Genomic DNA, 55,432 nt, shown 5'->3' with positions numbered 1-55,432 from the left:
TCTCGCTCTATCACGTGAACTGTATAACCGCTTTCGCCCCTCGCGTTCAGGGTTGAGTAATTTTTCGCTCTCGTAAAACCGCAAGGTTCGGGTTGTAATCCCAAACTCATTTGTCAGTTCTGTAATGCTATAGTAGCCCTGTCCATTCATCATTCAATAGTTCTGACACCTTACGTTAAAGTCAACTAAAATATTTTCTCCTCGACTAAATTCTCTCCCCAACACTATATTGATTTATCAAGAATTTATATCGAATAAACAAAATAACTATCTGTTATTTATAGATATTAAGCTAACTAAAAACTTAAACCACCGAACTTACAATCAACTATGACATCTGCTGTTTTGCAGATATACATTTAATTATGCAGCAATGATCTGCATTTTCGCAGAGTAAAAAAACTTACCCTACGACAATTTGCCTTATAAAACCTTACCAGACCTCACTTCCTGGACGTCATGTTTAACAAAATTTGTTATTTTTGAAATAATATTACAACTACTATTCAAGACCTTACACGCATAATGAGCATTTCAAATAAGCCAATATAACCAAAGGTATTTTCGTAGTATCTCTAGAAACTTGCACAAAAAAAGGTCAGAACATATTGGACTGACCTTTTAAATCGGACCATCTATTAGACAAACCTATAAATTCAATTTTCAAAATTTACTGACTCGACAATAAAAGCACGTCTAAAGAAACTGCTCCCAGTTTCTAATGATTTTTGGGGGATCTGGGTCTGCAGGAAGACCAAGATCTCTACGAAGGGATTGTGGCAAGCTTTCAATACGTCCCATCGCTGGACGACGTCTGAATACGATACTAAATAATTTCATGATACTGGCCATGACTAACTCCATTTGGAATAAAGGCACGACTGCTAGGAGATCTATTGGTCACTCATATTCTATATCGCTAACCACAATTACACTTTTCCCCAGCCCAAAGAAGAGCAACGGATGCTTATCCTCTCCCCATTCATTGAAAAAGAAAGCCATACCTCACAGGCAAGGACGCACTACAATCAAGAGAAGAAAAATGTCAAAGAAGTTATCAAAAAGGTGAATTACTATTTCCAAACAGTCCGTGCCAAAAGGTTGGGCACTTTACTCATTCAGCAGCGAGAACAACCGATATAAGTAAACTTGGAAACACGAGTGACATAAGCTGTGCGCGTACGAATCCCGTATGCACTCGTGCGTGTATATGCAGAGGCAAAAATACGGGTCATAAAACGCTCCTTCTAAAGCTTAAAGTAAATCACAGAAAACTTCTAGCCCCGCAGTTAAAAGTTGCCAAGCCCCCTTTTACTCAAAATTACAACTTAATATTGAGCGGTGCATTTTTACAACACTGAGATAAATATGCACCAGCCGTCAATACGTTTAATAAAAAAGAACCGTCCTGGCCGTCGACAACAGACAAAATTTTAAATTGACACAATGAGTGTTGACCTCCGCATTCTTATTCACACTTATAGGCAGAAGATAATTTTCGGATCAGGCAAACTAAAAAACATCCCAGACAAAACATCATGTCTTATGACAAAATTCGACATTACTGGGGCACTTAAGGATATCAATTATGCACAATTACAAAGCATTTTACATCGATGGCAACTGGGTTATCCCCTCAGATGAAAGAGATGTCATTAAGGTCATAAATCCAGCAACAGAAGAAACCGTTGGTGAAGTATTACAGGGCACGCACGAAGATGTAGATAGCGCGGTTGCAGCAGCAAAACGGGCATTTGATGGCTATTCACAATCAACAAAATCTGAGCGTCTAGAATTACTGACCCGGATTATTGAAATCTATGAGCGCCGGATGCCTGACATGGCCCAAGCCATCACAGATGAAATGGGAGCGACAAAGAAGCTTGCCATAGATGATCAAGCCCCTTGTGGCCTGGGACATCTTCGAACAGCATACGAGGCTCTTAAAAACTACAATTTTGAAAATAAGCTTTCCGACAACACCACCGTATTCAAAGAACCTATCGGGGTTTGCGCTTTTATCACACCATGGAACTGGCCAATTAACCAGATTGCAGCCAAGGTCGCCCCTGCTCTGGCAACTGGTTGTACTTGCGTTTTAAAACCATCAGAATTAGCGCCTTTTTCTGCTCACGTTTTTGCCGAAATCCTACACGAAGCAGGTGTTCCAAAAGGAGTATTCAACCTCGTAGACGGTAACGGCATCATCGTCGGCGCACACCTATCATCACACCCCGACGTAGATATGGTTTCCTTCACAGGCTCAACTCGTGCTGGAATTGAGGTTGCCAAAGCGGCAGCGCCAACAGTGAAACGTGTTACTCAAGAACTCGGCGGCAAGTCAGCGAATATCATTCTAGACGACGCTGATTTTGAAACAGCCGTTTTTAAAGGCACATTACACTGTATGGGTAACGTCGGGCAGTCCTGCAACTCCCCTACGCGTATGCTGGTTCCCCACTACCGTATGGAAGAAGCAGCTGAGGTTGCAGCAAAAGCTGTTTCAAAGCTGCGGGTTGGCGACCCAACCAATGCTGACAAAAACATGGGCCCCATCGCTTACGACTTACAGTACGAAAAAGTCAAAGGCCTTATCCAGAAGGCTATAGATGAAGGAACCACACTGGTTTGTGGAGGAACCGATAAACCAGAAGGGTGCGAAAAAGGATATTTTGTAAAGCCGACCGTTTTCAGTCACGTCACAAATGACATGACGATCGCTAAAGAAGAAGTCTTTGGTCCTGTTCTTAGCATCATAGGCTACGACAATGAAGCAGAGGCGATCCAGATTGCCAATGACACCCCTTATGGACTTGCAGCCTACGTCTCATCCAGTGATCTGCCACGTGCGCGTCGTGTCGCTTCAAAGCTACGAGCAGGACAGGTTATCATTAACAATTCCGCTGGGGACTACAATGTCCCCTTTGGCGGTTATAAACAATCTGGTAATGGCCGGGAAAAGGGTGAATACGGTTTTGAAGACTTCTTGGAGATCAAAGCAATTATTGGCTATAACGTAGCAGGATAGTTTGCGTTAATTTAATCTCGGCATAAGCCCTGTCCCATTAACTTTAATGAGACAGGGCTTTCTATACAGCTTCTTACAGGCCTTTTAGAAGCATAACCTACTTCTGAGTCCCCTTTGACAACTCCTTAGAGTTGAGCCCTGTAACACACGATGCGTCTATGAAAATTCAACTTGGTTTGTGCCCCACATTAAACATAACAACAAAAAATAATGCCTTTCTTGCTTATACTCTTTAAGCTCTCTATGTCCTCTCAATAAGAAAGAATAAAAGCAGATGCAATCTTCAACCCTGCCCGGTTTCACTCACAGTTTTATAACCGTCAATGGCGTGGAATTAAGTGTGCATACCGCAGGCGAAGGGAAACCACTGCTTTTCTTACATGGCTATCCCCAAACCCATGCGACTTGGGGAAAGGTTGCACCGATTTTCGCAAATAACTTTACGTGTGTGATCCCGGATTTGCGAGGTTACGGGCAAAGCGGGACACCTAAAACGGACGATCAACATCAACCTTATGCCAAACGGGAAATGGCCAAGGATATGGTCCAGCTTATGGCCCACCTTGGACATGACCATTTCGGTGTTATCGGTCACGATCGAGGAGCCAGAGTAACTTACCGGATGGCCCTTGATCACCCGGAAAAAGTTGAACGCCTTGCCATTATAGAAGTTGTTCCCACCGCAGATATGTGGGAACGCTTTAATGCTGAAATGGCGCTAAAAGCCTATCACTGGACTTTTCTGGCCCAACCATCGCCCTTGCCAGAAAAGATGATTTCGGCCGATCCGGTTGAATATCTTGAATGGACGCTTAAGAGTTGGACCAAGAACCACAGTCTGGATGCTTTCGCCCCAACTGCCCTTGAAAGTTACCGTGAACAATTTAGAGATCCCAAACATATCCATGCCCTATGCGAAGACTACCGCGCTGGTGCGACCATAGACCGCCTACTCGATGAGCAAGATCGCAAAGCTGGCAACAAAATTCAGGCCCCCCTCTTTTTCCTTTGGGCTAAAAACGGATTTCCCGCCAGTACAGGCAACCCTTTAGGCTTATGGCAATCTTGGGCTAACAACGTTCAAGGGAAAGCCATTGATTGTGGCCACTTTGCTCAAGAAGAAAATCCAAAAGCGGTCACTGAATGCCTAATTCCTTTTTTCAACGATTAAGAATTTTATCTTCTTTTTAAATCCAATTCATCAAACATATCAGGATCATAAGTGCCAAAGATACGATCCATGAAACTGAGCCCAAAGCCATAATTTACATCACCCTTGGTATGATGTAGTCGATGAAAAGCTGGATCATTGACGAGTTGGCGAAACCAATGTTTTTTAGAAAATTGTGGTACGAGGTCATAGTTACAATGAATACAAGTTGTAAACATCATTCCCAAAGTATGAATTACAAATGCACTTCCTATACTCAAAGGAACAAAGAACATAAAAATCGGTAATATCCCTGCCATTATCAAAGCTTCAACAGGATGTACATTATAGCCTGACCAAGGTGTAACCCTAACAGAGCTATGATGAACCGCATGATATTTAATTAAATACTTTGTATGTAGTAACCTGTGAGAAAGATAAGCGTACAGATTATAATAAATAAAAAAAACCACAAATTGAACCAATGCAATTATCCATGATTCTGGCCAAAGCCCTATCGTTATATGACGATAGAATAACGTAACCACACCAAAGAGAAAACAAGCCATAATACCTTTTTTAATTTCATTTTGAACTTGCCCCAATCTGGCAGGATACTGATCAATAATACAACCAATTCCCATTTTCGGCCAAATTTTAGTTGTTAAGACTTGACCAATTATTCCTCCTAAAAAATAAATACCCAAATGAACAAAAATTGCCATTACAAGAGCTATATACCAAGGAGATACAAGCCAATACTCTAATACAATATTAATCCACATCTATACCTAGTATCCAAAATATTTTACTTAAACATACAAGAATACAAAGCAATCCGAGCCTCTTTCTGTATTCACATTGAGTTTACGATATCAACTAAAAATTGCAACATATTGAGTAAATGTACTTTCTATATTTTTAAACAATAACGCCATTGCTGTTTGCAATATCAGGTATTCAACAAGGCCCCTATTTAGTCCTGAATAATTTAGTTATCTTTTCAAAACCTAAAAAGCTTACCTACTGATAGATAAAATTCTTGACTTCAAATCTACGAACTTTATCTTAAGAAAACAAAATACCTACCTACTGATAGATTGGAATAATTTAATGAAACAAAATACAGCTCTTATAATTGGTGGCTCTAGCGGCATGGGAAAAGAAACAGCCAAGAAGCTGCGTGATAATGGAACAAATTTAATTCTTGTCGGAAGGAACCCAGAAAAACTTGAAAGTGTAAAAGCAGAATTGGAAACGTCAGGATCAGGTTCAATAGACCTTCATTCTGTAGATCTTAAATCTAACCGAGAAGTCGTTAAATTTATTACAAATATTTCAAATGAACCTCGCCATATTTCTTACCTGGTCAATGCAGCCGGAACATTCAAACCAGTCTCTTTCTTAGAGCACTCAACTGAAGATTTCGACGGGTACCATCAGGTCAACAAAAGTTTGTTTTTCATTACTCAAGCCGTTGCCAAAAATATGAAAGCCAACGGTGGCGGTTCCATTGTTAACATTGGCTCCATGTGGGCCAAACAAGCAATCAAAGCGACACCTTCTTCTGCTTACTCTATGGCAAAAGCTGGCCTACACTCCCTCACCCAACATCTTGCTATGGAGCTTGCAGATCACAATATCCGTGTTAATGCGGTGTCACCCGCTGTTGTCGTCACACCAATATTTGGATCCTTTATAGAACCAGATCAAATTGAAAACACCTTAACGGGCGGCTTTAATGATTTCCATCCGATTGGTCGTGTTGGTCGTGTAGAGGATATCGCCGCAGTGATAAATTTCTTACTTTCCGAACAAGCAGCTTGGGTTACAGGTGCTATTTGGGATACTGACGGCGGCGTAATGGCGGGTAGAAACTAAGGCTCGATAGATATTGGCTGGGTTTTGGCTTATCCTGACTTAACAAGAAAGTAAAAGCCCGGTCGATATTTTTGTGACACACTCAACTTATCACGCCACTCAACAGGGACTGAACCATGCCTCAAAACAAGCCTCTCGCAATTATAGCTGGAGCAGGCCCCGGCCTCGGAATGGCACTCGCGTATAAACTCGCCGAAGAAAATTACGAAGTCATCGCACTATCCAGATCACAGCCCAAGGAAAAGACTGAAAATCCGAATATTCACTTCAAACAAATTGACCTTAGCAATAAAGCTTCTGTCGAAAACGCGACACGCCAGTTTGTAGATGAGTATGGCCCTCCAAAAGTTATTATTCACAACACGGCACAACTTGTGATCAAACCGTTTCTTGAAACCCAAGCAGAAGAATTCTCCGCGACTTGGGACGCTATGGTGCACTCCGCAGTAAATATTTTTCAGGCAACACTTCCCCATATGCTTACGGCAGGTGAAGGAACGGTTATTGTAACAGGCGCAACGGCCAGTTTACGCGGTGGTAAAAATTTCTCGACCTTTTCTTCTGCAAAGTTTGCCCTGCGCGGCCTCACCCAATCTCTTGCCCGCGAATTCCAACCCCAGGGCATTCACATTGCTCACGTCATCTTGGACGGCATCATCAATACGAATAAAAGCCGAAAACTTCACGGACTAGATCAAGCACGGATGATGAAAGCCGAGGATATTGCTCAAGCCTATTGGCACATTATCCAGCAACCCAAATCAGCATGGAGCCAAGAACTGGACCTTCGCCCCTATCAGGAAAGCTTTTGATGCAGACTGAGAACCTCATTATCGGTGGCGGCTTAAGTGGTCTGTATCTGGCGTACCAGCTGACCCAAAGGGGAGAAGACTTCCTTCTGGTCGAAGCCAGAGATCGGCTAGGCGGACGCATAGACAATCACCGAGGAGTAGATTTGGGACCAACCTGGTTTTGGCCCGGTCAGCACCGCATAGCAAAATTGGCAAAAGAACTCGGTATCACCGCCTTTGAACAACAAAACAAAGGCGACATCCTCTATGAAGATCCAAACGTTCAATCTGAACGCATCCCTTCTCAGCAATACCAAATGACTTCCTACCGTTTAGAAGATGGAACCTCGCGTTTAATCGAAGGTCTTGCTACAGAAATCTCGACAGATAGGATATTATTAGGTCATCATGTAACGGCTCTATCCCATACCAATAACGGGATAGAAGTGCGCCTTAAGACTTCAAACAATACCAGCCCCATTACAACAAAAAGAGTTTTTCTTGCTCTTCCTCCGAGACTGATTGCACAGCACATTACCTTTACTCCAACACTGGATGAAGAAGCCCTCGGAAAAATGACTTCCATCCCGACCTGGATGGCGGGACAAGCCAAGGCTGCTATCCAGTTTGAGACCCCATTCTGGCGCGATCACAAACTATCCGGCCAAGCCTTTAGTCGTCTGGGTCCCTTGGTGGAGATACACGACGCCTCTGCTGCCGAAGATGCGCCCTACGCTCTCTTCGGCTTTATTGGCGGTACACCAAGGCAGCGTAAAGAGATCGGCGAAATAAAACTCAAACATCTTATAAAGCAACAAATTGAACGTCTTTATGGAACCGATACCCCAGCGCCGTTAGAGATTACAATCAAGGACTGGAGCACAGATCAATTCACAGCAACCAAAGAGGATATGGAACCATTACAAAGCCATCCCAGCTATGGCTTACCAAAAGCTTTGACTAACTTGTGGAATAATCAACTGATATTAACAGGCACTGAGGTTGCAAGTTCAGAGGGCGGTTACCTCGAAGGCGCTCTGATCGCAGCAGATGATGCAATCGCCCATATCACATAGTATATCATAAAAAAGGAGAAGCACGGAACTTCTCCTTCGTAAAAAACGATCAAATCAGAACTCTGACCATGAATGACCGTTAGGCTTCACCGAGGGTGATTTTTTTCTGTTGCTCTTTTTTAAGCTGCTTCGACCCTCGACGTCTTTCAGCCATAGAAGCCACGTCACCACCGATATGATTAATACCGCGTTTTTCAGAGAGGACGATCTGCTTTTCGCGCTCTTCAAAACGTTTTCTCTGCTCTTCGCTCAGGTTCCCATAACAATGATGACAGGATATTCCTTTAAGATAGTGAGGGCTATTTTTGTCTTCTTCTGTAATGGGCATCCGGCAAGCAAAACATTGGTCATAAATGCCTTTTTCCAAGTTGTGTTTCACAGCAACCCGGCTATCAAAAACAAAGCACTCGCCTTCCCAGAGAGATTCTTCCTCAGGGACTTCTTCGAGATATTTTAATATTCCACCCTCGAGATGGTAAACCTCGCCAAAGCCCTGTTCTTTGAGATAGGCGGTTGATTTTTCACACCGGATCCCGCCGGTACAGAACATCGCAACCTTTTTGTCCTTCGCATCCCCAAGGTGCTCTTCAACATAGGCTGGGAATTCACGGAAAGTTGCAGTTTTCGGGTCGATTGCATTTTTAAACGTCCCGATCCCGACTTCGTAATCATTGCGAGTATCGACCAAAACCACGTCCGGGTCGGAAATCAACGCATTCCAGTCTTTGGGTTTTACATAAGTCCCGACGATATGGTTGGGATCAATGCCTTCGACCCCCATGGTTACGATCTCTTTTTTGAGCTTAACCTTGGTTCGGTGGAAGGGCATTTCATCGTGGGATGATTCTTTGGTGACGACACCTCTCAGGCGCTCGTCGGCACGAATATAAGCATGAAGAGCATCGATGCCTTCTTGCGATCCAGCGACGGTACCGTTAACACCTTCACGTGCCAGTAACAAGGTACCTTTGATACCATGTTCCGTCATGAATTTCTGAAGAGGTTCACGGAGACTTTCAAAGTCTTCCAATACGGCAAAATGGTACAGTGCCGAAACGATAACTTTAGACATTTTTCTTCCTTGTGCGGGCTGGAACGTAAAACCAGAGCTACAAATATGTGGCGGCTATATAACAAAGTGCCTCAACGAGATCAAGCCAAGTCTAAATAGAACCACATCGGAAATGTTCTAATTCAAAAACGTGCTAAAGGTGTCATTAGCATTAAAGACCAATTTGCGCCCTTTTGGCCGCGCACAATTCACAGATATTTTTTCAATCCGGTCAACTTTGGGATTATAACGTCTTTTCCCCGTGTCATAAAACCGCTGCATGGAAAACACTCTGCTCTGCCCCGCGAGGAACGTCGATTGCTCAGGTTCATGCCAAAACCCCTGAGCCCCGTTAATCATGATAATACAGCCCTCGATGTCCCGACTGTCTTCGCTTTTAATAGCAACGCTGGACTTACTCAAAGCTGTGAGCTTAAAGTCAAAGTCGCCGTCTCCCCCCTGGCAGCCGCTCAACAAAGATACGCTTAAGGTGAAGAAAGCATAAGGCAGCAAATTACATCGACTAAATATCATCATGATTTTTTAACTTATACCCCCAAAAGTAGAACACTATCTAAAATAAGATAAAAGCAACGTCCAGATCTTTCATCTTGCATTTTAGAGATATTATGAACGCTTACTCCCACCTTTCGACAAAGACGGATCTAGGCGAAGCAACAAGAATATGTAGATAGAAATTCGCCTGTTTAAAATTATTTTTACAGGATTATCGGTTGCTTTTAATTTTTGGAAAGAAACTGCGAGACTGCATTAAAAATTTGTTAAATTTCCACTGCTATCAAAAACTTGAACACTAATCTTAGGACGAGAACAGCTAACAGATATTGCACCGATTTGATCCACTCTACGATCAAACTGTCTATGGCCAGTACTATAAAACCTCGTTAGAGAAAACATCCGACTCTCACCAGCGGCAAAGGCCGATTTTCCTGGTTCGTGACGAAACCCTTTGGAGCCATTGATCAGAATATCACATCCCTGAATATCTTTTAATCCTTGGTTTTTAATTCCGATATTAGACTTGGTTATTGAAATCATTTTAAAGTCATAATTGTTGTGCTCTTCATCACATCCGGAGATCACCAGAAGGAGAGGTAAAAACAGATAACCAAATTTACAGATTTCCATAATTTATAATGATAATTTGGTCAATAATTGTCAAACTTATGATTACAAGAAAATCTTGTATTGTGCTCAAGCAAACAGGCAACATACTTAAACGGAACATTGTTACTTATAAGAGATAAAAATGTACATCCGCGAAATGGCTCTGTCCGATCATCCTCAATTAATAGAGCTTTTTAGCTGCACGCCTGGTGTCACTCTGCGCGAGGCAGATTCAAAAGAAGCAACGACAATTTATCTGGATCGAAATCCTGGCCTCAGCTTTGTTGCGGAATCGCAGGGTAAAATTATCGGTTGTGTCATGTCTGGTCACGACGGTCGTCGAGGTTATCTTCAACACCTCATCGTCTCCCCCACTGCACGCAATCAAGGTTTAGGAGAAAAGCTGTTTCAACGATGCCTATCTGCCCTAGCAAATATTGGCATCGATAAGACACATATATTTGTCTTTAAAGATAATAGCCTAGCAAACACGTTTTGGACGGCAAAAGGATGGTCTCTACGTAAAGACATAAATCAGTACTCTTATACCCATTCCGGTGATGAGAACGCCTAAAGAAGCTGAAGCCAAAATCAGAGACAAAGGATAGAGAAGTGGTCGCCCACTCCTCTATCAACCCCGAATATCAAATTTTGGAATAATCGATCGGTTGGTTCTTATCTAGCATACGTGCTATAGGCGGCATCGGATATTTAAGCCCTGTCGCACAGTTATAAAGAACGGCTCGATCTGTCGATTTGATACGACCATCAACCAGGGACTGTTTGTAAGCGGCATAGGTCGCAGCCCCTTCAGGACAAAGTAAAACACCCTCTACCCGCGCAGCTTCCGCCTGAGCATTGTCAATCGCCTCATCCGTCACCGCGATGGCAAATCCGCCACTTTCCCTAACAGCTCTCAAGATAAGGAAATCACCAACCGCTATTGGCACCCGAATACCTGACGCATGCGTAAAGGCATTTTCCCACAATGGCGCATGCTCAGCACCCTCTTCGTAAGCTTTTACGATAGGCGCACATCCAGTGGATTGCACAGCGATCATTTTAGGACGTTTTGATCCAATCCAACCAATTGCTTCCAGCTCTTCAAAGGCCTTCCACATACCAATAAGACCTGTCCCACCACCTGTCGGATAGAAAATAACATCAGGAACTTCCCAACCTAACTGTTCGGCTAGTTCAAGTCCCATGGTTTTCTTACCTTCGATCCGGTAAGGCTCTTTTAAAGTAGAACAATCAAACCACCCAGTAGGCTCTTTCCCTTCACCGACGATTTTACCGCAATCATTGATCAAGCCATTAACGCGGTAAACTTTACCTCCTTGGTACTCAATCTCAGAAACGTTGACTTCCGGCGTATCATCTGGGCAAAAAATCGTGGTTTCAATACCAGCATGTGTGGCATAAGCAGCCATAGCCGCCCCAGCATTACCATTTGTTGGCATCGCCAAACGCGTTATTCCAAGTTCCTTTGCCATGGCAACAGCCAGTGCCAGCCCTCGGGCTTTGAAAGACCCTGTTGGCAAACGTCCCTCATCTTTGACAATAAGCTCTCCCCCTTTTCCAGCCAGTTTTCGTAAAGGAATCAAAGGCGTCATCACTTCTCCAAGGCTCACAATGTTTTTTGTTTCCCGAACTGGAAGAAATTCTCTGTAACGCCAAAAACCACCGGGACGTTTTGCCAGTTCTTCCTTTGTCACAGCGTTAGACAAAGCCTTAAGATCATAACGCACAAGAATTGGCTTTCCGGCAGGAGACAATCCATGAAGTTGATTAGCAGGCAGGATCTCTCCCGTGTAGGAACACTCTAGGTGGGTGACAAAGTTAGGAAAATCGTTCTCTACTGCCGGGTCCAAAATAAAACGTTGTGACATTACCTTCTCCCAAAGATGATCTTCTAGCATAAGCCAGATTTGTATCTAATTTCATTTTAAAGAAATCATGCCGGGAAGGCTTAACAATTAAAAGCTTTGTCATTTTATTTAACCAACAACATAAAATTTTCTTAAGTTGAGAGCTTCAAAAACTTACCTCGACAACATTGATCATCAGACTTAACAAATTATAATTTATTGATTTTTCAACACTAAAATATAAAGGTATTTAAAATTTCACATAATACATAAGGTAAGAAATATCTCGTTTAGGCATCACTATTAGTTTAACTTAATATGATTGCATGTAAGAATAACTAAATTGACCCATAAAGCATTACAGAAAAATAGAGGTAATCTATGAATATGACCAAAGGGTTGAGCCTTCGTTCTATGGAGATATTTGTAACCGTCGTCGAAAAGGGCAGCATGTCTGAAGCCTCAAAGCACTTAAACATGACGCAATCGTCTATATCCCAGCACATTTCTAATCAAGAGCGGTTATTCTCCACCACTCTTTTTGATCGAACAGTTAGACCTCTGGCGCCCACACCCGCCGGGCATACTTATTTTCAATATGCACAGCAAGTTCTGGATCAAGTTGGCATCATGTGGAGCACTTTACAGAAAATCAACATTGTTCCGCTCAATCAAATTCGGATTGCTGTGATTGACACACTTGCCGATACGCTCGTGCCCGAACTTACCTACAAAATTGGTCAAATATTACCAAAAGGTAGTATTAAAATAACAAGTGGGCAGACAGACGATCACCGCGATGCCCTTTTAAACAGACGCACTGACATCATCATTACCATGGACCCTATGATAGATGTCGACAATATGGAACGCCATCCCCTTTACCGTGAACCTTTTTTGATGGCTTTGCCCGAAAACTCTCCTTATCAAGCCGATGATATTGAACAACTTTATGACAAGTTACCCTTTATCAGATACAGCCCCAAGTTGCCCATCAGTCGCCTCATAGAACAACACCTGAGACGCCTACGCTTAAATATCCCACATCGTTTTGAACTAGATACGACCCGGGCAATCATGCCTTTAATCGCTGCGGGCCGTGGCTGGACACTAACAACACCGACAGGATTGCTTGATAGTCGACACTCTCTGAAAAATGTAAAAATAATCCCCCTTCCTTTTACAAATTTTCATAGAGACATCTCTCTCGTAGCGCGCAACAAGGAGCTTGGTAAATTGCCGAAAGAACTCGCTCACCTTTGTAAAAAGCATCTCAAAAACGTTGCTCTCGCAGAAATAACAAAAAAAATGCCCTGGGTTATTGAGGAAATAAAATTCTTTTAAGTTTCATAAAAACAGATGTTAAGAATTTAGCGACTCACCCCAATAACACACAACATAATTGTAATAATAAAATAAATACCAATTTATATGTGAAATAACTTGTAAATACGAATTTGATGATACATATGTGCGTAAATACATTCCTTCAGATAACTTTCGAGTGACCTCGTTATGACCAAATCTCATCTACAAAAATTACTATCCGTCGCCACGATTGTGGCAACATTTCTTGGACTTTCTTATACACAAGCAAGCGCTGATAACGACAAAGACCTGTTAACTGAAATCAAAGAACGTGGAACCATATTGATTGGCCTTGAGGCCACTTATCCTCCTTTTAATTATCAGGACGAAAACGGAAAACTCGTTGGGTTCGAAGTTGATGTCGCAAAAGCACTCGCCGAACGACTTGGTGTAAATGCCGAATTTGTACCAACAAAATGGGACGGCATGCTTGCAGGCCTTGAAACAAAACGCTTTGACATCATCACAAATCAGGTAACCATTACCGAAGATCGCCAGAAAAAATATGACTTCACACAACCCTATACCGTGTCAGGTATTCAGGTTATTACCCGTAGTGACAAACAAGACGACTTCAAAACCCCAACTGATCTCGCGGGTAAATATGTCGGCGTGGGTTTGGGCAGCAACTATGAAGAATGGTTATCAGAAAACGTTCCCGATGCTGAAGTATCAACTTACGATGACAATGCCACAAAACTTCAGGACTTGCTTGTCGGTCGTCTGGACGCCTTCTTGAATGATCGCTTGGCAGCTGCCTATCTATTGAAAAATTCTGGTGGTAAAGTTGTTGCTGCGGGAGAACCTTTTGACAAACAACGCATGGGCGTGGCTTTACGCAAGGGCAACGAAACACTTCTTCAAGCACTTAACAAAGGCCTTGATGAATTACGCGCTGACGGTACTTTGGCTGCTATCTCTCAGAAATGGTTTCAACTAGACGCGACGAAGTAACACTCTTAATGATAGCACTTCGGATAATACCATGGATGTCATGATCGATTTACTACTCGGCGCAGTTCCCTTTTTACTTAAGGGAACTGCGTTTACCGTAGGACTTAGCGCCGGATCTATGGTACTCGGTCTCTCATTGGGTTTCGTTATTGCTTTTATGCATTTATCACCCTCAGTATTTCTTAAGTGGCCTGCGATGTTTTTCGTGTCATTCATCCGTGGTACGCCACTTATTGTACAGTTATTCCTTATTTATTATGGCCTTCCAGAATTTGGTATTCGGCTTAACCCGATCCCTGCAGCTCTTTTAGGCCTTAGCCTGAATGTAGGCGGCTACACTGGTGAGATTCTGCGTGGCGCAATTGCATCAGTTGATAAAAGTCACTGGGAATCAGCTTATTCAATAGGCATGACGCCTGCCCAAGCTATGCGGCGCTCTATCCTACCTCAGGCAATTCGCATTGCTCTGCCCGCAATTGGCAATACTTTCCTCAGCCTGTTGAAAGACACTGCAATAGCAGCAACAATTCAAGTACCAGAATTATTTCGACAGGCACAACTTATCTCTGCAAGAACTTACGAAGTCTTCGCCATGTACTTAAGCGCGGCGGCTATCTACTGGATACTTTCTACGGTGATATCCAGATTTCAGAGTAAAATGGAAAAGCGATCCAATCGCCACCTTCGGGCTAATTAATATGACAAACACAAACACCATGATCGAAGTAACCGGGCTCAAAAAATCCTTTGAGGACAATCACGTCCTCTCAGATATCAATCTCAAGGTAAAAAAAGGCGAAGTTCTTGCCATTATTGGTCCGAGCGGATCAGGGAAAACCACCTTACTGAGATGCTTGAATTTTCTAGAAACACCAAATGCTGGTAAGGTACGTATTTCTGATATCTCTATCGATACGGCTGTTGATGTCAGAAAACAAAAACGTGCAATACGCGACTTGCGTCAACGCGCTGGATTTGTCTTCCAGAACTTCAATCTCTTCCCCCACAGAACCGTTTTGGAAAACATCATAGAAGGCCCCGTCATCGTCAAGAAAGAAGAAATTAACGAAGCTGAAAAACGCGCACGAAAATTTTTAAAAAAAGTTGGTTTAGCAAATAAGGAAAATGCTTACCCTTCAGCGCTTTCTGGTGGACAACAGCAGAGGGTAGCCATCGCGCGTGCCCTTGCAATGGAACCAGAAGTTGTCCTTTTTGATGAACCGACCTCTGCCTTAGACCCAGAACTTGTTGGCGAAGTTCTGTCAGTCATTCGTGATCTTGCAAGCGAGAAACGCACCTTGGTTATCGTAACTCATGAAATGGCTTTTGCCAGAGATGTTGCTGACCGTGTTATTTTCATGGCCGATGGACAAATTGTTGAAGAGGCCCCTGCAAAGGAGCTTTTCTCTTCACCCAAACGAGAAAGAACCAAAAAGTTTTTGAAAAAAATTCTTCAAGAAACATAACAGATATTTGTTAAATACAGAGGATAGTTCACTTATAACATCTCTATGGCTTCCATTCCGCTGCCAGGATTCCATAACAAATCTCATCCCACCAACTCCCGTCTTCGCGGGGGATACATTGCTTGAAAAGTCCCTCTTTCCTCATACCAACTTTTTCCATTACCCTACAAGAAGCCTTATTCTCCGGGGTCGCCTTGGCAATAATCCGGTGTAATTCCATAGTGCCAAAACCAATTTCGATTAGCTTTTTAGCAGCTTCGCTGGCATATCCTAGGCCCTGACAAGACGGCAAGACCAACCAACCTATTTCCCAAGTACGCTCAGCAGTCCAGAGGTGAAAAGTCATCTCTCCAACAATTGCACCAGTCAATTTATCTTCAAGGATGAAGTCTTTAGGACTATCAGAGCTCGACTTCGAAACATATTCTTTATGCTCTTCATCGTTAAATACGCCTGATAACGTCCACTTTCTCAAAATAGGGTCTTGGCTCATTCGAAGAGTCTCAACAAGGTCTGTCAAACGATATTGACGAATACGAAGTCTCTCGGTTTCAAACGGAAGGCATTTTAAAAAAGTATTTATATCTGTCATGAAATTTTGCTAAATACTCAAAAGAAAAATTAAAATTGTTTGCCCCACTCTATCTTAAAACTCCAAAAGCACAATAATTTCAAAAATGGCTTAATTGACTTCAATCACACGTTAATTTCTCAGCAGCAGTAAAATCATCATGTCCTCAAATAAAGCCAATCACAAAAAATCATTTAAAATCATTAACCACTCTACTATATCAATGTACTATAGTTACGTTAGGCAAACGCAACACCAAAGGAAAAGTAATGGCCTATACCGCTGAGCGAGCAGACACCACCGATATCATTTGGTCATACATTCGAAAAGAAGCCAAAGAGATGATGAAAAAGGAACCCGTCCTTTCCGGTTTCCTACAATCGACAATGCTCAGCCACAGGTGTTTGGAAGAAGCCATAAGCTTTCTATTAGCTGAAAAGCTTGGCAACAATGCCGTGCCAGCACAACTTCTAGGTCAAGTTTTCGAAGAAGCGTTTGAAGCGGATCCTTCAATTGCAGTTTCAATTCGCGCAGACATTTTGGCGGTATACGAGCGTGATCCCGCCTGTACATCGCATCTAGAACCACTTTTATACTTCAAGGGTTTCCATGCCTTGCAATGCTACCGCCTAAGTCACTGGCTTTGGAATAACGACAGGCAGGCTCTTGCCCTCTTCTTACAAAATCGAATTTCTGAAGTCTTTAGCCTTGATATCCACCCTGCCGCCCGCATTGGTAAGGGCATCATGATTGATCACGGCACTGGTGTTGTCATTGGTGAAACCACGGTTATTGAAGATAACGTCTCTTTACTCCAAAACGTGACTCTTGGAGGAACAGGTAAAGGCACTGGTGATCGGCATCCTAAAATTCGCCAAGGGGCATTGATCTGTGCTGGTGCAAAAATTCTGGGCAATATCGAAATTGGAGAATGCGCAAAAGTTGGTGCAACTTCCGTTGTTCTTGAAGACGTTCCCGCCCACTGCACAGCGGTTGGCGTTCCGGCTAAAATCGTGGGAAGCTGTTGCCCGCAACCAGCCCGTGAAATGGATCAAAGTCTCCCCAGACTTGATTAATCTACATCAGCCGATTTATTACTAAGGCACTATTATTAAGACAGGCCGAGCGTTTCATACGTTCGCCTGTTTTAGTATTTCTAGATAAACTTTTTAAACATCTTGGTTTGATCAAACAGTTCTTCCAAAGTTTTCATTCTGCTCTTGGTCTCTTCCCAGGTATTCGTTTGGACCGCAGCAATAATGGCCTCTACCAAAAATAAGGTCACCACGAGAGAGTCCCAAGCAGAGGGCACTTCAATCCGGCAGTTCAGGCTATAAGCAGAAAGCTTCGCCGCAGGAGAGCCCCATTGATCGGTAAAGAGGATTAGTTTTACGCCGCGTGATTTCGCCACTTCTGCCAAACGAAGAATATCGTGCTCATACCGCCTGATATCAAAGGCAACCAAAACATCCCCTTCTTTCATATTCAAGACATAGTGCGCCCAGGTATTTGAGTTTGGCGCAACCAAAGTCACGCCAGAGCGCATGACCTGCATATGGGTGAAAAAATTGTCTGCCATGGAACGGGTAATACGTCCTCCAACGACGTGGATCTCTCGATCCATATCAGAGAGAAGAGAAACAACGGCATTAAAATCTTCTGGATTTATCTGGCGTAACGTTTGGCGCATGTTTTCCATCACCGAATCAGCAAAACGATTCAAGATATGCGTATCGGGAACGTTCTGGGCCCAGAGCTCATGTTTAGCAATCGGATTTGAAATTGTAGCTTTAAGCTCAGTGCGTAACTGGGCTTGCATTTGAGGAAAACCAGAAAACCCCATTTTTCGCGCCATCCGTGCCACAGTCGGCGTAGAAACCCCCGATGCCTCGGCCACATCGGTGATGCTTCCCAAACCAGAAACTGGATAATCTTCCAACATGGCATTTGCCAACTGTCTTTCGGCTCTTGTTAAGTTATCAAACTTATTCCGAATGCGCTCTGCGACAGTAAGGTTTTGATTTTCATCCATTTTCAGATTTTCTATTTCCTGCGGAAGTTTGCGCCCATAGCCAAAAGTTTACGCGCGAATAGACTGATAAAGCCAATAGATTGATAAAGAATGACCACTCTAAACACAAATGAAGAAATATCTCCACTAAATAATATTCTGAAATTATCTTTTCAGAAAATATCTTGACTTTTTTTTTGGTTCTGAAAATATAATTTCAAAAATATCAAAACAAAAGCACCAGGGGTATAGTTATTGTCGAGTAAGTTAACAAAATCCGCAGGCGAATCATCAGCTGATAGTGTGGTTAAGACAACCAACCTGTCTGGTGATGGAGAATTCGTTATCGTCTGTGAGCATGCATCGAACTATATACCACCAGAATACAACAATCTTGGCCTTGAAGACGACGTGTTGAAAAAGCACATAGCATGGGACCCAGGTGCACTTGCTGTCGCACAAGCTCTATCAAAGAGTTTGAACGCTCCGCTTGTGGAACAGTGCATTTCCAGATTAATTTATGACTGCAATCGTCCTCCTGAAGCTCATAATGCGATGCCGGCTCAGAGTGAAATCTTTAAAATTCCTGGAAATTGTCACCTTTCCCCAAAAGAGCGCGACGAAAGAATTAATAAAATTTACGTGCCTTTTCGCAAGGCTCTCTCCTCTTGCCTCGACCAAAAGATTTCTGAAGGACACAATCCTGTAATTATTACAGTCCATTCTTTTACCCCTACATATAAAGGGGTGAAACGAGATGTCGAGATTGGGTTCCTTCATGATCAGGATGATCGATTTGCAAAAGCCTTAATTAAATCATTTGCACTCGCAACTGACGATTATGATTTACGCTTGAATGAGCCATACGCACCCAATGATGGGGTAACTCATACTTTAACAGAGCATGCTTTACCACGTGGGCTGATGAACGTTATGCTTGAAATACGAAATGACTTAATTTCTGATATAAAAAGCCAACAAGAAGTAGCCACCCTATTGGTTCAGGCAATTATTCAGGCCAAAAACAGTCTTGGGATACCTAGCAGCCAAACAGCTCCCATAACAAAACCGATAATAACGGGAAACTGAAATGCCCAATATAATAAAATCCTACGTCCGGGGCGTAGATGCACTAAACAAGTTTACAGGGCTTGTCACGATGCATCTAATTTTCTTGATGATTGGCCTACTTCTTTATTCATCCATCTCAAGAACAATATTTGATACGCCGATAAACTCAGTTGTGACTATCTCCCAATTCCTGATGTCTGCCTATTATCTTCTTGGTGGTGGGTATTCCATGCAACAGGATGCTCATGTGCGTATGGATCTTTTCTATAGTCGCTGGTCTCCAAAAGGCCAAGCAGGCGCAGATGCGTTCACCTCGATTTTCCTCGTGTTTTATCTCGTCGTACTTCTGATTGGTGCCATCTCAAGCACGGTTTACACAATCGAGGTTGGGCAAAAAACGCGTACATTGATTCAATACCCGTTAGCTCCCATCAAAATAATTATGACATTGGGAGTCGTCCTTATGCTTTTACAAGCAACTGCAACGTTTTTTAAAGATCTGGCAAAAGCCAGAGGGGTAACACTGTAATGAGTTATGAATTAATCGCATTACTGATGTTCTCGACCATGATGGTCATGATGCTAACTGGTCAACGCGTCTTTGGTGCGATCGGGTTTGTTGCAGCTATTGCAGCTCTCTTCCTGTGGGGTGAAGGCGGTGTAGAGATGCCTTTTACCGCCGCGTCAAAGTTAATGAGTTGGTATCCGCTGCTTACTCTGCCTCTTTTTGTATTTATGGGTTACATGCTATCAGAATCTGGTATTGCTGGCGACCTTTACAAGATGTTTCACGTCTGGATGGGGCCCATCCATGGCGGGCTCGCAATTGGCACCATATGCCTTATGGTACTGATTTCAGCGATGAATGGACTGAGTGTAGCCGGGATGGCTATTGGCGCCACCATTGCTCTCCCCGAAATGTTACGCCGGGGATACGACAAGGTTATGGTGACAGGTGTCATTCAAGCAGGGAGTTCTCTTGGCATCCTCGTTCCGCCAAGTGTTGTGCTGGTTCTTTATGGTATGATCGCGCGTCAACCCGTTGGTCAACTATGGTTAGCTGGTGCGGTTCCTGGCTTAATGCTTGCTGTGATGTTTGTTGTGTACATTGTTGTCAGATGTCGCTTACAACCAGAACTTGGCCCTGTACTTCCAAAAGAAGAGCGTAATATTCCTTTAGGCGAAAAGCTCTCTCTTTTAAAAGCTGGTATCCTCCCTCTTTTGATCTTTGTTTTCATGACAGGATTTTTTGTAGCGGGTGTAACCAGCCTGGTTGAAAGTTCTGCCGTTGGCGCCACAGCCGCCATGCTTGCCGCGATCTTCAGAAGACGTCTAACGTTTAAGGTTCTCGAAACAACAATACGGCAGACACTGGGCATCAGCTGTATGTTTATGTGGATCATTCTCGCAGCCCTCGCCTTTGGTGCCGTTTTTGATGGCCTCGGCGCGGTCAAAGCAATTGAAAGCCTGTTTTTGGAGAAATGGGGCTTGAGCCCTTGGGAAATCCTCATCCTCATGCAGCTTTCCTACATCGTTATGGGGATGTTCCTCGATGACACGGCAATGTTGGTTATTGTTGCGCCACTCTACATACCGTTGGTCATTGCTCTCGGCTTTAACCCAATATGGTATGGCGTGCTTTATACAATTACAGTCCAGGTTGCCTATATGACACCGCCATTTGGTTATAACCTCTTTTTGATGAAAGCCATGGCACCGCCTGAAATTTCACTAATCGATATCTATCGCTCCGTGATTCCTTTTGTACTAATCATGATCTTCGCATTAGTGATTGTTATGTCGTTCCCTGAGATTGCTCTTTGGTTACCAGAGTACGTCAAAGCAAATTATACGGGATGACAAAGTATAAATTGAAACAGGAGGTTAAAATAAAAAAAACAAGTGAAGACTAAACGACACGAAACAACGAAAGAGCTTACACCAACCGGAATTCCTTCTGGTTATTAATGAGTATAAACAGGGAGTATCTTTACGATGACAAATAGACGCGAGTTTATTAAAAAGGCAGGCCTAGCCACTGTCGGTGCCGCGGGTGCATCAGCGTTAGCAGCACCAGCTGTTCACGCTCAATCCACGATCAAGTGGCGCCTTCAGACCTACGCAGGTCCTGCGTTGGGCGAGCATGTAATTAAACCTGCTATCGATGCTTTTAATAAAGCAGCAAATGGCGAAATGGTTATTGAACTGTTTTACGCTGATCAGCTTGTCCCAACAGGTGAGCTATTCCGCGCCATGCAAAAAGGCACTATTGATGCGGTACAAAGCGATGACGATTCAATCGCCGCACCAGTAGATGTCTCAATTTTCGGTGGCTACTTCCCATTCGGCACACGTTACAGCCTCGATGTTCCAGTTCTATTTAACCAGTACGGTCTGAATGAGATTTGGGAAGAAGCTTATAATGAAGTTGAAGGCGTTAAGTGGCTTTCAGCTGGTGCATGGGATCCATGTCACTTTGCGACAAAAGAGCCAATTCGTAGCCTTGAAGATCTAAAAGGCAAGCGTGTATTCACCTTCCCAACAGCGGGCCGTTTCTTATCACGCTTTGGCGTTGTTCCTGTAACACTGCCATGGGAAGACATTGAAGTTGCCATGCAGACAGGTGAGCTCGACGGGATTGCCTGGTCAGGTATCACCGAAGATTACACTGTTGGTTGGGCTGATGTGACCAAGTACTTCCTCACCAATAACATTTCCGGTGCATGGTGTGGTTCTTTCTTTGCCAACGAAGATCGTTGGAATGAAGTTCCTGAGCACTTGAAAACTCTTTTCAAACTTTGCATGGATAGCTCTCACTACTACCGTCAACATTGGTATTGGGGTGGCGAAGCACAACTTCGTACCGAAGGTACTAAGCTTGAGCTTACAACTATTCCTGATGAAGAATGGGCGACTGTTGAAGCAGAAGCTTACAAATTCTGGGATGAAGTTGCAGAGCAAAGCCCACGTTCAAAGCGTGTTGTTGACATCCTTAAGAAATACGCAAAAACAATGGAAAAAGCTGGTAAACCTTACCGTTACAGTTAATCCATCATACGAGGTCACAGCCCGAAGTTCGGGCTGTGGCACCTTTACCTAATAACACCACTAAATAAGAGTTAAACCAATGTCCGGTAACCTTTCCTTTGAAGATCTAAAAAAAGCCGTTTCCAGCGGTGAGATTGATACTGTTCTTGTTTGTCTTGTCGACATGCAAGGTCGCCTCATGGGCAAAAGGTTCCATGCGGACTTTTTCGTTAAGACTGGCGCCTCAGAAACCCACAGCTGCAACTATCTCCTCGCAACTGATATGGAGATGGAAACAGTCGACGGTTATAAATCTACAAGCTGGGAAGCAGGTTATGGTGATTACACCATGAAGCCTGACCTTAGCACTTTAAGACGCGTTCCATGGCTTGAAGGCACCGCCTTTGTCATGTGCGATGTTCTCGACCATGAAACCCATGCAGAAGTTCCCCATTCTCCGCGCGCAGTTCTCAAGAAACAGGTCGCCCGTTTGGAAGCAATGGGTATGAAGGCCTTTATGGCCTCAGAACTCGAATTCTATCTCTTTGAAAAATCTTACGAAGAGGTTCAAAAAGACGGTTATCATAACCTTGAAACCCTCGGAAAATATAACGAAGACTATCACATCTTCCAAACGACCAAGGAGGAAAATGTTATGCGCGCAATCCGTAATGGATTGCATGATGCTGGCATCGTTGTTGAATGTTCCAAAGGGGAAGCCTCTGCCGGACAGGAAGAAATTAACGTCAAATACGATGTCGCCCTAAATTCTGCCGACAACCATGCTTTTATAAAAAATGGCTGTAAAGAAATCGCTTGGCAAAAAGGTAAGGCATTAACTTTCCTCGCAAAATGGCACAATGATGCAGCGGGAAGTTCTTCTCACGTACACCAGTCTCTTTGGTCTGCAGACGGTAAAGAGTCACTGTTTCACGATCCCAAGGGTCAATACGGCATGTCAGATTTAATGCGGCAGTATGTAGCTGGCTTACTCCACAACGCCAGTGACCTGACCTATTTCTTGGCTCCTTACATTAATTCTTATAAGCGCTTTGCAGAAGGCACCTTTGCTCCAACAAAAGCAATTTGGAGTAAAGACAACCGCACAGCAGGTTATCGTCTATGTGGAGAGAACTCTAAAGCCATTCGTATAGAATGTCGTGTTGGAGGTTCCGACTTGAACCCTTATCTTGCCATGGCTGCTCTTCTTGCCGCAGGTATCGACGGTATTGAAAACAAACGCGAACTCGAAACAGAGTTTAAAGGCGATGCTTACGCTTCTGAAAGTGCTCGCTCTATTCCGAATACTCTTCGGGGCGCAACAATTGCCCTTAACAAATCAGAGATGCTCCGTGCGGCTATGGGGGATGATGTTGTTGAGCACTACACCCGCGCTGCAGAATGGGAGCAAGAAGAGTTTGACCGTTGCGTAACCGACTGGGAAGTATCCCGTGGTTTTGAACGCTCGTAAAACATCAGTTTTAGCGAACACTAACTAAGCGTCTGAGTAAGCCGTCTTCCCAAACAAAAATAAGCAAGCCAGACGTTAAACCCCCACTTTAATCAGTGGGGGTTTTCTTTTGGGATAAGTTAAAGCACTTTATAGAAAGCCATGGAGACTCAGGGTCGGAATCTTAGGCTATATCCGCGAATATATCATTATCGTCATTATCAAGATCCATGACAATCTTCGGTGAAAACCAGATATAAAAACAACTACCGACGCCCACACGTGAACGAACTTCTATTTCAGCTTCAAATCTTTGCAAAATACCATAACTCACAGACAAACCCAGCCCGGTGCCACTGTTAGAAAGGGTGAAGAAGGGATCAAATATGCGTGGAAGCACCGATGCTTTAATCCCACACCCATTATCACGTACGATAAAAAGTACCCCTCCATGCTTCCAATCCCGGGTTCGAATGGTAACCTCACCATTTTCTGAAATTGCATTCGTCGCATTTACAATTAGGTTGATTAATACCTGTTGGAATTGTTGATGATTACCGCCAACCACCCCTTTTGCCTTCAGGTCAAGCTTTAGCGTCACTTCTTTTTGTTCGAGATCATGTTGAACAAGAACCAAGGTATCCTCGACAACCTGATTGATATCAACGGGCATGGCATGATTTTGATAATCTGAGGGCCGTGAATACTGCAGTAAATTGTTAATGATCGCTCTTATTCGATAAACCTGTTGAATGATTAGGCGGGTCTCACGCTCCACTGTTGATGCATTCTCTCCCAACTCAGCAGTCATTAAATCCATATTACCTAAGATAACAGCGGTCGGATTATTGATCTCATGGGCGATCCCTGCCGTCAATTCGCCTATTGCAGCCAATTTCTCTTTAGCAACCAACTGTTCGCGAGTGCGCTCTAACAAATTAATGTTACGCTCCAAATCCTCTGTACGACGTTGAAGCTGGGCCGTACGTTGTCCCACCTTACGCTCCAATTCATCCGCATCGAGTTGAATTTGATCTCTTTGTTCTTGTAACTGATCGAGCAACGCATCGAACTGGTTGGCCAGTGTTGCGACTTCATCCCGAGCGTTAATCCAGCCTATACGAAGATCATCCCCCTTTTGCACACGGGAAATGACATTCGCCATCGCCTCAATGGGGATAAAAATGGATCTCGCAACCAGCATCGCAACCACGACGCAAAACAGAGTAATCGCTACAAAAAGCGCAAGAAGTTTTAACAATCCTTCGAGGTAAATATCTTTAAACGGGGCTTCAAGAAAGCCAGCGTAGAGCATCCCTACGCGATTTCCATTTACATCAACAATTGGCTCATAGGCGGAAATATACCACTCGCTGACAACAAAGGCTCGGTCAATCCAGCTTACGCCCTGATCCAAAACACGGGTTCTAACTTCTTCAGAAACCCTCGTACCTAAAGCCCGCTCGCCTGGTAGTTGTAAAATATTAGGAACATTGGTATTAATGCGCACATCTTCAATAAATACCGTTATGGTCCCAAGGCTATCCTCAGCTAAACTTCCCTTACTATAAACAGTATCGCGCAGACGATCGACAAAAGAGAAATCCTTATTCACCAAGACACCGCCAACGAGAAAGGCCTTAAGTTCACCAGCCTCATTTTTCAAAGGGTAATAACTATGTAAAACCATCCCCCGATCTTCAATCGATCGTTCGGTGGCTTTGGCGCGAGGTGTTGGGATAAGCGGGAGATAGACTTGCTTTGCCAATTCTGGATCAATTACGGTAAGTTCTTCGACATTAAAAATCTCGACACCGGTCGAAGGCCCCTCAGCTTTAGATCTTTCAAGGAGTGGACTTTTTTTAAATTCACAATGTCTATGTTGCCAATAATCGCACCCCTGAGAGTCGACAAGATAAACAAAGTCAAACCCTTCCTGATTTTTGAACTCTTTAAGCATGGGACTGATAGGAGCCGCCTCACTTCTTGATGAAAGTCGCTGTTCCAGCGCCTTCCGAAAAGAATGAGACTCTGCAAGAAGGGTAAGCTTTGAAAGGTAGTCATACTGAGCACGAAGAAAGGCTTCATGAGCAACAGATAAATCGCCTGTTACTTTCATTAACAATTGCCGGTAACTGATTTCATTGCTCCAAATATATGCCATTCCGATTACAGTGGGCATAACAATCGAAACCGGAAATAGTACCAACAGTAAGAGCTTATAACGAAGACTTTGAGTAACAAGGGCATAGAGACGCTTAATCATCACCTATACCATTTCCTCCGAGTATATTTTCATCTCGGTTAGTTTCATCTGGACTAATTTTATAGTCGTTGTTCTCAATACTGTGCCAGAGTTGAAGTTTACGTGTGAGTGTCTTGCGAGCAACACCTAATATTTCAGCCGCTTTGGTTTTGTTTCCATCTACTAAATCCAAAACCTTGCAGATGTGATCTTTCTCAACAGCTTCCAGATCCCACCGCGGAGAATACCCCATATCCTCTCTTTTCTCAGCAGGGCTCCCAGCTAATAATTCTTTGGGAAAAGTACCTAACAAAAAGCAACGCTCAATTAAATTCTTGAGCTCACGCACATTCCCCGGCCAGGAATACATTTCTAACTCATGAAAATCTTGTTGATCGAAAGGGATCGTTGACATTCCAAGCTGTGAAGCCAGCATACTGGAAAAGTGCTGAGCCAAAGGCATGATGTCTTCGCTGCGCTCTCGAAGTGCTGGTATGGAAACCTTGACCACATTTAACCTGTAGAAAAGATCAGCTCGAAAATTACCTCGATCTTTTTCTTTTTCCAGATTGCGATTGGTCGCAGCAACAATTCTTACATCTACCGGCGTTTCTCGTTCACTTCCAACAGGTCTGATCGTTTTTTCTTCAAGTGCTCTAAGTAATTTAGCCTGCATCATTAAAGGCATTTCAGAAATTTCATCCAAAAATAATGTCCCCCCATCTGCATAAGAAAAAAGCCCGTCCCTTGCCCTCTGCGCTCCCGTAAATGCTCCTTTCAGATGCCCGAAGAGCTCTGATTCAATTAATTCTGGAGATATCGCCCCACAATTTACTGGGACAAATGGTCCCTTTCGTCCACTTTCCTTATGAATGGCACTGGCAACCAGCTCCTTGCCCGTGCCTGTTTCACCCTCAATCAAAACAACGGACGGACTTGGTGCTATACGAGATATTAAATGACACAAATCAGTGAATAATCGACTTTGACCAATCATACCGTCAGCAGAATAAAAGTTATCGATACGACGTTGCAAAACAAAATTTTCGCGCATTAAACGGCGTTTTTCAACACAGCGTCGAACTGATGAAATCATCTGTTCCAACCGAAACGGCTTCAAGATAAAATCAGAAGCACCCACTCTCAAAGCATCAATCGCCTTATCGACATCAGCAAAAGCTGTCATGAAAATAATATCCGACTGCCAATCTTGCTCCACGATAGACTTGAGCCAATCAACGCCAGAGAGCCCCGGAAGGCAAATATCAACAACAAAAAGATCAAAATGAAATTTGGACCTTAATTCTTCGGCTTCTTCTGCTGTAGATGCAACTTCAACATGACTATAATCTTTAATTAGGGAGCGTTGTAAAAAATCACGAATACCCGGCTCATCATCAACGACAAGAATAGAATATGATGTCTCCCCCCCCTTTGGGGTCGAATGAACAGTCCTGCTCTGATCTGAATTTGTTTGTTTGGACGTATCAACAGCCTGCAATATTCGCATAATCCCTGCTTCCACTCTTTCCGTTTTTCTGTGATGTTTTCTCAAACACGCGAAGATATCCTCTTCTCCGAGCAACGCTATGAGCTTTTAAACACCTTGTATTATTTATATTTTTACTGCCTTAGCTAAAGCTTGTCACCCTTCCCGGCATATTCACAGCATCATAGTTTGATAATGATGCCCCGAGCATACACAGACAAAATGTCCCACTCATTTCATTTGCGTATCAATATGTCCCATATAAATAATTCAAATCACTTAATCAGAAAAACAAAATTGGCCAGTTCCTCTCAGCTAATAGGAAAAACAACTTATTGGCATGCCCTTTGCTCTTATAGAGCCAGGCTACAAGAAAAAAATTTCAAGAACAAAGCTTGCAGCTCCAAAACAGGGAAACCGTTTTATGAAAGACTCCAGTCTGGAATGAAGCGGCAAACTAAAAATAAATTTGAGGAGACAAAAAATTATGTCCGGTTTTATGGCCATGCTAGGCAAAGAGCGAATAATCGCAAAACCAGGGTTTAACCGATGGCTGGTTCCGCCAGCATCTATCGCAATACACTTATGTATTGGCTCGGTTTACGCATGGAGTATTTTTAACACTCCATTGGTTAAAGAGTTTGGTGTCGTCGCAGGCGCCGCAGATGATTGGAGCCTAAGTTCCGTTGTCTGGATATTTTCAACAGCCATCGTCTTTCTTGGTCTAGCTGCAGCTATCGGAGGAAAATGGCTTGAGAGAGTTGGACCTCGTGCTGTTGGCGTTCTTGCTGCTTGTTGCTGGGGTGGTGGCTTCTTAATAGGAAGTGTCGGAATTTCCACACATCAGCTTTGGTTAATATACCTCGGCTATGGCGCAATTGGTGGTATCGGACTTGGCCTCGCTTATGTATCGCCTGTAAGTACTTTAATAAGGTGGTTTCCTGATCGCAGAGGAATGGCTACAGGAATGGCCATCATGGGCTTTGGAGGCGGCGCAATGATCGGGGCCCCCCTTAAAACCTACTTACTAGGTGTTTTTTACCAAGCTCCTGAGTATCTTGGCAAAATCACAGATGTCGAGCTTATTACCGAAGGTGGACGCCGTTTTGCGCAAGTTGCTGGCAGTCAAGTTGAAGTCGTCATAGCTTCTGTTGCTGATATGGCTAAAATGCCATTAGCAGGTCCCGAAGGTGTCTATGTCGTAGGAACAGGAGACACAGGTGTTTCCGGTGTCTTTTTAACGCTCGGTATTTCCTATTTCATCGTTATGATCATCGCGGCTTTTTCATACCGCATTCCTGCCGTTGGCTGGAAACCTGAAGGATGGGTTGCGCCAACAGCAGATGAATCAAGCAAACGCATGATTACCAATGATGATGTCCATATTGACCAAGCAACAAAAACACCACAGTTCTATCGCTTGTGGATTGTTCTTTGTCTGAACGTTACAGCTGGTATCGGTGTCATTGGCGTTGCCAAAACGATGATGACTGAAATATTTGGATCGACCCTACCTGGCATTGTAGACGCAAACTTTGCAGCAACTTATGTCTTAATGATATCGGTTTTTAATATGTGTGGGCGCTTTATTTGGGCATCGATGTCTGATTTCATCGGTCGGAAAAATACATATCACTGCTTTTTCGTTCTCGGTATTATCCTATACCTTTCCATCCCACTTGTTGCCAACCAGGTCAGCGTAAACCCTGCCGTAATGTGGTTGGTCTTGTTCTATGCTGCAACAATGGTCATTTTCACTATGTATGGTGGTGGTTTCGCTACTATTCCGGCTTATCTTGCCGATGTTTTTGGAACCTTACATGTTGGTGGCATCCACGGACGACTATTAACCGCCTGGAGCACTGCCGGTGTACTTGGACCTTTTGCAATTACCTACCTACGTCAAAAATCTCTTGATGGGGCTTTGATAGATCTTGCAAACAAAATAGATCCCGCTGCTTTCCAAGCCAAGTTTGGGGCGGGTGTAGATAAGCTGCAAGAACTTATCGCAGGCAAAACAGTCACGATTACAAAGCTGATGGAGATTGCGCCAGAAGGAACCGTAGATCCGACACCAAGCCTCTACAACACGACCATGTACGCAATGGCAGCTTTATTGTTAATTGCGTTCTTTGCCAACCTTGGGGTCAAACGCGTGGACGGAAAACATCACGTACATAACACCCATCCTGAAGTTGCAGAAAATAATAAAAAAGCTGCTTAAAACAGAACATCTTGCCTAACGACTAAACCCCTGAAAGATAATTTCAGGGGTTCTTTTTTTGTCTATCTTATGATTTGAGCACCATTTTTACAAAACCAGTATCAATCGAGATCATCATCGTCAGATTCATAAAGAGCTTTAAAAGTAATTTCCACTGCCCTTCGTGCCCGCGTTTCCCACTCATCCCTTCTGGTCCATTGATCCTGGATAGTAATTCCGGGTTTACGCTTATCGCCATGAACCAACCTATTGCGTAGTTTGTTCATCCAGGTCAGCTCTTTCGGATCAATCCAAGTGAGATAAGTACCATGTTCTTTCATTTGAGCCTGAACGATTGAGGTCGACAAGATAATGGTTGCCGCCCATGCCCCAGCACAAAATGTTGCCTGGAGATCAATCATCAGTGCGCAAGCTTGTTCACTCGGTGAGCGAGAGCCATTCTGGCTATAATGTGTCTCTAAATCTTGAAACCAAAACCGACGATCAGACCAAACAATATCGCTTGGTAGCTCTAGCTGGTCCATACTACGGCCCTTCATCTAAGAAATTCAACGTAAGTATATGATACGGTTACTTTCGTGCCACACAATTAAATATCCATGATATTAATCAACGCAAGTCAAAAACAAAAAAGGGTCGCACAGAGTATCCCCTTTGCGACCCTTTTATATTTATCCGAAAAAATCTTATTCGAACTCGATAATCACCTGATCAACGATAAGACTGTCGCCTGCAGCAGCAGAGACTTTGGCAATAATAACATCCTTTTCAGCTCTGAGAATGTTCTCCATTTTCATCGCTTCAACAACAGCCAATTCTTCACCTGCTTTCACAGCTTGTCCCTCTTCCACAGCCACCGAAACCAGTAAGCCTGGCATTGGTGACAACAAGAATTGAGAAAGATCGGGCGGTAACTTCTCAGGCATCAAGGCATTATACTCAGCCAATCTGCTTTCAATAACCAACGCCTCAACGGTAAGCCCAGATAGTGTGAGTTTAAGCGATGGTCCACGACGATCTACTTGAACAACAGTCTCTTTTCCGTTTACTTCAGAAAAGAAAACGGGTTCGTGTGCCATCCAGTCACCTCTGACCAATGCTTCAAAACCTTCACCAGAGACAAGGTATCCATCATCTTGAAGATCAATAACCACCGGGTAGGCAGTCCGGTCCATGAACACAGTGAGTTCAACAGGGATATCTACCCCTTGGAATCCGTTAACATGCGCAGCCAATGCGGTTTGTTCAGACAAGTTGGTCTGAAGGACAGCTGCAACAGCCACCAGTAACTTGATCTCTTCTTCGCTGGCCTGAACACCTTGGAAGCCATCAGGAAACTCTTCTGCAATGTAATTTGTCGTCAAACGGCCTTCCAAAAAGCGATCTTGAGACATTACCGCAGAAAGAAAACCCATGTTGTGATTGATACCGCGAATATAATAGGAATCTAGCGCCGTTCGCATGCTTTCAATCGCGGTCGTACGGTCTGGACCATAAGTACAGAGTTTCGCGATCATCGGATCATAGAACATAGAAATCTCGGATCCCTCTTCCACACCCGTATCAACGCGGATCACAGGCCGACCATTGTATTCCTCATCAGACTCTGGTGCCTCATAACGAACAAGGCGACCAATCGACGGCAGGAAATTACGAAGAGGATCTTCTGCATAGACACGCGATTCAATCGCCCAACCTTCAAGCTTGACTTCATCCTGTGTGAGGGCAAGTTTTTCACCTGCAGCGACCCGGATCATCCACTCGACGATATCAATGCCTGTGATGAGTTCCGTTACCGGGTGTTCAACCTGAATACGGGTGTTCATTTCGAGGAAGTAAAAGTTTTTGTCCTTATCAACAATAAACTCAACTGTACCCGCAGAGTGATAGTTTACAGCTTGGCTAAGGGCCACAGCTTCAGAGCCCATTTTTGCTCTGGTTTTTTCATCAAGGAAAGGAGACGGCGCTTCTTCAATAACCTTCTGGTGACGACGTTGAATGGAACATTCTCGCTCACCAAGATGAATAACATTGCCATGTTTATCACCAATAACTTGGATTTCAATATGGCGCGGCTCTTCGATAAATTTCTCAATAAAGATCCTGTCATCCCCAAAACTTGAACGCGCTTCGTTCTGGGCGGAACGGAATCCCTCTCGTGCTTCGTCGTTGCTATAGGCGACCCGCATCCCTTTACCACCACCACCTGCGGAGGCCTTAATCATAACGGGATAACCAATACTACTTGATATTTCAACCGCTTCTTCAGCGTCCTTAATCAAGTCCATATGACCGGGAACGGTGCTAACTTTGGAAGCTTGAGCCAAGTGTTTGGACTCAATCTTATCACCCATCGCCGCAATAGCATTTGTAGGAGGGCCGATAAAAACGATACCAGCGTCGTCCAGCGCTTTCACAAAGCTTGAATTTTCAGATAAAAATCCGAAACCTGGGTGGACGGCCTGCGCACCAGTTTCTTTGCAAGCTGCGATAATTTTTTCAATTACCAAATAGCTTTCTGCAGAAGCAGCAGGGCCAATACGAACGGCTTCATCAGCCATTTTAACATGAAGCGATGACGCATCGGCATCAGAATAAACAGCAACCGTTTTTATACCCAGACGTTGGGCTGTACGGATGACGCGGCAAGCAATTTCGCCACGGTTTGCAATTAAAATTTTCTCAAACAAGGCCATGATATTAAGCCCCCTGATTTGTTAGTCACGATAATCTTGCGCTCGGTCCATTCGAAAGGACAGTCCGTCAAAATTACAGCGGCATGTTGCTATGTTTTTTCCAAGGATTTTGCTGTTGCTTGTTCTGAAGCATACGCAAAGCCTTTGAGACCCTACGACGTGTACCGTGAGGCATAATCACATCGTCGATAAAACCACGAGAGGCAGCGACAAAGGGGTTAGCAAATTTTTCACGATATTCTTCAGTGCGCTCCTCAATCTTTTCTGCATCACCAATATCTTGGCGAAAAATAATCTCAACGGCACCTTTGGGCCCCATTACCGCAATCTCGGATGTTGGCCACGCATAATTCACGTCACCTCGCAAATGCTTGGAGGACATCACGTCATAAGCCCCACCATATGCCTTACGTGTAATAACCGTAACCTTTGGCACGGTTGCTTCTGCATAAGCATAGAGTAGCTTGGCACCGTGTTTAATGATCCCATTGTACTCTTGAGAAGTACCCGGTAAAAATCCAGGAACATCAACCAAAGTTACCAATGGAATGTTAAAACAATCACAAAACCGGACAAATCGTGCAGCCTTGATAGAGGAGGCAATATCCAAACACCCAGCGAGAACCATTGGCTGATTGGCCACTATACCGACGCTCTCGCCATCAATACGCGCAAGACCGATTAGAATATTTCCTGCATATTCAGGCTGTATTTCAAAGAAATCACCATCATCAACCATCTTGATGATGAGTTCTTTCATATCATACGGTTTATTCGGATTATCTGGGATCAGGGTATCGAGAGAAAACTCATCCCGTTCCGCATAATCAGCCGTTGGTTTTGAAGGAGCTTTTTCACGATTAGATGATGGCAAATAACCCATGAAACGACGGAGCTCAAGCAGAGCTTCAACATCATTTTCAAACGCTAGATCCGCAACACCCGATTTACTGGTGTGAGTAATAGCCCCACCAAGCTCTTCCGCGGTTACTTCTTCATGGGTCACTGTTTTAACAACATCGGGACCCGTCACGAACATATAAGAGCTGTCCTTGACCATAAAGATAAAATCAGTAAGAGCAGGAGAATATACTGCTCCCCCCGCACAAGGGCCCATGATCATTGAAATTTGAGGAATAACACCTGACGCCATTGCATTGCGTTGGAAAATCTCAGCATAGCCAGCAAGAGAGTCCACACCTTCTTGGATACGGGCGCCTCCTGAATCATTAAGGCCGATGACAGGGGCACCGACCTCCATGGCTTTATCCATAACTTTCATGATCTTTTCCGCATGAGAAGCAGAAAGAGATCCACCAAAGACCGTAAAATCCTGGCTATACACAAAAACCAAACGCCCGTTGATTGTTCCATTGCCTGTTACGACACCATCACCAGGAACGCTTTGCTTTTCCATTCCAAAGTCGATGCACCGATGCTCGACGAACATATCCCATTCTTCAAAGGACCCTTCGTCCAAAAGAACGTCAATACGTTCTCGTGCACTTAATTTACCTTTGCTGTGTTGAGCTTCTACTCGACGCTCTCCACCGCCTGCTCTGGCTGCCTGTCGTTTTGCTTCCAGTTTTTGAATGATATCCTGCACGTGTTCCCCCACGTTGTTATATATGGTTATATTGGTGGCGCAGTTTTGCACTGCGATATAAACAGGACGTAATTGATAGCACGTAGGGTTAAGGGATACTAGTGCCCTGTAACGCGTCAGTCACGTATCAGACTTAAAAATTTCATTGCAGTGCGAAATTCTGTTAATATATTTACATGACGCTCTTCAGCCTCTTCATCAACGCCCCAACGTTGGTGCTGAAATTTTTCATGCAAAAGCACGGCTTCTTGCGCCTTTTCGACTGTTATGTGGCCTTTTAATAAAGCCAGTCCAACAACAAGAGACCCACCAATTCGCACGACACTGGATAATGCCGCCAATTCCATATTGGGAATTGTGCACACCCCATTATATAGGGCTTTTAAAGTGCTCGCTGGTTGATCAACGCTCAACAAACCGTTTGTAACAGCAAGCGGGGCGTCAAAAGTTAGGGCCGTCCAATCCAACAGAGGTTGCCAAACTTCTTTTTGAAGTTCCTGAAGATCGGACATACTATCATCCCAATAACACAATAAATCGTGCCCTGCATAAGCCGCGATCCCCTCAACGACATCATCTCGATCACTGCTGATCCAGTCAATAGCTGTACAGGTAAGGGTCATCATTGGCATTGTTCCGGAATCAATCTCCTTACCCTGCGCATCCCATTCATCAGCAACGGCTTGAGCCAGCCTCATAGTCGGAAATAGCAAAGATACTTGTTCTGGCGTCTTAACGATCCGACCATCTAAAAGTACCACAAATCCTTCTTCTTGGGATTCGGCAGTGGCCTTTTTATAAAAACGTTTTAAAGCGAGCGATGAAGACATAACTTTAAATGATCCATAGTCTAATTGCGTTTGAAGTAGATTAGTGTGGGGATTATAGCAGATCTACAAAAGACGTGGGTAATTCTTCACACGAATTTACGATTGTATGCGCACCTGCTTTTATCAGCTGTGAGTTTGCATGGTATCCCCAAGAGACCCCCACCGCTGCAACACCTGCGGAACGGGCCATTTCGATATCATAAGTCGTATCGCCAATCATAACAGTATCACAAGGAGCAACCCCATTTTCTACCATGGCTTGGAGTAATATCTCCGGGTGCGGTTTACTGGGTCCATCATCTGCTGTTTTTAAAGTTACAAAAAAATCAGATAAATTGTGATGCGCCAGGCTTTTTTGTAAACCTTTAAGGTTTTTTCCCGTAGCTATCGCTAAAAGAGTGTCCGGTTTATTAAGGCGCTCTAACATTTTCCGAACACCAGGGAAAATAGGTTCATCAAAATCAGGAAGTTCTCGCGCCTTGATAAAAGCTTGTCGATAGGAATCGGATATCGAGCAAGCTAATTCCCAGGGAGATCCTTCAGGTAAAATTTCTGCCACGGCATACTCCAGCTTTAACCCGACGATCCGCCTGACATCGTCTAAACTGGGTGCTGTTAGGCCATTTTCAAGAAAGGCAACAACCATATATCGATGAATATTGTACTGACTGTCAACAAGGGTTCCATCAAAGTCAAAAATTACTAACTTAAAACGATGTTCCAACATTTTCACCTCACTTTTATTGTATCGAACATCATGTGCAATTCGCCCGAGAACCCAAACTCTCAGATTACTTATCGACCCACGTTGTAACTAATCGTGATCCTTGTCTTCTTTATCATTAAAGAAGTTACGAATCTCTTGGGGAGGACAGTGAGCGAGATCACCCGCATATCCTTCAAGGAGTTCAACAGAGCTCTCACCATGATTTGGATTAAACCCGAGAGTTTCCCATGCATTTACCATATGAGGAGACAAATCTGCCCGGATACGCAATGTTGTCCCATCATCAGGGTGTGGAATAGCAATTTCACGCGCGTGCAACATCATGTCTTTTGATAATTTATCACCAAGAGGATAGGCATTCTTCCCCCCGTACTTACCATCACCAAGAATCGGCGCTTCTAGCGCACCACAGTGAGCACGCAACTGGTGAGTACGTCCAGTAAGAGGCATAAGTGCGACCCAGGCAACTTTACGTCCCACCTTGTCAACGCGATTATATAGCGTCAGAGATTCTTTACCTCTATCATAATCAACAACCATCTTCTCGCCCTGTGCTCCAGCCTGTTTTTCGAGCGGAAGATAGATCCACCCTTTCTTTTGAGGAGGAACAGCTGCCACAAGTGCCCAATAGATTTTTTTAGTTGTTTTCCCCTTAAAGGCCTTTGTCATAACCCGCGCAGCAGCATCATTCCGAGCAAGGAGAAGAACGCCACTGGTATCTTTATCCAGCCGGTGAACCAGTTTTGGCTTTTCCTGCTTGTCATACCGCAGCGCATCCAACATACCGTCCAGGTGCTTACTTTGCCCTGTACCACCTTGGACAGCTAGCCCTGCTGGTTTGTTAATCGCAAGAACCCAGTCGTCCTTATAAATCACCATATCTCGAACGGCCTGCATCTCTTCCCGGCTCAGAACAACTTCTGAGGCAGATTTACGTGGTCGATCAACGTTTGACTTTTCGGGAGCAGGAGGAACACGTATTTCCTGCCCTGGTTCGAGACGGGTCGAAGCTTTTGCCCTTTTCCCATCGATGCGTATTTGCCCCTTGCGGAGCATTTTTTCGACCTGAATATAACTAAAGGCCGGATAATTTTTCTTAAACCAGCGATCCAGGCGTACGCCACCATCGTGTGGTCCAACTTTAACCATGGTTACAGCACTCATACGACAAAAGACCTCATAAGATAATATCCAGCAATAAAAGCTGCTATAGAGAGAAACACAGACAAACACAAGTAAAGGACAGCAAGCCCAATCGCATCACGTTGAATCAACACCACCACATCCATGGAAAATGTAGAAAAGGTCGTGAAAGCCCCTAGCAAGCCAACTGTGAGTAATGCCCTCATTTCAGGGGATGCAATGCCGCCGGCGCCTATCCAGGGAACCAGGATGCCCATAAAAAAAGATCCCACGACATTTACGGTCAAGGTTCCCGTAGGAATCATCGTTCCAACGAGAGACCCCATTACCGTAAAAACCAGGTATCGCCCCATTGCGCCAAGCGCACCGCCCAGGGCAACCGCAGCCAACATTTTCATCTTAGATCTGCCTTATGCGTTCCATTCATGCGGAACTATTCTGAGAACTATAACGTTGAGTCATTAAATAGGATTCATGAAATAGTTAGCAAAGAAGAAGGCCTAATGCAAAAATCTCGATTAAGGATTTTAATTTATCGAAGACCAAACAGAGACATTAAGCAGCCTGAGTTTTTGCGCTATCTTCGCGGGGGTCATTCAACCAAGAAAGCAACTCATCTGTATCCATGAGGTACACGCCCATACGACCAAGTTCACGTAATCCCTGCTCTGTTGCATTACATAACGCATCAGGAACAACAATAACACGGAAATCACGAGCACTCGCTTCGTAAATTGTCGCACGGGTTGCTGTAGTGAAAGAAAAACCGCAAAGGACAAGCGTGTTTACACTGTGACTACGAAGCTCTTCTTCCAAAGGCGTATTGTGAAAGGCCCCCCAACGCGGACGATAAAAAATGGCTTCATTGTCGCCAATAGTTTGTAGCTTGCCATCAAAAAGAATATCGGGATTAATTCGAACTTCAGCACCTTCAGGCTGAATTTCATCAACCAGCTCAGCTCCTAGGCTGCCTGGCATAAAAATACGAAGGCCTTCTTCGACTGCTGAACGACGACACAAATCCACATTGGATCCATCAGTCTTATAAAGCCGGATAGAATGATACACAGGAGCAAGACGGTCTCGAAACCCTTGAACCAATTTAGTCATCGCAGGAATTGCCCGCGACAACCCAGACGCTCTAATCGGAGAACTGGGTAGGATATAATCTCTCTGCGCAGATAAGGTAATGAGAGCCACATGATCTTTTTGTGGACGAGTATACTCTGGCATACGTGATTTACCCTCTAGGACGTCGCTATATGTGCTGGGCACAGCGATTGGTTATGGGATCGATAAACATAAGTAACACCAAAATGTCACACCTCCGCAATCCTCAGATGTTCATGGCAGCCACGCAGATTTTGCATTCCTTAGTAAATCACTAGGAATTCTGCCGCTCTTGGCGCAATCTATCCCAATAAAGTAATCGCTTTTTTACTTCCCGCTCAAAGCCACGTTCCACTGGTTGGTAGAAATTATGGCGAGGCATATTATCTGGAAAGTAGTTTTGTCCCGAAAAACCATCCTTTGTGTTATGGTCATACGCATAGTTTTTTCCATAACCAAGATCTTTCATCATTTTGGTCGGCGCATTAAGAATATGCTTGGGCGGCGACAAGGATCCAGTCTCTTTGGCAGCGACTACACTCGTATTATACGCTTTGTATGCTGCATTAGATTTCGGTGCCGTTCCGAGATAAATCACGGCCTGAGCAAGTGCCAACTCTCCTTCTGGTGATCCAAGGCGCTCAAAAGATTGCCATGCATGTAACGCTTGAGACATCGCATTCGGATCAGCCAGGCCAATGTCTTCAACGGCAAACCGGAGTAACCGACGTGCGATAAAATTAGGATCCTCCCCACCTACTAACATTCGTGCGAGCCAATAAAGTGCAGCATCACAATCGGATCCACGAAGTGATTTATGTAACGCGGAAATAAGGTTGTAATGCCCCTCTTGTCCCTTATCGTAAATCGGTGCCCTCTTTTGGATGACATCAGCAAGTTCATTGCTGTCCATCGCCTCACTAGGAGGCAAGTTAAACAACTCCTCTGCCATGTTCAGAAGGTAACGTCCGTCTCCATCGGCCATGGCAATCACCGACTGGCGCGCGCCTTCTGTTAAGGGTAGTGTAAAACCCATTTCCTGCTCAGCCCGTACCAGAAGCCCTTGCATCCCCTCTTCATCTAAACGCTTCAACACCATGACTTGAGAACGTGACAACACCGCAGGGTTTAGCTCAAATGAAGGATTTTCAGTTGTTGCCCCAACAAGCACAATCGTGCCGTCTTCCATATAAGGTAAAAAGCTATCTTGCTGGGCACGGTTAAAACGATGGATTTCATCAATAAATAGTAGAGTTCCCTGCCCCATAGCCCGACGTTCTCTTGCCCGTTCAAAGATCTTTCGAAGATCCGCGACACCAGAAAATATGGCCGAAATAGGCTCGAAATGTAAATCGGTAACATCTGCAAGTAGCCGTGCAATCGTTGTTTTACCGCAGCCAGGCGTACCCCACAAGATCATGGACGCAAGTCGTTGCGCACGAACCATCCGCCCAATCGGGCCTGTTTCCCCCACAAGATGATCTTGCCCAACGACCTCATTAAGCGTTTTAGGGCGCAATCGATCCGCTAAAGGACGTGTAGCTTCATTTTCAAATAATCCCGCCACAGAGTTATCCTTTTACCGATAATGCCGACGGACAAAGCATAGAGTAACGTTTATCCATTAGCGCTTTAATTCAAGTGTTTGGAGGCGACCATCCCGTCGAATAACAATTTTCCACTTTGATGTTTTTTTACCTAGCGCCCGGTCAACATCCTCAACGAGATGTATAGGGATATCATTCAAACTGACAAGGATATCATGCGCTTGGAGGCTGATTTGATGGGCTGGGCTACGACGTGCGACATCAGTTACAATAACGCCTTCCCATAAGTTGCCAAGCTCCTTTTCCTCTGCCAAGGCAGGGGATAAGTTCGCAATGATCGCGCCAGCAAGTGGATTGGTACCTCGAACCTCCCGTCGGTTACGCGCAGGTACTTCAGGTGCGGGAGCTGCGGTATATATAATTTTTTTGAGTTTTCGCTCACGCCAAATCTCCAACTCAATCTGTTCATTTACAGGAATAGTTGCGATCCTAAAACGAAGGGATTCAACATTGATGACTTCCTTCCCCTCAACAGCCAAGATGACATCTCCAGCCTTAATGCCAGCGATATCGGCAGGCCCTTGGGGATAAACAGAGCTAACAACAACACCTCCTGGACGACTGAGGCCAAACCCCTGTGCCAGATCCGAATTCAGGTTCTGCCCCACAATACCCGGCCAAGCCCGAACCAGTTCATGTCCTTCTTCGGCTGCCCGGACGACTGTACGAACCATATTGGCTGGTATTGCAAACCCAATGCCTACGGAGCCCCCGTTTCGTGATGAGGAAAAAATAGCGGTATTAATGCCAAGTAGCTTCCCGTCCATTGTGACCAAAGCACCTCCGGAATTACCGGGGTTGATCGCAGCGTCTGTTTGAATAAAGAACTGAAAATCTGCGACCCCAACCTGAGTTCGAGCCAATGCCGAAACAATCCCACTGGTAACCGTTTGCCCAACACCAAAAGGATTGCCTATCGCAAGAACCAAATCGCCAACATCAGTCGTATCAGAATCTCTGAATTCAAGGATAGGAAGCTCTTCTCCTTCAGTATTGATTTTCAAAATGGCAAGATCGGTTCCTTCATCACTCAGGATTAACTCAGCAGAAAACTCTCGCCGATCAGCGAGAACAACCTGAATTTCTGTGGCCTTATCAATAACATGATGATTAGTTACAATTAAACCATTACGACGGACGATAACGCCAGAGCCAAGAGATTTCCCCATGCGTTTACGTTCACTCCCTTGAAGATTTTTTCCAAAAAACCTTTTAAAGAAAGGGTCATTAAACAAAGAAGGAACTGCACGCTCTCTAACGATCGTCTTGGTGAAGATATTCACCACAGCGGGTGAAGTCTCTTTTACGATTGGTGAGAAACTTAAGCTGATCTGTTGTTTGCTTGATGGGACGGTCTGTGCACCAACAGAAAACGAAACTAGCAAAGGCACGATAGTAAACATTACCATCATTAAATTACGCACGTTACAAATCATCCGTTTCTTCATCCTACAAGTTTAATCCACAACTAATAATAAGTTAAAGCCTTACCACACTGATGTAATGTCAAAAACACGATAAGTATGCGAAAGACAATTAAAAACACAAAAGGCAGCCACAAGGGCTGCCTTTTGCTAAACAATAGAGGAAGTATGGAAAAGAGGCTTACTCTTCACCTTCACCTTCGTCTGTATCTACTGGGCCAGAATCCTGACCTTTAGCATCAAGATTACGGTCAACTAGTTCGATAAATGCCATTGGCGCCATGTCACCATGACGGAAACCCGCTTTAAGAACACGAGAGTAACCACCCTGACGTTCTTTGTACCGTGTTGCCAACTCATCAAATAGTTTAGCAGTAATCTTTGTGTCACGAAGAACAGCCAGAGCCTGACGACGGGCGTGCAGGTCACCGCGCTTACCAAGTGTGATCAACTTCTCAACAATAGGACGAAGATCTTTAGCTTTTGGAAGCGTAGTTTTAATCTGTTCATGTTTGATCAAAGCGTGAGCCATGTTTGCAAACATAGCCTTACGGTGGCTAGAGGTACGATTTAGTTTACGACCACTCATTCCGTGACGCATTACTGTTCTCCTTTATCTAATGTCTCGCTCACGAGACGGATTTAACTTCCTATCGCCGCCCGGTCGTTAGACCAGATGAAGTCGATAGTCTTCGGGGAGTAATTTCCCCTTAATACCCAAGAGAAACCTTATTAAAAAGGTTCGTCGAGACGTTTAGCCAATTCTTCGATATTCTCTGGTGGCCACTCAGCAATTTCCATACCGAGGTGGAGACCCATAGCAGAAAGAACCTCTTTAATTTCATTGAGGGACTTACGACCGAAGTTAGGCGTACGAAGCATTTCGGCTTCTGTTTTTTGAACAAGATCGCCGATGTAAACGATATTATCGTTTTTAAGGCAATTTGCAGAACGAACGGACAACTCAAGTTCATCAACTTTACGAAGAAGATTACGGTTGAACGGTGGTTCACTTGGACGATCATCTACTTCTTCAACTTTAGGCTCATCGAAGTTCACGAAGAGAGAAAGTTGATCTTGAAGAATACGGGAAGCAACTGCGATTGCATCTTCAGGAGTAATGGATCCATCAGTTTCAATGTCAAGCGTTAGACGATCATAATCAGTTACCTGACCAACACGTGTGTTGTCGACTTTGTAAGACACTTTACGAACAGGTGAAAAGATAGAATCAACCGGAATAAGACCGATTGGCGCATCTTCGACTGCATTCTGAACAGCAGGAACATAACCCTTACCAGTATCTACAGTAAGTTCCATGTCCAAGTGCGCTCCATCATCCAGGGTACAGATGATAAGATCTGGGTTCATCACTTCGATGTCACCAGTCGTTTCAATCTGGCCTGCAGTAACAGAACCCGGACCTTCAGCACGCAAACGCATACGTTTTGGCTCTTCACCTTCCATGCGCAAGGCAATGGCTTTGATGTTTAGAATAACGTCAGTGACGTCTTCGCGAACACCTGGAATAGATGAGAACTCGTGTAAAACACCATCAATATGGATAGATGTTACAGCAGCACCCTGTAGAGATGACAGCAAAACACGACGTAGAGCATTACCAAGAGTAAGTCCAAAACCACGTTCTAGTGGCTCTGCAACAACTTTTGCAATACGGTTGCTATCAATACCAGCCTCGACAACGAGACTTTCAGGTTTGATCAAAGCACCCCAGTTTGTCTGAATCACAGTATATTTCCTTGTGACGCGCAAGCTATCGATTACTAACGGAGGTAACAATGGTTCTTGCAATGTCATATATATGCCAAAAAGCCGGTGAACGTTAGAGAACATTCCGGCTTCTGACTGGTTAGAAAAGGCAGGCTATCCGTTAATCAGCCTGCCCTAAGCACACTTATACGCGACGGCGTTTAGGCGGGCGACATCCGTTATGCGGAATTGGTGTCACGTCACGGATACCCGTGATAGTGAAGCCAACTGCCTGCAAGGCACGAAGAGCAGACTCACGTCCAGAACCTGGGCCTTTAACGTTTACTTCAAGAGTTTTCATTCCGTGATCCTGAGCTTTTTTGCCAGCATCTTCTGCAGCAAGCTGAGCTGCATAAGGAGTAGATTTACGAGAACCCTTAAAACCAAGACCACCAGCAGAAGCCCAGGAAATAGCATTTCCCTGTACATCTGTAATCGTGATGATCGTGTTATTGAAAGTAGCACTGATGTGAGCGATACCGGAAGATATGTTCTTCCGCTCGCGTTTACGGACTTTCGTCTGAGGTTTAGCCATTATCTAGATACCCTCTTATTTCTTCTTGCCAGCAATAGCAACACGAGGACCTTTACGCGTACGAGCGTTGGTCTTAGTACGTTGCCCACGAACAGGAAGACGTTTACGATGACGAAGGCCACGAAGGCAACCAAGGTCCATCAGACGTTTAATGTTCATAGAAGTTTCACGGCGAAGGTCACCTTCAACAGTGCAACTATTATCAATTGATTCACGAATACGAAGTACTTCGTCTTCTGTAAGTTCGTTGACACGGCGTTCCGCCGGAATGCCAACTTCGTTACAGATTCTCTTAGATACCGCAGGACCAATACCATGGATATAGGTCAATGCGATGAGTACCCGCTTTTGCGTCGGGATGTTGACGCCAGCAATACGAGCCAATACGCTCTCCTCACAAACATTGAACGGGTGCCAACTATCAGGCAACCCTAGGTTAATTCAATCCGCGACTATCTCCAGAGGTGAAATGAGAGACGCCGTCCTTAATTCTATCTGAGCCGAAACTCAGAGGTGTATGGGGCGCTAGATAAGTTCACCTTACATACGTTTCGTTAGGTACAAGGCTTCAAAAGCCTCATTCACCAACTAAATTGTCCATTCGGCGGCGGATTATATGCCAATCCGTCCGCCTGTCAATGGCCAAGTATTACTTTAAGAAGCCAGCGATCTGATTCGCGACTTCTGTGATGGATTGCATTCCATCAACTTTGTGCAAATTGCCCTTCTTTTCATAGTAAGGCAGCACAGGAGCAGTCTGTTCATGATAGACAGCAAGACGCTTTTTCAAGGTCTCTGCATTATCATCAGCACGACGTTCTGATTCCGGGGTTTCTTTGGCGCGTTGCTCAATTCGTCCAAAAAGAATTTGCTCATCAACAACAATCTCAATAGTGCTATCGAGCTTTAATCCTTTTTCTTGCAACATAACATCAAGCCCTTCGGCTTGAGCTACAGTGCGTGGAAAACCATCGAGAATAAAACCGTTTGTACAATCAGCTTGATCGACCCGATCAGAAATAATTCCGATCATAAGTTCATCAGCTACAAGCTGGCCTGCATCCATGACTGTTTTCGCTTGCTTACCAAGTTCTGTACCCTCTGAGACAGCAGCACGAAGCATATCACCAGTAGAAAGCTGCACGATACCGTGTTCTTTCACAAGTAATTCAGCTTGAGTACCTTTTCCTGCCCCTGGAGGGCCAAACAATACTATGTTCATCCACGCCTACCCTTTAATTTTGATTTTTTAATTAGACCTTCATATTGATGGGCTACCAAATGAGAATGTATCTGACCCACTGTATCCATTGTAACGGAAACGACGATCAAAAGACTTGTTCCGCCAAAATAGAAAGGTACAGCATATTGGGAAATCAGAATCTCAGGTAACAAACAAACAGCCACCAGATATGCAGCCCCAGCTATTGTTAGCCGGTTTATAATGTAGTCAAGATGATTGGCTGTATTCTTTCCAGGGCGTATACCCGGGACGAAACCACCATTCTTCTTAAGGTTATCAGCCGTATCTTCTGTATTAAATACGATGCTTTTGTAGAAGAAAGCAAAAAATGCAATCAGAGTACTAAACAAAATCATATAGCCAAGCGAACCACGGCCTAGGTTCGCTGTAACCCAAGTGAGCCATTCAGGTCCACTTCCTGCTGAGAATTGAGCAGCAGAAATGGGCATAAGTAAGAGCGAAGAAGCAAAGATCGGAGGAATTACACCTGAAACATTAAGTTTAATAGGCAGGTGAGAAGAATCACCACCAAACATTTTGTTCCCGACCTGACGCTTTGGGTATTGAACAATCAGACGTCGGTGAGCACGCTCAAAGCATACGATACCTGCGATAACCAGAGGTACAAGAATAATTATCAGTGCCACGAAACCATTGCTCTGACTAAGCGTAAAGGTTTGAGCCAAAGCCTGAGGAAGACCTGCGACAATACCAGAGAAGATAATAAGAGAAATGCCGTTACCGATACCGCGCTGGGTTATCTGTTCACCCAACCACATCAAGAACACTGTACCACCCGTTAAAGTGATAACCGTTGTAAGTTCAAAGAAAGGACCAGGATTGATTACCGATGCACCAAAACCTTGTGCTCCCTCAAGTCCTCGGGCAATACCAAAGGCCTGAACAGCTGCAAGAATAACAGTACCGTATCTTGTATATTGATTAATTTTTTTGCGGCCAGATTCGCCCTCCTTTTTAAGAGCTTCAATCTGTGGAGAAATAGCGGTCATAAGCTGCATAATAATGGATGCAGAAATGTAGGGCATAATGTTCAGAGCAAAAATTGTCATTCGTTCTAGCGCACCACCGCCGAACATATTCATCATCCCAAGCACACCACCAGCTTGGTTATTAAAAGCCTGCTGGAAAATGATCGGATCAATACCAGGTATAGGTATATATGTTCCCAGACGATAAACAATTAGCGCACCTAGTGTGAACCAGATACGCTTTTTCAAATCAGTGGCTTTTGAAAACGCACTAAGATTAATGTTCGCGGCTAATTGCTCAGCAGCAGATGCCATATGCCTGTTCCCGGTATTAATAAAAATTGACTAAAAAAAGAAAAGGCAGAAACCCCCTATCCTAAGAAAGGAGTTTCTGCCTTAACATATTACTCGCTCGTAGGAACGGTGACAGAGCCACCAGACTTTTCTACGGCTGCAATAGCAGCGGCTGAAGCGCCAGCAACAGTGATTGTCACTTTTGCTTTCAATTCGCCGTTCGCCAAAAGGCGAATGCCGTCACGAGCATTAGTAATGATACCAGAAGAAACGAGAACTTCTTGATCAATCGGCTTTTTAGCATCGATTTTCTTAGCGTCAATCGCTGCCTGAAGACGACCGATGTTCAAAGGAACATAGTTCTTCCGGAAGATGTTGTTAAACCCACGTTTCGGTAGACGACGATGCAATGGCATCTGTCCGCCTTCGAAGCCTTTTATGCTTACACCGGAACGGGACTTTTGACCCTTGTGTCCGCCACCGGCATTCTTGCCGTAGCCAGACCCGGTACCACGACCGACGCGTTTGCGATCTTTCGTAGCACCAGGGTTATCTGAAAGCTGATTTAGCTTCATCGTAATGGTCCCAGTTTCCCCTTCTTGTAAAGAGATCGGAAGGCCCCTAGGCCTCCACAACCTTCACAAGATGGCTAACTTTATTGATCATGCCGCGTACAGAAGGAGTATCTTCCAATGTACGACGACGGTTCATTTTATTGAGGCCCAGACCAACAAGAGTTGCGCGCTGATCTTTAGTCCGTCCGATTGGACTTCCTATTTGAACCACAGTAACGGTTTGTTTCTTAGCCATGGTATATTATCCTTGAGCTTCTGCGCTGCCAGCAGCGCGGTTACCTAGGATGTCAGAAACTTTCTTACCGCGACGCTGAGCAACCATACGAGGACTACGTGAACGTACGAGACCATCGAGAGCTGCTTTAATCAGGTTATGCGGGTTTGAAGTACCAGTGGACTTAGAGACCACATCCTGTACACCAAGAGCTTCGAAAACTGCACGAATAGGACCACCAGCAATAATACCAGTACCTACAGGTGCACTACGCATTACAATATTACCTGCACCGTAATGACCTTTAATGTCATGGTGCAGAGTACGGCCCTCACGAAGAGGAACGCGTACCATATTTTGTTTTGCGTCTTCCGTTGCTTTACGAATTGCTTCAGGAACTTCACGGGCTTTACCAGTGCCATAGCCAACACGACCACGACCGTCACCAACGACGACAATAGCAGCGAAGCCAAAACGACGGCCACCTTTGACCACCTTAGCAACACGGTTGATACCAACAAGTTTTTCAATCAGTTCCGGTTCATCGCGGTTGCGATCATCTCTACGACCGCGATTTTCTTTTTGAGAACGTGCCATAAAACTAGTCCCCTTAGAACTTTAAGCCAGCTTCACGAGCGGCGTCGGCAAGAGCCTTAACACGTCCGTGATAAATGTATCCACCACGGTCGAAAACGACGTCCGTGATGCCGGCGGCGACGGCACGCTCTGCAACAAGTTTTCCAACTTTGATAGCAGCGTCTTTATCTGCTCCAGTTTTCAACTCGCTCTTCAGAGCTCCGTCCAGGGTTGACGCAGCGGCAACAGTGACACCCTGCTTGTCATCGATCACTTGAGCATAGATATTTTTGCTTGAGCGAAATACTGACAAACGAGGACGACCATTACCCGTGCGCCGTAGCTGTGTACGAACGCGACTTTTGCGGCGATCGTGCAATGAAATAAGCTTACGCATGGGTTATTTCTTCTTGCCTTCTTTGCGCAGAATAACTTCATCCGCGTACTTAACACCTTTACCTTTGTAAGGTTCAGGTGGTCTGTAAGCACGGATAACAGCAGCCACTTGGCCAACTTTCTGCTTGTCGATCCCCGTAACGGCAACTGCCGTCGGCTTTTCACACTTAATTGAAATTCCGTCTGGGATTTCAAAAATAACATCGTGGGAATAGCCGAGTTGCAAGTTCAAGGAGTTACCCTGAACAGCCGCGCGATAACCAACACCGTTAATCTCAAGGTTCTTAGTGTATCCTTCGGAAACACCAGTCACCAGATTCTGTACACGACTGCGAGCTGTTCCCCACATAGAGCGGGCACGCTTGCTGTCATTAGCTGGAGTTACTGTAACTTTACCATCATCGAGAGTAAACGTTACATCATCCGTAGCTGCGAAGCTGAGTTCACCCAGCTTCCCTTTTGCAGAGACGACATTGCCGTCAATCTTTACTTCTACCCCGCCTGGGACTTCTACGGGGTTTTTGCCTACACGAGACATATCATATTCCCCTTAGAATACTTGGCAGAGAACCTCACCGCCAACATTGGCGGTACGGGCTTCCTGATCGGACATAACGCCGCTAGGCGTAGAAAGAATGGTCACACCCAATCCATTATAGTAACGTGGTAATTCCTTGATTTTGGAATACACGCGACGTCCTGGACGGGAGACACGGCTGATTTCAGAAATCGCCGGATCACCATCTGCATATTTGAGTTCAATTGATAGCTCACTAATGCCAGCGCGAACATCTTCGACACTAAATCCACGAATAAAACCTTCGCGTTTTAGAACTTCGAGAACGTTAGCACGTAACTTAGAAGCAGGCGCACGAACTACATTTTTACCAACCAGCTGTCCGTTACGGATGCGGGTAAGCATATCCCCTAAAGGATCACTCATAGCCATATCGTCGGTCCTTTCTTACCAGCTCGACTTGGTCACACCAGGTGCCTGGCCGACTGAGGCCAGATCACGCAGTGCGATCCGAGAGAGCTTGAACTTACGATAGAAACCACGTGGACGTCCTGTGACGCCACAGCGGTTACGCACACGAATTTTTGCTCCGTCACGAGGCAACTGAGCCAATTTCATGCTTGCCTGGAAGATTTCTTCCGGGGAAGCTGAACGGTCTGTTGCAATCGCTTTGAGAGCAGCACGCTTTTCAGCTTGATTCGCTACCATACGGCGGCGTTTCTCGTTTTTAGCAATGGCACTTTTCTTAGCCATACTACTATTCCTTTCTGCCCGTTCAATCAGAGAACGGCATGTCGAACCTAGCCAGGAGAGCTTTCGCTTCCCCGTCGGTTTTCGCCGTGGTGCAGATCGTGATATTCATACCACGGATTTCGTCTACGCGATCGTATTCAATTTCCGGGAACACAATCTGCTCCTTGAGACCCATGTTATAGTTACCAAGGCCATCAAATGCATTACCTTTCACGCCGCGAAAATCACGAACACGTGGAAGAGCAATGGTAACAAGACGGTCAAGAAACTCATACATGCGATCGCCGCGCAGTGTAACTTTACAACCAAGCGGCATGTCTTCACGAACTTTGAAACCCGCAATGGATTTCTTAGCACGAGTAACTACAGGTTTCTGAGCGGCAATTGCCTCGAGTTCAGAAGCTGCATTTTTCACCTTTTTGGTGTCCAGCACGGCTTTACCAACGCCCATATTAAGCACGATCTTCTCGAGCTTAGGAATTTGCATTGGATTAGTGTAGTTAAACTCACCTTTAAGAGCGTCTCTAACTTCACTATTGTAATGTGCTTTTAAGCGTGGCTGTGTCATATCAACCTCGCCCTATACATCAACTACTTCGCCAGATTTTCTGGCGAAGCGCACTTTGCGACCATCTTCTGTACGATAACCAATACGTGTGGCATCTCCAGATTTTGGATCAATTAGTGCAATATTAGAAATGTGAACGGAAGCTTCTTTTTCGATGATTCCGCCCGGTGATGTCTGGGAAGCAGCTTGGTGCTTTTTCACGACGTTGATACCTTGTACGAGTACACGGTCTTCGTCGCGAAGTACTTTAAGCACTTCGCCCTTTTTTCCCTTATCGCGACCAGTAGTCATAATGACTTGGTCGCCTTTTTTGATCTTCAATTTTTTGTTCATTACAGCACCTCAGGCGCCAATGACACGATTTTCATGAAGCTGCGCGCACGCAACTCACGAGTAACCGGGCCGAAAATACGTGTACCAATAGGCTCATTTGATTTGTTAATCAAAACAGCCGCATTAGTATCGAAGCGGATCGAGGTGCCGTCTTGACGACGGATTTCTTTTGCCGTGCGAACTATCACGGCACGATGAACATCACCTTTTTTGACTTTGCCACGTGGAATTGCTTCCTTGACAGAGACTTTGATGACGTCACCAATACTGGCGGTTTTACGTTTGGAACCACCAAGCACCTTGATGCACTGTACTCTACGAGCACCGGAATTGTCAGCTACTTCAAGCTGAGACTGCATCTGGATCATGGCTATATCCTAAATACTATGCTTCAGAAGAAGCGTCACGGACCAGTTCCCAAGACTTAGTCTTGGAAATTGGACTGCATTCACGAATCTTGACGACATCTCCCGCTTTTACCGCGTTGGTCTCGTCATGAGCGTGATACTTCTTCGAACGCTTAATGAACTTCTTGTAGATCGGATGCATAACGCGACGTTCTACAAGAACAGTAATGGTCTTGTCGGTCTTATCGCTAACTACGACACCCTGCAACACACGCCGTGGCATTGTGTAAACTCCTTAAGAAGCTGCCTGCAGAGACTGCAGGACAGTTTTGACTCGGGCGATGTCACGGCGAACCTGACGGCACCGAGCCGTGTTTTCAAGTTGACCGCTGGCTTGTTGGAAGCGGAGATTAAATTGCTCTTTACGCAACTTAATCATTTCTTCCTTAAGCTCATCAGCCGTTTTAGTACGGAGATCACTTGATTTCATTAGTTCACTCCCTCACCCGGACGAACAATAAATTTCGTCGGAATTGGTAATTTGGCGGATGCCAGTGAGAACGCCTCACGAGCAACTTCCATAGGTACACCATCAAGCTCAAAGATGATACGACCAGGTTTAACTCTGGCTGCCCACCACTCAATGTTACCTTTACCTTTACCCTGACGAACCTCAGCAGGCTTTGCTGTTACAGGAACATCTGGGAAAATACGGATCCACAACTTACCGACACGTTTCATATGACGTGTAACAGCACGACGGGCCGCTTCGATTTGGCGGGATGAAACACGACCAGGGGCCATGGCTTTTAGACCAAAGGCACCAAAATTTAATTGGGTACCCCCCTTAGCATTACCGTGTATCCGGCCTTTAAATGCTTTGCGGAACTTTGTCCGCTTAGGCTGTAGCATAGTTCTACTTCCTCAAGCTAAGCTCGTTACGAACGAGCTGCCTGTGAATCCTGAGCTCGTTTATCCATGGCCATCGGGTCATGTTCCATGATTTCGCCTTTGAAGATCCATACCTTCACACCACAAATACCAAATGTGGTCAATGCACGGGATTCAGCGTAATCAACTTCTGCACGTAAAGTGTGAAGAGGAACACGGCCTTCACGATACCATTCAGTCCTAGCAATCTCTGCACCACCTAAACGGCCAGCACAGTTAATACGAATGCCCTGTGCGCCGAGACGCATAGCGGATTGAACGGAACGTTTCATAGCACGACGAAAAGCCACACGACGTTCTAACTGACTACAGATGTTGTCTGCAACCAATTTCGCATCAATTTCTGGCTTCCGAATCTCTACGATGTTCAGATGGACTTCGCTAGAAGTCAATTTCTGAAGCTCACGACGTAGTTTTTCGATATCCGAACCCTTTTTACCAATCACAACACCCGGACGGGCAGTGTAAATAGTAACACGGGCTTTTTTAGCCGGACGCTCAATAATGATCCGAGACACACCAGCTTGTTTCAAGCGAATACGCAAGAACTCGCGGATGCTAAGATCTTCATGAAGCAACTCAGCATAATCTGAATCCGCAAACCAACGAGAATCCCAGGTCCGAATGATACCGACACGAAGGCCGATAGGATTAATCTTTTGACCCATTACGCTGTCTCCTCGCGTTCACGAACAACCACTGTCAATTGACTCCAAGGCTTGAGCAAACGACCGACACGGCCGCGAGCACGAGCACGAAAGCGCTTCATGACAAAGCTTTTACCAACGAAAGCCTCAGATACAAAGAGACGATCGACGTCAAGCTGATGATTGTTTTCAGCATTAGCAATTGCTGATTGAAGTGCTTTTTTCACTTCGATAGCAATACGACGCTTGGAGAAAGTCAGCTCTGCCAAAGCAGATTCTGCAGATTTCCCACGAATGCTAGCCGCAACCAAATTTAACTTACGCGGTGAAGTGCGAAGATTGACAGCAATAGCACGAGCTTCATTGTCAGCTAACGTACTCTCACGTTTTGACTTACCCATATTATTTCCTCTTCGCCTTCTTGTCTACAGCGTGACCCCAATAGGTACGTGTAGGCGAGAATTCACCGAATTTATGGCCAACCATATTCTCAGTTACTAGAACTGGGATGTGCTTACGGCCGTTGTACACACCAAAAGTCAAACCAACAAACTGTGGCATGATGGTGGAACGACGGGACCATGTCTTAATAATTTCGTTTCGACCCGCGCTACGCACGGTTTCAGCCTTCTTTAAAAGATAGGCGTCAACAAACGGGCCTTTCCAAACGGAACGAGCCATATGGCCATCCCCTCACTTAGCGTTTCTGATGACGGCGACGGATAATTAGTCCATCGGTCTTCTTGTTAGAGCGAGTACGAGCACCCTTGGTAGGTTTCCCCCAAGGAGTGACCGGGTGGCGACCACCCGAAGTACGACCTTCACCACCACCGTGCGGGTGGTCCACCGGGTTCATAGCTACACCACGGACCGAAGGACGCTTGCCAAGCCAGCGATTACGCCCAGCTTTACCAAGTTTCTGATTCGAATTGTCCGGGTTAGACACGGATCCAACCGTAGCCATGCATTCGGCGCGTACCATACGTAACTCGCCAGAGTTCAAGCGAATTTGGGCATATCCTGCATCGCGACCAACCAATTGTACATAAGTACCGGCTGAACGAGCAATCTGCCCACCCTTACCAGCCTTTAGCTCGACATTGTGGACAATAGTTCCCACAGGAATCGCGCTAAGTGGCATAGCATTACCAGGCTTAACATCGGTTTTAGCGCCAGAGATGACACTATCACCAACCTGCAAACGCTGAGGAGCCAAGATATAAGCTTGCTCACCATCTGCATATTCGATTAAGGCGATAAACGCCGTACGGTTCGGATCGTACTCAATACGCTGAACTATACCAGCAACATCAAACTTTGTACGTTTGAAATCGATAATACGGTACGAACGTTTGTGACCACCGCCGCGACGGCGCATGGTGATCCGACCATTGTTATTACGTCCACCTGATTTCGAAAGGCCTTCTGTCAATTTCTTAACAGGCTTGCCTTTATACAAATCAGAGCGATCGATCAGCACCAGGTTTCTTTGACTTGGTGTGACTGGATTAAATGTTTTCAACGCCATCGGATTAAATTCCCGTCGTCACGTCGATGCTGTCCCCATCGGACAGGGAAACAATAGCCTTCTTGACGTCGGAACGACGACCAGGGCGACCTTTAAAACGTTTGCTTTTGCCTTTAACGCGAAGCGTATTAATTGCTTCAACCTTAACGCCAAACAAACCTTCAATAGCCAAACTGATTTCAGGCTTAGTTGCATCAAGCGGAACTTGGAAGGAAACCTGGTTGTTCTCAGAACCCAGAGTAGCCTTCTCGGTGATGACCGGGCGACGAATGATTTCATACATCCGTTCTTTAGAAACGGTCACCGGCTTGGTGTTACGTGCGCGTGCTCTGCTCATTTTAGACGCGCCTCCAGCGCTTCAACAGCATCTTTGGTCAGAACCAGAGTGTCGCGACGCAAGATATCAAACACATTAGCACCCTGTTGTGGCAGAATGTCAATGCAAGGGATATTGCGTGAAGCACGAGCAAAACCTTCATTCACTGTTGTTCCATCGATAACCAAGGCTGAAGTCCAACCTAAAGCTGCCAATTTCTTAACAAGAATAGAAGTCTTTGGTTCTTTGACTTCAGTGTTATCCAAAACAATCAACTTACCTTCTGCAACTTTTGCAGAAAGAGCTGTTTTAAGAGCAAGAAGACGTACTTTCTTCGGAAGATCGTGTGAGTGATCCTGGACGCGAGGTCCATGAGTAACACCACCACCACGGAAGAGGTTAGCACGAATAGAACCGTGACGAGCGCCGCCACCTTTCTGATTCTTGATCTTACGAGTTGAACCGCGAACTTCGCCGCGTTCTTTAACTTTGTGAGTGCCAGCACGACGCTTAGCAAGCTGATAGTTGACCATACGAGCGAGTAGATCAGCACGTACAGGAAGACCGAAAATAGTTTCGTTCAGTTCAACTTCACCAGCTTTTTTGTTCTCGAGGGATGTAACCGCGATTTTCATGGTTATTGATCCTTCTCTTCAGCTGCAGGCGCATCAGAGCCAGAAGCCTTAAGGCCAGCTGGGAACGGAACACCTTCGGGAAGGGCACGCTTTACAGCATCGGCAATATACACCCAACCACCCTTAGATCCAGGAATTGCACCCTTCACAAGGATAAGGCCGTTATCACCATCAGTGGCAACAACTTCCAAGTTCTGTGTAGTTACGCGACGGTCACCCATGTGACCAGCCATTTTCTTACCTTTAAACACCTTGCCCGGATCTTGACTGTTACCAGTAGAACCGTGACTACGGTGAGAAACAGATACACCGTGAGTAGCACGAAGACCGCCAAAATTATGACGCTTCATTGCACCAGCAAAACCTTTACCGATAGAAGTTCCGGTAACGTCTACATACTGACCAGCAACAAAGTGGCCTGCATCAAGCTCAACACCAGGCTCCAATAGAGCGTCGGCGGAAACGCGGAATTCTGCAGTGTGTTTTTTTGGAGCAACTTTAGCTTTGGCACAATGGCCACGCTCAGCTTTACTCACATTTTTCACCTTGGCTACACCAGAGCCAAGTTGAATCGCATTATAACCATCCGTATCTTGTGTACGAACAGCAACAACCTGACAGCTGTCTAGCTTCAGAACAGTTACTGGAACATCAATACCAGCATCTGTGAAGACACGAGACATGCCAAGTTTTTGCGCAATAAGACCAGTACGCATCGCTTAGCCTTTCAGTTTGATCTCGACATCAACGCCAGCCGCTAGATCGAGCTTCATCAGCGCGTCAACGGTTTGCGGTGTCGGCTCGACGATATCAATAAGACGCTTGTGAGTCCGAATTTCGAACTGTTCACGGCTTTTCTTATCAACGTGAGGGCCACGCAATACAGTGAATTTCTCAATGCGAGTCGGAAGAGGTATTGGACCACGAACTTGCGCACCAGTGCGCTTTGCCGTGCCAACGATCTCAGAGGTCGATTGGTCGAGGACCCTGTGATCATACGCCTTAAGGCGAATTCTAATATTCTGGCTGGACATATTCAGCCACCCTTGATTAACCCGTTCGTACCTTCTTCGGTAGAGGAACGCAGTTAACCCCTTTCAGAGTTAATACAGATAATTGTCACATAAAAAAATAGCGACGGTGCGTTCTTTACCAAAACGCGCCGCCGCTATCAATGTTTATTTTATTTTTTTTATTTTGAGATACTTGAAACGACACCAGCACCAACGGTACGGCCGCCTTCACGGATC

65 protein-coding genes (1 of these 65 cut by a window edge) are annotated in these 55,432 nt (G+C 44.8%); 17 read left to right on the top strand and 48 right to left on the bottom strand.

From position 1 onward, the window contains the following. On the bottom strand, positions 1-153 hold the beginning of the coding sequence (locus ACFSKO_RS06345) for a MerR family transcriptional regulator (RefSeq protein WP_380249615.1). 270 nt of this gene lie to the left of the window's left edge; only the first 153 of its 423 coding nucleotides appear in the window; the start codon lies at positions 151-153; its stop codon lies off the left edge, out of view. A gap of 543 nt (positions 154-696) precedes the next feature. Beyond that, positions 697-852 (bottom strand): hypothetical protein, encoded by a 156-nt coding sequence (locus ACFSKO_RS06340; protein ID WP_380249613.1) that lies wholly within the window; start codon positions 850-852, stop codon positions 697-699. A gap of 736 nt (positions 853-1,588) precedes the next feature. Between ACFSKO_RS06340 and ACFSKO_RS06335 the strand changes: the two genes are divergently transcribed. Continuing rightward, positions 1,589-3,028, top strand: coding sequence for an aldehyde dehydrogenase family protein (locus tag ACFSKO_RS06335; protein ID WP_380249611.1), 1,440 nt, complete (start codon positions 1,589-1,591; stop codon positions 3,026-3,028). A 274-nt stretch (positions 3,029-3,302) separates the two neighbouring features. Beyond that, positions 3,303-4,199, top strand: a complete 897-nt coding sequence (locus ACFSKO_RS06330; RefSeq protein WP_380249609.1) for an alpha/beta fold hydrolase — start codon at positions 3,303-3,305, stop codon at positions 4,197-4,199. A gap of 5 nt (positions 4,200-4,204) precedes the next feature. Here the strand turns inward: ACFSKO_RS06330 and ACFSKO_RS06325 are convergent, their stop codons facing one another. Further along, positions 4,205-4,963 (bottom strand): sterol desaturase family protein, encoded by a 759-nt coding sequence (locus ACFSKO_RS06325; RefSeq protein ID WP_380249607.1) that lies wholly within the window; start codon positions 4,961-4,963, stop codon positions 4,205-4,207. Positions 4,964-5,291: 328 nt separating this feature from the next. Between ACFSKO_RS06325 and ACFSKO_RS06320 the strand changes: the two genes are divergently transcribed. From ACFSKO_RS06320 to ACFSKO_RS06310, 3 genes are all read left to right on the top strand, one after another. After that, entirely contained in the window at positions 5,292-6,059 is a 768-nt protein-coding gene (locus tag ACFSKO_RS06320) for an SDR family NAD(P)-dependent oxidoreductase (protein WP_380249605.1), read from the top strand. A 116-nt stretch (positions 6,060-6,175) separates the two neighbouring features. Then, the gene (locus ACFSKO_RS06315; RefSeq protein WP_380249604.1) at positions 6,176-6,871 is read left to right on the top strand and encodes an SDR family NAD(P)-dependent oxidoreductase; all 696 of its coding nucleotides are present in this window, start codon (positions 6,176-6,178) and stop codon (positions 6,869-6,871) included. Continuing rightward, positions 6,871-7,926: a flavin monoamine oxidase family protein gene (locus ACFSKO_RS06310; RefSeq protein WP_380249602.1), complete on the top strand. Its 1,056-nt coding sequence runs from the start codon at positions 6,871-6,873 to the stop codon at positions 7,924-7,926. Before ACFSKO_RS06315 ends, ACFSKO_RS06310 begins: the two co-directional genes overlap by 1 nt. 79 nt (positions 7,927-8,005) lie before the next feature. Here the strand turns inward: ACFSKO_RS06310 and trhO are convergent, their stop codons facing one another. The 3 genes from trhO to ACFSKO_RS06295 all read right to left on the bottom strand — a co-directional run bounded on the left by trhO (position 8,006) and on the right by ACFSKO_RS06295 (position 10,126). Then, complete coding sequence (gene trhO, locus ACFSKO_RS06305; protein ID WP_380249600.1) at positions 8,006-8,998, bottom strand: oxygen-dependent tRNA uridine(34) hydroxylase TrhO; 993 nt, start codon at positions 8,996-8,998, stop codon at positions 8,006-8,008. 117 nt (positions 8,999-9,115) lie between these two features. Further along, complete coding sequence (locus ACFSKO_RS06300; RefSeq protein WP_380249598.1) at positions 9,116-9,514, bottom strand: hypothetical protein; 399 nt, start codon at positions 9,512-9,514, stop codon at positions 9,116-9,118. Positions 9,515-9,748: 234 nt separating this feature from the next. Continuing rightward, positions 9,749-10,126 carry a hypothetical protein gene (locus tag ACFSKO_RS06295; protein WP_380249596.1) on the bottom strand — a complete coding sequence of 126 codons (378 nt, stop codon included), beginning with the start codon at positions 10,124-10,126 and terminating at the stop codon, positions 9,749-9,751. Positions 10,127-10,247: 121 nt separating this feature from the next. Here ACFSKO_RS06295 and ACFSKO_RS06290 point away from each other — a divergent pair, with 121 nt between their 5' ends. Continuing rightward, on the top strand, positions 10,248-10,679 hold the full coding sequence (locus tag ACFSKO_RS06290) for a GNAT family N-acetyltransferase (protein WP_380249594.1): 432 nt from the start codon (positions 10,248-10,250) through the stop codon (positions 10,677-10,679). A 70-nt stretch (positions 10,680-10,749) separates the two neighbouring features. Here ACFSKO_RS06290 and ACFSKO_RS06285 read toward each other — a convergent pair whose 3' ends face one another. Then, on the bottom strand, positions 10,750-11,997 hold the full coding sequence (locus ACFSKO_RS06285; RefSeq protein WP_380249592.1) for a threonine synthase: 1,248 nt from the start codon (positions 11,995-11,997) through the stop codon (positions 10,750-10,752). 360 nt (positions 11,998-12,357) lie between these two features. Between ACFSKO_RS06285 and ACFSKO_RS06280 the strand changes: the two genes are divergently transcribed. The 4 genes from ACFSKO_RS06280 to tcyN all read left to right on the top strand — a co-directional run bounded on the left by ACFSKO_RS06280 (position 12,358) and on the right by tcyN (position 15,764). Continuing rightward, positions 12,358-13,320 (top strand): LysR family transcriptional regulator, encoded by a 963-nt coding sequence (locus ACFSKO_RS06280; protein WP_380249590.1) that lies wholly within the window; start codon positions 12,358-12,360, stop codon positions 13,318-13,320. A 171-nt stretch (positions 13,321-13,491) separates the two neighbouring features. Next, positions 13,492-14,298: a cystine ABC transporter substrate-binding protein gene (tcyJ, locus tag ACFSKO_RS06275; protein ID WP_380249588.1), complete on the top strand. Its 807-nt coding sequence runs from the start codon at positions 13,492-13,494 to the stop codon at positions 14,296-14,298. A gap of 31 nt (positions 14,299-14,329) precedes the next feature. Continuing rightward, positions 14,330-14,995, top strand: coding sequence for a cystine ABC transporter permease (gene tcyL / locus ACFSKO_RS06270; protein WP_380249586.1), 666 nt, complete (start codon positions 14,330-14,332; stop codon positions 14,993-14,995). A 1-nt stretch (position 14,996) separates the two neighbouring features. Then, entirely contained in the window at positions 14,997-15,764 is a 768-nt protein-coding gene (gene tcyN, locus ACFSKO_RS06265) for an L-cystine ABC transporter ATP-binding protein TcyN (protein ID WP_465262311.1), read from the top strand. Positions 15,765-15,807: 43 nt separating this feature from the next. On the opposite strand, the gene ACFSKO_RS06260 is transcribed toward tcyN, so the two are convergent. Beyond that, on the bottom strand, positions 15,808-16,356 hold the full coding sequence (locus ACFSKO_RS06260; RefSeq protein ID WP_380249584.1) for a GNAT family N-acetyltransferase: 549 nt from the start codon (positions 16,354-16,356) through the stop codon (positions 15,808-15,810). Between the two features lie 248 nt (positions 16,357-16,604). Here ACFSKO_RS06260 and cysE point away from each other — a divergent pair, with 248 nt between their 5' ends. Further along, positions 16,605-17,411: a serine O-acetyltransferase gene (cysE, locus tag ACFSKO_RS06255; protein WP_380249582.1), complete on the top strand. Its 807-nt coding sequence runs from the start codon at positions 16,605-16,607 to the stop codon at positions 17,409-17,411. 80 nt (positions 17,412-17,491) lie between these two features. Here cysE and ACFSKO_RS06250 read toward each other — a convergent pair whose 3' ends face one another. After that, on the bottom strand, positions 17,492-18,367 hold the full coding sequence (locus tag ACFSKO_RS06250; protein ID WP_380249580.1) for a MurR/RpiR family transcriptional regulator: 876 nt from the start codon (positions 18,365-18,367) through the stop codon (positions 17,492-17,494). 234 nt (positions 18,368-18,601) lie between these two features. On the opposite strand from ACFSKO_RS06250, the gene ACFSKO_RS06245 reads away from it, so the two are divergent. From ACFSKO_RS06245 to ACFSKO_RS06225, 5 genes are all read left to right on the top strand, one after another. After that, on the top strand, positions 18,602-19,435 hold the full coding sequence (locus ACFSKO_RS06245) for an N-formylglutamate amidohydrolase (RefSeq protein WP_380249578.1): 834 nt from the start codon (positions 18,602-18,604) through the stop codon (positions 19,433-19,435). A gap of 1 nt (position 19,436) precedes the next feature. After that, a complete protein-coding gene (locus tag ACFSKO_RS06240) occupies positions 19,437-19,946 on the top strand; it encodes a TRAP transporter small permease subunit (RefSeq protein WP_380249576.1) in 510 nt (169 codons plus the stop codon). After that, entirely contained in the window at positions 19,946-21,277 is a 1,332-nt protein-coding gene (locus ACFSKO_RS06235) for a TRAP transporter large permease (RefSeq protein WP_380249574.1), read from the top strand. The genes ACFSKO_RS06240 and ACFSKO_RS06235 overlap by 1 nt, the downstream gene beginning before the upstream one ends. Before the next feature lie 135 nt (positions 21,278-21,412). Further along, positions 21,413-22,465 (top strand): TRAP transporter substrate-binding protein, encoded by a 1,053-nt coding sequence (locus ACFSKO_RS06230; protein WP_380249573.1) that lies wholly within the window; start codon positions 21,413-21,415, stop codon positions 22,463-22,465. 79 nt (positions 22,466-22,544) lie between these two features. Beyond that, entirely contained in the window at positions 22,545-23,915 is a 1,371-nt protein-coding gene (locus ACFSKO_RS06225) for a glutamine synthetase family protein (RefSeq protein WP_380249571.1), read from the top strand. A 163-nt stretch (positions 23,916-24,078) separates the two neighbouring features. Here the strand turns inward: ACFSKO_RS06225 and ACFSKO_RS06220 are convergent, their stop codons facing one another. Continuing rightward, on the bottom strand, positions 24,079-26,160 hold the full coding sequence (locus ACFSKO_RS06220; protein ID WP_380249569.1) for a sensor histidine kinase: 2,082 nt from the start codon (positions 26,158-26,160) through the stop codon (positions 24,079-24,081). Continuing rightward, the gene (locus tag ACFSKO_RS06215) at positions 26,153-27,649 is read right to left on the bottom strand and encodes a sigma-54-dependent transcriptional regulator (protein WP_380249567.1); all 1,497 of its coding nucleotides are present in this window, start codon (positions 27,647-27,649) and stop codon (positions 26,153-26,155) included. Before ACFSKO_RS06215 ends, ACFSKO_RS06220 begins: the two co-directional genes overlap by 8 nt. 466 nt (positions 27,650-28,115) lie before the next feature. Here ACFSKO_RS06215 and ACFSKO_RS06210 point away from each other — a divergent pair, with 466 nt between their 5' ends. Further along, positions 28,116-29,852 carry an OFA family MFS transporter gene (locus ACFSKO_RS06210; RefSeq protein WP_380249565.1) on the top strand — a complete coding sequence of 579 codons (1,737 nt, stop codon included), beginning with the start codon at positions 28,116-28,118 and terminating at the stop codon, positions 29,850-29,852. A 101-nt stretch (positions 29,853-29,953) separates the two neighbouring features. Here ACFSKO_RS06210 and ACFSKO_RS06205 read toward each other — a convergent pair whose 3' ends face one another. The 37 genes from ACFSKO_RS06205 to rpsJ form a co-directional block, all read right to left on the bottom strand. Continuing rightward, entirely contained in the window at positions 29,954-30,376 is a 423-nt protein-coding gene (locus tag ACFSKO_RS06205) for a hypothetical protein (RefSeq protein WP_380249563.1), read from the bottom strand. Between the two features lie 162 nt (positions 30,377-30,538). Next, complete coding sequence (locus tag ACFSKO_RS06200) at positions 30,539-32,548, bottom strand: acetyl-CoA carboxylase biotin carboxylase subunit (RefSeq protein WP_380249561.1); 2,010 nt, start codon at positions 32,546-32,548, stop codon at positions 30,539-30,541. Positions 32,549-32,621: 73 nt separating this feature from the next. Continuing rightward, positions 32,622-34,154 (bottom strand): acyl-CoA carboxylase subunit beta, encoded by a 1,533-nt coding sequence (locus ACFSKO_RS06195; protein ID WP_380249559.1) that lies wholly within the window; start codon positions 34,152-34,154, stop codon positions 32,622-32,624. A 116-nt stretch (positions 34,155-34,270) separates the two neighbouring features. Further along, entirely contained in the window at positions 34,271-34,984 is a 714-nt protein-coding gene (locus ACFSKO_RS06190) for an ATP12 family chaperone protein (RefSeq protein ID WP_380249557.1), read from the bottom strand. Between the two features lie 52 nt (positions 34,985-35,036). After that, a complete protein-coding gene (locus ACFSKO_RS06185) occupies positions 35,037-35,711 on the bottom strand; it encodes an HAD-IA family hydrolase (protein ID WP_380249555.1) in 675 nt (224 codons plus the stop codon). 87 nt (positions 35,712-35,798) lie between these two features. Beyond that, positions 35,799-36,875, bottom strand: coding sequence for an RluA family pseudouridine synthase (locus tag ACFSKO_RS06180; protein WP_380249553.1), 1,077 nt, complete (start codon positions 36,873-36,875; stop codon positions 35,799-35,801). After that, positions 36,872-37,252 (bottom strand): fluoride efflux transporter CrcB, encoded by a 381-nt coding sequence (crcB, locus tag ACFSKO_RS06175; protein ID WP_380249551.1) that lies wholly within the window; start codon positions 37,250-37,252, stop codon positions 36,872-36,874. The genes ACFSKO_RS06180 and crcB overlap by 4 nt, the downstream gene beginning before the upstream one ends. A 157-nt stretch (positions 37,253-37,409) precedes the next feature. After that, positions 37,410-38,087, bottom strand: a complete 678-nt coding sequence (locus ACFSKO_RS06170; RefSeq protein WP_380249549.1) for a cysteine hydrolase family protein — start codon at positions 38,085-38,087, stop codon at positions 37,410-37,412. 151 nt (positions 38,088-38,238) lie between these two features. Continuing rightward, the gene (locus tag ACFSKO_RS06165; RefSeq protein ID WP_380249547.1) at positions 38,239-39,531 is read right to left on the bottom strand and encodes a replication-associated recombination protein A; all 1,293 of its coding nucleotides are present in this window, start codon (positions 39,529-39,531) and stop codon (positions 38,239-38,241) included. A gap of 57 nt (positions 39,532-39,588) precedes the next feature. Beyond that, a complete protein-coding gene (locus ACFSKO_RS06160) occupies positions 39,589-40,983 on the bottom strand; it encodes a Do family serine endopeptidase (protein ID WP_380249545.1) in 1,395 nt (464 codons plus the stop codon). 193 nt (positions 40,984-41,176) lie between these two features. Next, entirely contained in the window at positions 41,177-41,596 is a 420-nt protein-coding gene (rplQ, locus tag ACFSKO_RS06155; RefSeq protein ID WP_380249543.1) for a 50S ribosomal protein L17, read from the bottom strand. Between the two features lie 131 nt (positions 41,597-41,727). Beyond that, complete coding sequence (locus tag ACFSKO_RS06150) at positions 41,728-42,744, bottom strand: DNA-directed RNA polymerase subunit alpha (protein WP_380249541.1); 1,017 nt, start codon at positions 42,742-42,744, stop codon at positions 41,728-41,730. 166 nt (positions 42,745-42,910) lie between these two features. Further along, entirely contained in the window at positions 42,911-43,300 is a 390-nt protein-coding gene (gene rpsK / locus ACFSKO_RS06145) for a 30S ribosomal protein S11 (RefSeq protein ID WP_380249539.1), read from the bottom strand. A gap of 15 nt (positions 43,301-43,315) precedes the next feature. Further along, on the bottom strand, positions 43,316-43,684 hold the full coding sequence (gene rpsM, locus ACFSKO_RS06140) for a 30S ribosomal protein S13 (protein ID WP_380249537.1): 369 nt from the start codon (positions 43,682-43,684) through the stop codon (positions 43,316-43,318). A gap of 265 nt (positions 43,685-43,949) precedes the next feature. Continuing rightward, positions 43,950-44,522 carry an adenylate kinase gene (locus tag ACFSKO_RS06135; protein ID WP_380249535.1) on the bottom strand — a complete coding sequence of 191 codons (573 nt, stop codon included), beginning with the start codon at positions 44,520-44,522 and terminating at the stop codon, positions 43,950-43,952. Then, positions 44,519-45,847, bottom strand: a complete 1,329-nt coding sequence (gene secY / locus ACFSKO_RS06130) for a preprotein translocase subunit SecY (protein WP_380249533.1) — start codon at positions 45,845-45,847, stop codon at positions 44,519-44,521. Before secY ends, ACFSKO_RS06135 begins: the two co-directional genes overlap by 4 nt. Before the next feature lie 89 nt (positions 45,848-45,936). Then, a complete protein-coding gene (gene rplO / locus ACFSKO_RS06125) occupies positions 45,937-46,401 on the bottom strand; it encodes a 50S ribosomal protein L15 (protein WP_380249531.1) in 465 nt (154 codons plus the stop codon). A gap of 46 nt (positions 46,402-46,447) precedes the next feature. Further along, positions 46,448-46,636, bottom strand: coding sequence for a 50S ribosomal protein L30 (gene rpmD, locus ACFSKO_RS06120; RefSeq protein ID WP_380249529.1), 189 nt, complete (start codon positions 46,634-46,636; stop codon positions 46,448-46,450). 6 nt (positions 46,637-46,642) lie between these two features. Continuing rightward, the gene (gene rpsE / locus ACFSKO_RS06115; protein WP_380249527.1) at positions 46,643-47,212 is read right to left on the bottom strand and encodes a 30S ribosomal protein S5; all 570 of its coding nucleotides are present in this window, start codon (positions 47,210-47,212) and stop codon (positions 46,643-46,645) included. Between the two features lie 13 nt (positions 47,213-47,225). Further along, complete coding sequence (gene rplR / locus ACFSKO_RS06110; RefSeq protein ID WP_380249525.1) at positions 47,226-47,588, bottom strand: 50S ribosomal protein L18; 363 nt, start codon at positions 47,586-47,588, stop codon at positions 47,226-47,228. A 3-nt stretch (positions 47,589-47,591) separates the two neighbouring features. Further along, positions 47,592-48,125 carry a 50S ribosomal protein L6 gene (rplF, locus tag ACFSKO_RS06105; RefSeq protein ID WP_380249523.1) on the bottom strand — a complete coding sequence of 178 codons (534 nt, stop codon included), beginning with the start codon at positions 48,123-48,125 and terminating at the stop codon, positions 47,592-47,594. A gap of 12 nt (positions 48,126-48,137) precedes the next feature. Continuing rightward, positions 48,138-48,536 carry a 30S ribosomal protein S8 gene (gene rpsH / locus ACFSKO_RS06100; protein ID WP_380249521.1) on the bottom strand — a complete coding sequence of 133 codons (399 nt, stop codon included), beginning with the start codon at positions 48,534-48,536 and terminating at the stop codon, positions 48,138-48,140. Positions 48,537-48,551: 15 nt separating this feature from the next. After that, positions 48,552-48,857 (bottom strand): 30S ribosomal protein S14, encoded by a 306-nt coding sequence (gene rpsN / locus ACFSKO_RS06095; protein WP_380249519.1) that lies wholly within the window; start codon positions 48,855-48,857, stop codon positions 48,552-48,554. A gap of 22 nt (positions 48,858-48,879) precedes the next feature. Then, positions 48,880-49,425 carry a 50S ribosomal protein L5 gene (gene rplE / locus ACFSKO_RS06090; RefSeq protein WP_380249517.1) on the bottom strand — a complete coding sequence of 182 codons (546 nt, stop codon included), beginning with the start codon at positions 49,423-49,425 and terminating at the stop codon, positions 48,880-48,882. A 12-nt stretch (positions 49,426-49,437) separates the two neighbouring features. Next, positions 49,438-49,758 (bottom strand): 50S ribosomal protein L24, encoded by a 321-nt coding sequence (gene rplX, locus ACFSKO_RS06085; protein WP_380249514.1) that lies wholly within the window; start codon positions 49,756-49,758, stop codon positions 49,438-49,440. Further along, the gene (gene rplN, locus ACFSKO_RS06080) at positions 49,758-50,126 is read right to left on the bottom strand and encodes a 50S ribosomal protein L14 (RefSeq protein ID WP_047763793.1); all 369 of its coding nucleotides are present in this window, start codon (positions 50,124-50,126) and stop codon (positions 49,758-49,760) included. Before rplN ends, rplX begins: the two co-directional genes overlap by 1 nt. 16 nt (positions 50,127-50,142) lie before the next feature. Next, complete coding sequence (gene rpsQ, locus ACFSKO_RS06075; protein ID WP_380249512.1) at positions 50,143-50,388, bottom strand: 30S ribosomal protein S17; 246 nt, start codon at positions 50,386-50,388, stop codon at positions 50,143-50,145. Positions 50,389-50,400: 12 nt separating this feature from the next. Beyond that, a complete protein-coding gene (gene rpmC / locus ACFSKO_RS06070; protein ID WP_380249509.1) occupies positions 50,401-50,595 on the bottom strand; it encodes a 50S ribosomal protein L29 in 195 nt (64 codons plus the stop codon). Beyond that, complete coding sequence (rplP, locus tag ACFSKO_RS06065) at positions 50,595-51,017, bottom strand: 50S ribosomal protein L16 (protein ID WP_380249507.1); 423 nt, start codon at positions 51,015-51,017, stop codon at positions 50,595-50,597. Before rplP ends, rpmC begins: the two co-directional genes overlap by 1 nt. Before the next feature lie 26 nt (positions 51,018-51,043). Further along, positions 51,044-51,724, bottom strand: a complete 681-nt coding sequence (rpsC, locus tag ACFSKO_RS06060) for a 30S ribosomal protein S3 (RefSeq protein ID WP_380249505.1) — start codon at positions 51,722-51,724, stop codon at positions 51,044-51,046. Further along, positions 51,724-52,104 carry a 50S ribosomal protein L22 gene (gene rplV / locus ACFSKO_RS06055; RefSeq protein ID WP_380249503.1) on the bottom strand — a complete coding sequence of 127 codons (381 nt, stop codon included), beginning with the start codon at positions 52,102-52,104 and terminating at the stop codon, positions 51,724-51,726. The genes rpsC and rplV overlap by 1 nt, the downstream gene beginning before the upstream one ends. Position 52,105: 1 nt before the next feature. Then, positions 52,106-52,384: a 30S ribosomal protein S19 gene (gene rpsS / locus ACFSKO_RS06050; RefSeq protein ID WP_380249501.1), complete on the bottom strand. Its 279-nt coding sequence runs from the start codon at positions 52,382-52,384 to the stop codon at positions 52,106-52,108. 16 nt (positions 52,385-52,400) lie between these two features. Further along, positions 52,401-53,231, bottom strand: a complete 831-nt coding sequence (rplB, locus tag ACFSKO_RS06045; protein ID WP_380249499.1) for a 50S ribosomal protein L2 — start codon at positions 53,229-53,231, stop codon at positions 52,401-52,403. Between the two features lie 4 nt (positions 53,232-53,235). After that, a complete protein-coding gene (locus ACFSKO_RS06040; protein ID WP_380249497.1) occupies positions 53,236-53,568 on the bottom strand; it encodes a 50S ribosomal protein L23 in 333 nt (110 codons plus the stop codon). Continuing rightward, the gene (gene rplD, locus ACFSKO_RS06035) at positions 53,565-54,182 is read right to left on the bottom strand and encodes a 50S ribosomal protein L4 (protein ID WP_380249495.1); all 618 of its coding nucleotides are present in this window, start codon (positions 54,180-54,182) and stop codon (positions 53,565-53,567) included. The genes ACFSKO_RS06040 and rplD overlap by 4 nt, the downstream gene beginning before the upstream one ends. Positions 54,183-54,184: 2 nt before the next feature. Beyond that, positions 54,185-54,898, bottom strand: coding sequence for a 50S ribosomal protein L3 (gene rplC / locus ACFSKO_RS06030; RefSeq protein ID WP_380249493.1), 714 nt, complete (start codon positions 54,896-54,898; stop codon positions 54,185-54,187). A gap of 3 nt (positions 54,899-54,901) precedes the next feature. Beyond that, positions 54,902-55,216, bottom strand: coding sequence for a 30S ribosomal protein S10 (gene rpsJ / locus ACFSKO_RS06025; RefSeq protein ID WP_380249491.1), 315 nt, complete (start codon positions 55,214-55,216; stop codon positions 54,902-54,904). Between the last annotated feature and the right edge of the window lie 216 nt (positions 55,217-55,432).

It is taken from the genome of Kiloniella antarctica (assembly GCF_042682825.1).
GTDB lineage: Bacteria > Pseudomonadota > Alphaproteobacteria > Kiloniellales > Kiloniellaceae > Kiloniella > Kiloniella antarctica.
The sequence above is the reverse complement of the archived record's forward strand: the minus strand, read 5'-3'. Positions and strand labels throughout refer to the sequence as shown.

Excerpts from the sequence above, each read along its gene's own strand:
- ACFSKO_RS06340 (WP_380249613.1), bottom strand. The coding sequence starts at position 852 with ATGGCCAGTATCATGAAATTATTTAGTATCGTATTCAGACGTCGTCCA.
- ACFSKO_RS06335 (WP_380249611.1), top strand. The coding sequence starts at position 1,589 with ATGCACAATTACAAAGCATTTTACATCGATGGCAACTGGGTTATCCCC.
- ACFSKO_RS06330 (WP_380249609.1), top strand. The coding sequence starts at position 3,303 with ATGCAATCTTCAACCCTGCCCGGTTTCACTCACAGTTTTATAACCGTC.
- ACFSKO_RS06325 (WP_380249607.1), bottom strand. The coding sequence starts at position 4,963 with ATGTGGATTAATATTGTATTAGAGTATTGGCTTGTATCTCCTTGGTAT.
- ACFSKO_RS06320 (WP_380249605.1), top strand. The coding sequence starts at position 5,292 with ATGAAACAAAATACAGCTCTTATAATTGGTGGCTCTAGCGGCATGGGA.
- ACFSKO_RS06315 (WP_380249604.1), top strand. The coding sequence starts at position 6,176 with ATGCCTCAAAACAAGCCTCTCGCAATTATAGCTGGAGCAGGCCCCGGC.
- ACFSKO_RS06310 (WP_380249602.1), top strand. The coding sequence starts at position 6,871 with ATGCAGACTGAGAACCTCATTATCGGTGGCGGCTTAAGTGGTCTGTAT.
- trhO (WP_380249600.1), bottom strand. The coding sequence starts at position 8,998 with ATGTCTAAAGTTATCGTTTCGGCACTGTACCATTTTGCCGTATTGGAA.
- ACFSKO_RS06300 (WP_380249598.1), bottom strand. The coding sequence starts at position 9,514 with ATGATGATATTTAGTCGATGTAATTTGCTGCCTTATGCTTTCTTCACC.
- ACFSKO_RS06295 (WP_380249596.1), bottom strand. The coding sequence starts at position 10,126 with ATGGAAATCTGTAAATTTGGTTATCTGTTTTTACCTCTCCTTCTGGTG.
- ACFSKO_RS06290 (WP_380249594.1), top strand. The coding sequence starts at position 10,248 with ATGTACATCCGCGAAATGGCTCTGTCCGATCATCCTCAATTAATAGAG.
- ACFSKO_RS06285 (WP_380249592.1), bottom strand. The coding sequence starts at position 11,997 with ATGTCACAACGTTTTATTTTGGACCCGGCAGTAGAGAACGATTTTCCT.
- ACFSKO_RS06280 (WP_380249590.1), top strand. The coding sequence starts at position 12,358 with ATGAATATGACCAAAGGGTTGAGCCTTCGTTCTATGGAGATATTTGTA.
- tcyJ (WP_380249588.1), top strand. The coding sequence starts at position 13,492 with ATGACCAAATCTCATCTACAAAAATTACTATCCGTCGCCACGATTGTG.
- tcyL (WP_380249586.1), top strand. The coding sequence starts at position 14,330 with ATGGATGTCATGATCGATTTACTACTCGGCGCAGTTCCCTTTTTACTT.
- tcyN (WP_465262311.1), top strand. The coding sequence starts at position 14,997 with ATGACAAACACAAACACCATGATCGAAGTAACCGGGCTCAAAAAATCC.
- ACFSKO_RS06260 (WP_380249584.1), bottom strand. The coding sequence starts at position 16,356 with ATGACAGATATAAATACTTTTTTAAAATGCCTTCCGTTTGAAACCGAG.
- cysE (WP_380249582.1), top strand. The coding sequence starts at position 16,605 with ATGGCCTATACCGCTGAGCGAGCAGACACCACCGATATCATTTGGTCA.
- ACFSKO_RS06250 (WP_380249580.1), bottom strand. The coding sequence starts at position 18,367 with ATGGATGAAAATCAAAACCTTACTGTCGCAGAGCGCATTCGGAATAAG.
- ACFSKO_RS06240 (WP_380249576.1), top strand. The coding sequence starts at position 19,437 with ATGCCCAATATAATAAAATCCTACGTCCGGGGCGTAGATGCACTAAAC.
- ACFSKO_RS06235 (WP_380249574.1), top strand. The coding sequence starts at position 19,946 with ATGAGTTATGAATTAATCGCATTACTGATGTTCTCGACCATGATGGTC.
- ACFSKO_RS06230 (WP_380249573.1), top strand. The coding sequence starts at position 21,413 with ATGACAAATAGACGCGAGTTTATTAAAAAGGCAGGCCTAGCCACTGTC.
- ACFSKO_RS06225 (WP_380249571.1), top strand. The coding sequence starts at position 22,545 with ATGTCCGGTAACCTTTCCTTTGAAGATCTAAAAAAAGCCGTTTCCAGC.
- ACFSKO_RS06220 (WP_380249569.1), bottom strand. The coding sequence starts at position 26,160 with ATGATTAAGCGTCTCTATGCCCTTGTTACTCAAAGTCTTCGTTATAAG.
- ACFSKO_RS06215 (WP_380249567.1), bottom strand. The coding sequence starts at position 27,649 with ATGCGAATATTGCAGGCTGTTGATACGTCCAAACAAACAAATTCAGAT.
- ACFSKO_RS06210 (WP_380249565.1), top strand. The coding sequence starts at position 28,116 with ATGTCCGGTTTTATGGCCATGCTAGGCAAAGAGCGAATAATCGCAAAA.
- ACFSKO_RS06205 (WP_380249563.1), bottom strand. The coding sequence starts at position 30,376 with ATGGACCAGCTAGAGCTACCAAGCGATATTGTTTGGTCTGATCGTCGG.
- ACFSKO_RS06200 (WP_380249561.1), bottom strand. The coding sequence starts at position 32,548 with ATGGCCTTGTTTGAGAAAATTTTAATTGCAAACCGTGGCGAAATTGCT.
- ACFSKO_RS06190 (WP_380249557.1), bottom strand. The coding sequence starts at position 34,984 with ATGTCTTCATCGCTCGCTTTAAAACGTTTTTATAAAAAGGCCACTGCC.
- ACFSKO_RS06185 (WP_380249555.1), bottom strand. The coding sequence starts at position 35,711 with ATGTTGGAACATCGTTTTAAGTTAGTAATTTTTGACTTTGATGGAACC.
- ACFSKO_RS06180 (WP_380249553.1), bottom strand. The coding sequence starts at position 36,875 with ATGAGTGCTGTAACCATGGTTAAAGTTGGACCACACGATGGTGGCGTA.
- crcB (WP_380249551.1), bottom strand. The coding sequence starts at position 37,252 with ATGAAAATGTTGGCTGCGGTTGCCCTGGGCGGTGCGCTTGGCGCAATG.
- ACFSKO_RS06170 (WP_380249549.1), bottom strand. The coding sequence starts at position 38,087 with ATGCCAGAGTATACTCGTCCACAAAAAGATCATGTGGCTCTCATTACC.
- ACFSKO_RS06160 (WP_380249545.1), bottom strand. The coding sequence starts at position 40,983 with ATGATGGTAATGTTTACTATCGTGCCTTTGCTAGTTTCGTTTTCTGTT.
- rplQ (WP_380249543.1), bottom strand. The coding sequence starts at position 41,596 with ATGCGTCACGGAATGAGTGGTCGTAAACTAAATCGTACCTCTAGCCAC.
- rpsK (WP_380249539.1), bottom strand. The coding sequence starts at position 43,300 with ATGGCTAAACCTCAGACGAAAGTCCGTAAACGCGAGCGGAAGAACATA.
- ACFSKO_RS06135 (WP_380249535.1), bottom strand. The coding sequence starts at position 44,522 with ATGAACATAGTATTGTTTGGCCCTCCAGGGGCAGGAAAAGGTACTCAA.
- secY (WP_380249533.1), bottom strand. The coding sequence starts at position 45,847 with ATGGCATCTGCTGCTGAGCAATTAGCCGCGAACATTAATCTTAGTGCG.
- rplO (WP_380249531.1), bottom strand. The coding sequence starts at position 46,401 with ATGAAGCTAAATCAGCTTTCAGATAACCCTGGTGCTACGAAAGATCGC.
- rpmD (WP_380249529.1), bottom strand. The coding sequence starts at position 46,636 with ATGGCTAAGAAACAAACCGTTACTGTGGTTCAAATAGGAAGTCCAATC.
- rpsE (WP_380249527.1), bottom strand. The coding sequence starts at position 47,212 with ATGGCACGTTCTCAAAAAGAAAATCGCGGTCGTAGAGATGATCGCAAC.
- rplR (WP_380249525.1), bottom strand. The coding sequence starts at position 47,588 with ATGCGTAAGCTTATTTCATTGCACGATCGCCGCAAAAGTCGCGTTCGT.
- rplF (WP_380249523.1), bottom strand. The coding sequence starts at position 48,125 with ATGTCTCGTGTAGGCAAAAACCCCGTAGAAGTCCCAGGCGGGGTAGAA.
- rpsH (WP_380249521.1), bottom strand. The coding sequence starts at position 48,536 with ATGGCTATGAGTGATCCTTTAGGGGATATGCTTACCCGCATCCGTAAC.
- rpsN (WP_380249519.1), bottom strand. The coding sequence starts at position 48,857 with ATGGCTAAGAAAAGTGCCATTGCTAAAAACGAGAAACGCCGCCGTATG.
- rplE (WP_380249517.1), bottom strand. The coding sequence starts at position 49,425 with ATGACACAGCCACGCTTAAAAGCACATTACAATAGTGAAGTTAGAGAC.
- rplX (WP_380249514.1), bottom strand. The coding sequence starts at position 49,758 with ATGAACAAAAAATTGAAGATCAAAAAAGGCGACCAAGTCATTATGACT.
- rplN (WP_047763793.1), bottom strand. The coding sequence starts at position 50,126 with ATGATCCAGATGCAGTCTCAGCTTGAAGTAGCTGACAATTCCGGTGCT.
- rpsQ (WP_380249512.1), bottom strand. The coding sequence starts at position 50,388 with ATGCCACGGCGTGTGTTGCAGGGTGTCGTAGTTAGCGATAAGACCGAC.
- rpmC (WP_380249509.1), bottom strand. The coding sequence starts at position 50,595 with ATGAAATCAAGTGATCTCCGTACTAAAACGGCTGATGAGCTTAAGGAA.
- rplP (WP_380249507.1), bottom strand. The coding sequence starts at position 51,017 with ATGCTACAGCCTAAGCGGACAAAGTTCCGCAAAGCATTTAAAGGCCGG.
- rpsC (WP_380249505.1), bottom strand. The coding sequence starts at position 51,724 with ATGGGTCAAAAGATTAATCCTATCGGCCTTCGTGTCGGTATCATTCGG.
- rplV (WP_380249503.1), bottom strand. The coding sequence starts at position 52,104 with ATGGGTAAGTCAAAACGTGAGAGTACGTTAGCTGACAATGAAGCTCGT.
- rpsS (WP_380249501.1), bottom strand. The coding sequence starts at position 52,384 with ATGGCTCGTTCCGTTTGGAAAGGCCCGTTTGTTGACGCCTATCTTTTA.
- rplB (WP_380249499.1), bottom strand. The coding sequence starts at position 53,231 with ATGGCGTTGAAAACATTTAATCCAGTCACACCAAGTCAAAGAAACCTG.
- ACFSKO_RS06040 (WP_380249497.1), bottom strand. The coding sequence starts at position 53,568 with ATGAGCAGAGCACGCGCACGTAACACCAAGCCGGTGACCGTTTCTAAA.
- rplD (WP_380249495.1), bottom strand. The coding sequence starts at position 54,182 with ATGAAAATCGCGGTTACATCCCTCGAGAACAAAAAAGCTGGTGAAGTT.
- rplC (WP_380249493.1), bottom strand. The coding sequence starts at position 54,898 with ATGCGTACTGGTCTTATTGCGCAAAAACTTGGCATGTCTCGTGTCTTC.
- rpsJ (WP_380249491.1), bottom strand. The coding sequence starts at position 55,216 with ATGTCCAGCCAGAATATTAGAATTCGCCTTAAGGCGTATGATCACAGG.